The sequence below is a fragment of the Neobacillus sp. GCM10027624 genome (assembly GCF_042675345.1).
Lineage (GTDB): Bacteria > Bacillota > Bacilli > Bacillales > Cytobacillaceae > Neobacillus > Neobacillus cucumis_D.
Genome location: NZ_JBHTHD010000003.1, coordinates 230,687 through 288,357 on the forward strand (window position 1 = coordinate 230,687; position 57,671 = coordinate 288,357).

At 39.8% G+C, this 57,671-nt stretch carries 54 protein-coding genes and 1 other annotated feature (2 of these 55 running past the window's edge); of the genes, 53 read left to right on the forward strand and 1 reads right to left on the reverse strand.

All coding sequences use genetic code 11. From position 1 onward, the window contains the following. The 43 genes from bshC to pyrE form a co-directional block, all read left to right on the forward strand. Nucleotides 1-1,462 carry the 3' portion of a bacillithiol biosynthesis cysteine-adding enzyme BshC gene (gene bshC / locus ACFQZ9_RS06125; RefSeq protein ID WP_498942760.1) on the forward strand. 173 nt of this gene lie to the left of the window's left edge, so only the last 1,462 of its 1,635 coding nucleotides appear in the window; its start codon lies off the left edge, out of view; its stop codon occupies nt 1,460-1,462. Nucleotides 1,463-1,608: 146 nt separating this feature from the next. Further along, nucleotides 1,609-2,040, forward strand: coding sequence for a division/cell wall cluster transcriptional repressor MraZ (gene mraZ / locus ACFQZ9_RS06130; RefSeq protein WP_026574786.1), 432 nt, complete (start codon nt 1,609-1,611; stop codon nt 2,038-2,040). 62 nt (nt 2,041-2,102) lie between these two features. Further along, on the forward strand, nt 2,103-3,035 hold the full coding sequence (rsmH, locus tag ACFQZ9_RS06135; RefSeq protein ID WP_198311135.1) for a 16S rRNA (cytosine(1402)-N(4))-methyltransferase RsmH: 933 nt from the start codon (nt 2,103-2,105) through the stop codon (nt 3,033-3,035). Nucleotides 3,036-3,058: 23 nt separating this feature from the next. Continuing rightward, nucleotides 3,059-3,421, forward strand: coding sequence for a cell division protein FtsL (ftsL, locus tag ACFQZ9_RS06140; protein WP_498942761.1), 363 nt, complete (start codon nt 3,059-3,061; stop codon nt 3,419-3,421). Further along, entirely contained in the window at nt 3,418-5,625 is a 2,208-nt protein-coding gene (locus ACFQZ9_RS06145) for a penicillin-binding protein (RefSeq protein WP_498942762.1), read from the forward strand. The genes ftsL and ACFQZ9_RS06145 overlap by 4 nt, the downstream gene beginning before the upstream one ends. A 111-nt stretch (nt 5,626-5,736) precedes the next feature. Next, nucleotides 5,737-7,656 (forward strand): stage V sporulation protein D, encoded by a 1,920-nt coding sequence (locus ACFQZ9_RS06150; RefSeq protein ID WP_498942763.1) that lies wholly within the window; start codon nt 5,737-5,739, stop codon nt 7,654-7,656. A 245-nt stretch (nt 7,657-7,901) separates the two neighbouring features. After that, nucleotides 7,902-9,362 (forward strand): Mur ligase family protein, encoded by a 1,461-nt coding sequence (locus tag ACFQZ9_RS06155; protein ID WP_498942764.1) that lies wholly within the window; start codon nt 7,902-7,904, stop codon nt 9,360-9,362. 3 nt (nt 9,363-9,365) lie between these two features. Continuing rightward, entirely contained in the window at nt 9,366-9,821 is a 456-nt protein-coding gene (locus ACFQZ9_RS06160) for a hypothetical protein (RefSeq protein ID WP_498942765.1), read from the forward strand. A gap of 1 nt (nt 9,822) precedes the next feature. Further along, nucleotides 9,823-10,797: a phospho-N-acetylmuramoyl-pentapeptide-transferase gene (gene mraY / locus ACFQZ9_RS06165; protein ID WP_198311141.1), complete on the forward strand. Its 975-nt coding sequence runs from the start codon at nt 9,823-9,825 to the stop codon at nt 10,795-10,797. Next, on the forward strand, nt 10,798-12,150 hold the full coding sequence (gene murD / locus ACFQZ9_RS06170) for a Mur ligase family protein (RefSeq protein WP_498942766.1): 1,353 nt from the start codon (nt 10,798-10,800) through the stop codon (nt 12,148-12,150). A 151-nt stretch (nt 12,151-12,301) separates the two neighbouring features. Then, a complete protein-coding gene (spoVE, locus tag ACFQZ9_RS06175) occupies nt 12,302-13,366 on the forward strand; it encodes a stage V sporulation protein E (RefSeq protein WP_498943594.1) in 1,065 nt (354 codons plus the stop codon). Between the two features lie 210 nt (nt 13,367-13,576). Next, the gene (gene murG / locus ACFQZ9_RS06180) at nt 13,577-14,680 is read left to right on the forward strand and encodes a UDP-N-acetylglucosamine--N-acetylmuramyl-(pentapeptide) pyrophosphoryl-undecaprenol N-acetylglucosamine transferase (RefSeq protein WP_498942767.1); all 1,104 of its coding nucleotides are present in this window, start codon (nt 13,577-13,579) and stop codon (nt 14,678-14,680) included. A 67-nt stretch (nt 14,681-14,747) separates the two neighbouring features. Beyond that, nucleotides 14,748-15,647, forward strand: a complete 900-nt coding sequence (murB, locus tag ACFQZ9_RS06185; RefSeq protein ID WP_498943595.1) for a UDP-N-acetylmuramate dehydrogenase — start codon at nt 14,748-14,750, stop codon at nt 15,645-15,647. A gap of 230 nt (nt 15,648-15,877) precedes the next feature. After that, on the forward strand, nt 15,878-16,651 hold the full coding sequence (locus ACFQZ9_RS06190) for a cell division protein FtsQ/DivIB (protein ID WP_498942768.1): 774 nt from the start codon (nt 15,878-15,880) through the stop codon (nt 16,649-16,651). Continuing rightward, nucleotides 16,617-17,354 (forward strand): DUF881 domain-containing protein, encoded by a 738-nt coding sequence (locus ACFQZ9_RS06195; RefSeq protein ID WP_198311147.1) that lies wholly within the window; start codon nt 16,617-16,619, stop codon nt 17,352-17,354. Before ACFQZ9_RS06190 ends, ACFQZ9_RS06195 begins: the two co-directional genes overlap by 35 nt. A gap of 52 nt (nt 17,355-17,406) precedes the next feature. Then, nucleotides 17,407-18,147, forward strand: coding sequence for a DUF881 domain-containing protein (locus tag ACFQZ9_RS06200; RefSeq protein WP_198311148.1), 741 nt, complete (start codon nt 17,407-17,409; stop codon nt 18,145-18,147). Beyond that, nucleotides 18,147-18,509, forward strand: a complete 363-nt coding sequence (locus tag ACFQZ9_RS06205) for a small basic family protein (RefSeq protein ID WP_026574800.1) — start codon at nt 18,147-18,149, stop codon at nt 18,507-18,509. Before ACFQZ9_RS06200 ends, ACFQZ9_RS06205 begins: the two co-directional genes overlap by 1 nt. 122 nt (nt 18,510-18,631) lie before the next feature. Continuing rightward, nucleotides 18,632-19,921 (forward strand): cell division protein FtsA, encoded by a 1,290-nt coding sequence (gene ftsA, locus ACFQZ9_RS06210; protein WP_198311150.1) that lies wholly within the window; start codon nt 18,632-18,634, stop codon nt 19,919-19,921. A 40-nt stretch (nt 19,922-19,961) separates the two neighbouring features. Beyond that, nucleotides 19,962-21,095, forward strand: a complete 1,134-nt coding sequence (gene ftsZ, locus ACFQZ9_RS06215; protein ID WP_133332512.1) for a cell division protein FtsZ — start codon at nt 19,962-19,964, stop codon at nt 21,093-21,095. A 243-nt stretch (nt 21,096-21,338) separates the two neighbouring features. Next, nucleotides 21,339-22,262: a sigma-E processing peptidase SpoIIGA gene (gene spoIIGA / locus ACFQZ9_RS06220; RefSeq protein ID WP_498942769.1), complete on the forward strand. Its 924-nt coding sequence runs from the start codon at nt 21,339-21,341 to the stop codon at nt 22,260-22,262. A 45-nt stretch (nt 22,263-22,307) separates the two neighbouring features. Continuing rightward, complete coding sequence (gene sigE / locus ACFQZ9_RS06225; protein WP_026574804.1) at nt 22,308-23,027, forward strand: RNA polymerase sporulation sigma factor SigE; 720 nt, start codon at nt 22,308-22,310, stop codon at nt 23,025-23,027. Nucleotides 23,028-23,196: 169 nt separating this feature from the next. Further along, complete coding sequence (gene sigG / locus ACFQZ9_RS06230) at nt 23,197-23,976, forward strand: RNA polymerase sporulation sigma factor SigG (RefSeq protein ID WP_026574805.1); 780 nt, start codon at nt 23,197-23,199, stop codon at nt 23,974-23,976. Between the two features lie 254 nt (nt 23,977-24,230). Beyond that, nucleotides 24,231-24,494 carry a YlmC/YmxH family sporulation protein gene (locus tag ACFQZ9_RS06235; RefSeq protein ID WP_133332509.1) on the forward strand — a complete coding sequence of 88 codons (264 nt, stop codon included), beginning with the start codon at nt 24,231-24,233 and terminating at the stop codon, nt 24,492-24,494. Between the two features lie 75 nt (nt 24,495-24,569). Next, nucleotides 24,570-25,388, forward strand: coding sequence for a peptidoglycan editing factor PgeF (gene pgeF, locus ACFQZ9_RS06240; protein ID WP_498942770.1), 819 nt, complete (start codon nt 24,570-24,572; stop codon nt 25,386-25,388). Nucleotides 25,389-25,395: 7 nt separating this feature from the next. Then, on the forward strand, nt 25,396-26,073 hold the full coding sequence (locus ACFQZ9_RS06245) for a YggS family pyridoxal phosphate enzyme (protein ID WP_498942771.1): 678 nt from the start codon (nt 25,396-25,398) through the stop codon (nt 26,071-26,073). 12 nt (nt 26,074-26,085) lie between these two features. Then, complete coding sequence (locus tag ACFQZ9_RS06250) at nt 26,086-26,520, forward strand: cell division protein SepF (protein ID WP_198311155.1); 435 nt, start codon at nt 26,086-26,088, stop codon at nt 26,518-26,520. 6 nt (nt 26,521-26,526) lie between these two features. Beyond that, complete coding sequence (locus ACFQZ9_RS06255; RefSeq protein WP_498942772.1) at nt 26,527-26,790, forward strand: YggT family protein; 264 nt, start codon at nt 26,527-26,529, stop codon at nt 26,788-26,790. Between the two features lie 33 nt (nt 26,791-26,823). After that, a complete protein-coding gene (locus ACFQZ9_RS06260) occupies nt 26,824-27,597 on the forward strand; it encodes a YlmH family RNA-binding protein (protein WP_498942773.1) in 774 nt (257 codons plus the stop codon). Nucleotides 27,598-27,681: 84 nt separating this feature from the next. Then, nucleotides 27,682-28,197: a DivIVA domain-containing protein gene (locus ACFQZ9_RS06265; RefSeq protein ID WP_198311158.1), complete on the forward strand. Its 516-nt coding sequence runs from the start codon at nt 27,682-27,684 to the stop codon at nt 28,195-28,197. A 50-nt stretch (nt 28,198-28,247) separates the two neighbouring features. Beyond that, nucleotides 28,248-28,485: a binding site (T-box leader), on the forward strand. 75 nt (nt 28,486-28,560) lie between these two features. Further along, nucleotides 28,561-31,332, forward strand: a complete 2,772-nt coding sequence (gene ileS / locus ACFQZ9_RS06270; protein ID WP_498942774.1) for an isoleucine--tRNA ligase — start codon at nt 28,561-28,563, stop codon at nt 31,330-31,332. Nucleotides 31,333-31,685: 353 nt separating this feature from the next. Beyond that, nucleotides 31,686-31,979 (forward strand): hypothetical protein, encoded by a 294-nt coding sequence (locus tag ACFQZ9_RS06275; RefSeq protein ID WP_498942775.1) that lies wholly within the window; start codon nt 31,686-31,688, stop codon nt 31,977-31,979. Nucleotides 31,980-32,055: 76 nt separating this feature from the next. Then, nucleotides 32,056-32,547 (forward strand): signal peptidase II, encoded by a 492-nt coding sequence (gene lspA, locus ACFQZ9_RS06280; protein ID WP_026574815.1) that lies wholly within the window; start codon nt 32,056-32,058, stop codon nt 32,545-32,547. Beyond that, complete coding sequence (locus ACFQZ9_RS06285; protein WP_498942776.1) at nt 32,519-33,430, forward strand: RluA family pseudouridine synthase; 912 nt, start codon at nt 32,519-32,521, stop codon at nt 33,428-33,430. The genes lspA and ACFQZ9_RS06285 overlap by 29 nt, the downstream gene beginning before the upstream one ends. Nucleotides 33,431-33,585: 155 nt before the next feature. Further along, complete coding sequence (pyrR, locus tag ACFQZ9_RS06290) at nt 33,586-34,131, forward strand: bifunctional pyr operon transcriptional regulator/uracil phosphoribosyltransferase PyrR (RefSeq protein ID WP_498942777.1); 546 nt, start codon at nt 33,586-33,588, stop codon at nt 34,129-34,131. 179 nt (nt 34,132-34,310) lie between these two features. Continuing rightward, on the forward strand, nt 34,311-35,624 hold the full coding sequence (locus ACFQZ9_RS06295) for a solute carrier family 23 protein (RefSeq protein ID WP_498942778.1): 1,314 nt from the start codon (nt 34,311-34,313) through the stop codon (nt 35,622-35,624). A gap of 159 nt (nt 35,625-35,783) precedes the next feature. After that, a complete protein-coding gene (locus ACFQZ9_RS06300; RefSeq protein WP_198311164.1) occupies nt 35,784-36,728 on the forward strand; it encodes an aspartate carbamoyltransferase catalytic subunit in 945 nt (314 codons plus the stop codon). Then, complete coding sequence (pyrC, locus tag ACFQZ9_RS06305) at nt 36,688-37,974, forward strand: dihydroorotase (protein ID WP_498942779.1); 1,287 nt, start codon at nt 36,688-36,690, stop codon at nt 37,972-37,974. The genes ACFQZ9_RS06300 and pyrC overlap by 41 nt, the downstream gene beginning before the upstream one ends. Continuing rightward, nucleotides 37,971-39,062 (forward strand): carbamoyl-phosphate synthase small subunit, encoded by a 1,092-nt coding sequence (locus ACFQZ9_RS06310; protein ID WP_498942780.1) that lies wholly within the window; start codon nt 37,971-37,973, stop codon nt 39,060-39,062. The genes pyrC and ACFQZ9_RS06310 overlap by 4 nt, the downstream gene beginning before the upstream one ends. Continuing rightward, nucleotides 39,055-42,264, forward strand: a complete 3,210-nt coding sequence (gene carB, locus ACFQZ9_RS06315) for a carbamoyl-phosphate synthase large subunit (RefSeq protein ID WP_198311167.1) — start codon at nt 39,055-39,057, stop codon at nt 42,262-42,264. Before ACFQZ9_RS06310 ends, carB begins: the two co-directional genes overlap by 8 nt. After that, nucleotides 42,261-43,025, forward strand: coding sequence for a dihydroorotate dehydrogenase electron transfer subunit (locus ACFQZ9_RS06320; protein WP_498942781.1), 765 nt, complete (start codon nt 42,261-42,263; stop codon nt 43,023-43,025). The genes carB and ACFQZ9_RS06320 overlap by 4 nt, the downstream gene beginning before the upstream one ends. After that, complete coding sequence (locus ACFQZ9_RS06325) at nt 43,022-43,963, forward strand: dihydroorotate dehydrogenase (protein ID WP_498942782.1); 942 nt, start codon at nt 43,022-43,024, stop codon at nt 43,961-43,963. Before ACFQZ9_RS06320 ends, ACFQZ9_RS06325 begins: the two co-directional genes overlap by 4 nt. Then, entirely contained in the window at nt 43,935-44,651 is a 717-nt protein-coding gene (pyrF, locus tag ACFQZ9_RS06330; protein ID WP_198311170.1) for an orotidine-5'-phosphate decarboxylase, read from the forward strand. The genes ACFQZ9_RS06325 and pyrF overlap by 29 nt, the downstream gene beginning before the upstream one ends. Further along, nucleotides 44,648-45,280 (forward strand): orotate phosphoribosyltransferase, encoded by a 633-nt coding sequence (gene pyrE / locus ACFQZ9_RS06335; protein ID WP_498942783.1) that lies wholly within the window; start codon nt 44,648-44,650, stop codon nt 45,278-45,280. Before pyrF ends, pyrE begins: the two co-directional genes overlap by 4 nt. A gap of 34 nt (nt 45,281-45,314) precedes the next feature. On the opposite strand, the gene ACFQZ9_RS06340 is transcribed toward pyrE, so the two are convergent. Next, nucleotides 45,315-47,027: an Rqc2 family fibronectin-binding protein gene (locus ACFQZ9_RS06340; RefSeq protein WP_498942784.1), complete on the reverse strand. Its 1,713-nt coding sequence runs from the start codon at nt 47,025-47,027 to the stop codon at nt 45,315-45,317. Between the two features lie 153 nt (nt 47,028-47,180). On the opposite strand from ACFQZ9_RS06340, the gene ACFQZ9_RS06345 reads away from it, so the two are divergent. From ACFQZ9_RS06345 to rsmB, 10 genes are all read left to right on the forward strand, one after another. After that, nucleotides 47,181-49,859 (forward strand): calcium-translocating P-type ATPase, SERCA-type, encoded by a 2,679-nt coding sequence (locus tag ACFQZ9_RS06345; RefSeq protein WP_498942785.1) that lies wholly within the window; start codon nt 47,181-47,183, stop codon nt 49,857-49,859. A gap of 86 nt (nt 49,860-49,945) precedes the next feature. Beyond that, nucleotides 49,946-50,821, forward strand: coding sequence for a YicC/YloC family endoribonuclease (locus tag ACFQZ9_RS06350; protein WP_198311174.1), 876 nt, complete (start codon nt 49,946-49,948; stop codon nt 50,819-50,821). 60 nt (nt 50,822-50,881) lie between these two features. Continuing rightward, nucleotides 50,882-51,145, forward strand: coding sequence for an extracellular matrix/biofilm regulator RemA (gene remA / locus ACFQZ9_RS06355; protein ID WP_026574829.1), 264 nt, complete (start codon nt 50,882-50,884; stop codon nt 51,143-51,145). 12 nt (nt 51,146-51,157) lie between these two features. Beyond that, on the forward strand, nt 51,158-51,772 hold the full coding sequence (gene gmk, locus ACFQZ9_RS06360) for a guanylate kinase (protein WP_498942786.1): 615 nt from the start codon (nt 51,158-51,160) through the stop codon (nt 51,770-51,772). Nucleotide 51,773: 1 nt separating this feature from the next. Continuing rightward, nucleotides 51,774-51,992 carry a DNA-directed RNA polymerase subunit omega gene (gene rpoZ, locus ACFQZ9_RS06365; RefSeq protein ID WP_026574831.1) on the forward strand — a complete coding sequence of 73 codons (219 nt, stop codon included), beginning with the start codon at nt 51,774-51,776 and terminating at the stop codon, nt 51,990-51,992. 266 nt (nt 51,993-52,258) lie between these two features. After that, nucleotides 52,259-53,479: a bifunctional phosphopantothenoylcysteine decarboxylase/phosphopantothenate synthase gene (coaBC, locus tag ACFQZ9_RS06370; protein WP_498942787.1), complete on the forward strand. Its 1,221-nt coding sequence runs from the start codon at nt 52,259-52,261 to the stop codon at nt 53,477-53,479. Next, nucleotides 53,466-55,877, forward strand: a complete 2,412-nt coding sequence (gene priA / locus ACFQZ9_RS06375; protein WP_498942788.1) for a primosomal protein N' — start codon at nt 53,466-53,468, stop codon at nt 55,875-55,877. Before coaBC ends, priA begins: the two co-directional genes overlap by 14 nt. A 114-nt stretch (nt 55,878-55,991) precedes the next feature. Further along, complete coding sequence (gene def, locus ACFQZ9_RS06380; RefSeq protein ID WP_498942789.1) at nt 55,992-56,477, forward strand: peptide deformylase; 486 nt, start codon at nt 55,992-55,994, stop codon at nt 56,475-56,477. Further along, nucleotides 56,474-57,418 (forward strand): methionyl-tRNA formyltransferase, encoded by a 945-nt coding sequence (gene fmt, locus ACFQZ9_RS06385; RefSeq protein WP_198311179.1) that lies wholly within the window; start codon nt 56,474-56,476, stop codon nt 57,416-57,418. The genes def and fmt overlap by 4 nt, the downstream gene beginning before the upstream one ends. Before the next feature lies 1 nt (nt 57,419). Beyond that, nucleotides 57,420-57,671, forward strand: partial view of a 16S rRNA (cytosine(967)-C(5))-methyltransferase RsmB gene (gene rsmB, locus ACFQZ9_RS06390; protein ID WP_498942790.1) — the beginning only. Its footprint extends 1,098 nt past the window's final position; the window shows 252 of its 1,350 coding nt (coding positions 1-252); it begins with the start codon at nt 57,420-57,422; its stop codon lies off the right edge, out of view.

A 57,671-nucleotide genomic window follows, 5' to 3' on the forward strand; every position in this document is an offset into this window, starting at 1 on the left:
ACACATTAGAGAGTTCATTAAGAAATATCCCTCTTCAAAGGCAGTGGAAAATTCACTTGAAAAACTGTTAAATCCTAAAAGTGTAGTTGTCATTGGCGGGCAGCAGGCAGGAATACTAACGGGACCACTTTATTCGATACATAAAGTTATTTCCATCATTAAATTAGCTGAGCAAAAAGAGAGACAGCTTGGTGTACCTGTTATTCCTGTTTTTTGGATTGCCGGTGAGGATCATGATTTTCAGGAAGTAAATCACGTTTTTGTTCCGGTAGAAAACCGAATGGATAAATGGATTTATCCAGAGAAAGTTTTTCAAAAGAAAATGGTTTCTGATATTCACTTGGATAAAGATGTATGTCTTGCATGGGTACGAAATGTGATTGAAAACTTTGGTGAAACCAATCATACCAATCGTCTTATCGCATTTGCTGAAGAGCAAATAAGCAAATCGGATACGTTTGTAGACTTTTTTGCAAACATTGTCATGGAAATGTTTAAAGATTACGGCTTGTTAATTGTTGATTCAGGTAACCAGCTTTTCCGCCAGATCCAAAAAGAATTCTTGACAGAACAAATTAATCATCATAAATCGATTACTTATTCTTTGCTAAAACAGCAGGATTTGATTAGTCAAAAGGGTTACCCGATAACGATTGAAGCACATGATCAGGCTGCGAATCTATTCTATTACGATGAAAGAATGAACGAACGAATTCTTCTGGAATATAATCTGGAAATCGACCGATTTGTGGGGAAAAGTGGGGTCCTCTCCTTTACGAAAGAAGAATTAGTGGAGATTGCAGCCAAAGAACCCGGCAGGTTGAGCAATAATGTGGTAACAAGACCTTTAATGCAGGAATTACTTTTCCCAACCATTGCATTCATTGCTGGCCCGGGGGAAATTTCTTATTGGGCAGAATTAAAGCTTGTTTTTGAATTTTTTAATATGAAAATGCCCCCGATTGTGCCAAGGTTGAATATTACCCTGCTTGACCGCTCTGTTGAAACGGACATGAATGAACTAAATTTAACTTTGTCTACTGTTTTAACCAAGGGGACAACAACCGACAAAGAATTGTTTCTTGGCTCAATAAAAGATAAAGAAGCTGAAGAACTATTCTTAGCAGCAAAAGAACAATTGGCTCAGCAATACCGTCTGATTGAGGCAAAGACTGCCCAGCTTGATAAAGGACTTTTGCCATTATTAAAGAAAAATGAGAAAAAGCTTGTAGAAGAAATTGAATTTATGCAAAAGAAACTGGATGATTCGGTAAAATTAAAACACGATGTTGTCCTAAGGAAATATGGACGTGTGGATCTTTCATTAAGACCTGACGGGTTCCCGCAGGAGAGAACCTGGAATGTGTTTTATTATTTAAATCACTATGGACTCCATCTAATCAATGATGTAATGCAATTAAGCTTTGAGTTTGATGGACGGCATAAAATAATTAAAATGTAGAAACTTCCCGTTTTGTGAAGTTTCTTTTTTTTGATAAATATTACAAGTTTTAAAGGGATTTTAAATCTTAAGAACGAATAGTAAAAATAAGTGGAGGAAAGTGGGGGAATGTGGTACATTTTATATAGAAAGTGGGGGTAGCGGGTATGTTCATGGGTGAATACCATCACAGCATCGATAATAAAGGCCGTATCATCGTGCCCTCCAAATTCCGTGATGATCTTGGTGAAATGTTCATTATCACGAGGGGTTTGGATCAATGTTTGTTTGGTTACCCATTAACAGAGTGGAAAGTGATAGAAGAAAAACTTAAAGGTTTACCACTTACTAAGAAAGATGCCCGTGCTTTTACTCGATTTTTCTTCTCTGGTGCAACTGAAAGCGAGTTGGACAAGCAAGGAAGGATTAATATTCCTGCCCCATTACTTCAATATGCAAAATTAGAAAAAGAATGTGTTGTCCTAGGTGTTTCCAATCGAATTGAAATCTGGAGCAAGCAGATTTGGGAAGACTATTTTGTGCAATCCGAGGATTCTTTTGCTGAGATTGCAGAAAATATGATTGGCTTTGATATATAATGGAAAAGTTATATAAACATAACTTATTATATATCGTTTCATTCGATAAGGAGAATTGGAAAATGTTTGAACATACAACAGTGTTATTAAACGAAGCGGTGGAAGGCTTAAATATTAAGCCAGATGGCATTTACGTTGACTGTACGTTAGGCGGAGCAGGACATAGTTCGCTCATACTTTCGAAATTAGGGGCAGAGGGAAGATTATTTGCCTTTGACCAGGATGAAGTGGCGATTGCGAATGCCAAAGAAAAGTTATCGTCTAATCTTGAAAAATTGACGATTATAAAAAGCAATTTTTTATATTTAAAGGATGAGCTCGAAGCCTTAGGAGTTAGGAAAGTTGATGGTGTTCTTTATGATTTAGGTGTATCATCCCCGCAGCTGGACACACCGGAAAGAGGATTTAGCTATCATCATGATGCCCCATTAGATATGAGAATGGATCGTGATGCACACACTTCGGCCTATGATGTCGTGAATCACTGGGAGTATGAAGATTTAGTTCGAATCTTTTTTCGCTATGGTGAGGAGAAATTTTCTAAGCAAATTGCAAGGAAAATTGAAGCAGCACGAGAATCCAGACCAATTGAGACAACAGCGGAATTGGTTGAATTAATAAAGGACGCAATCCCTGCACCTGCCCGAAGAAAAGGCGGGCATCCAGCCAAAAGGGTTTTTCAGGCGATAAGAATTGCAGTGAACGACGAACTATCCGTTTTTGAACAATCATTAAACCAAGCAATGGAAATATTAAATCCGGGAGGAAGAATCAGTGTGATTACCTTCCACTCGCTAGAGGACCGAATTTGTAAGGCGGCATTTAAAAAGGCAAGCGAGGCCCCTGATTTGCCCCATGGTTTACCAATTATTCCAGATCAATACAAACCAACGCTAAAATTAATCTCTCGAAAACCCATTCTTCCTTCTGAAGAAGAACTCGAAGAAAACAATCGTGCCCGATCTGCGAAGCTTCGTATTGCAGAAAAAATATAAAAAATTGCTGGAGGGGAAAAAATTTGAGTAATCTTGCCAGGAAATATCAAGAGCAGCAACAAGTGACTGAAACCGTTCAAGAAAAACTAAAACAAAAAGTAAAAGTTAATAAGTCCTGGCTTACACCCGGGGAAAAAGTACTCGGGATTGCGTTTGCCGGTATGGTTTGTTTTGGTGCTGTTCATATGATTTCGAACCAGTCGCAAATATGGCAGGTGAACAAATCGATTCAAGAAACTGAAACATCAATTGAGAAGCAAAAGAAAGTAAACAATGACTTAAAAGTACAAGTTAGCGAACTAAGTACGTATGAACGTATTTATGAAAAAGCAAAGGAAATGGGACTCGTTTTAAACGAAAATAACGTCAAGGTTGTGCAAAAATGATTAAGAAACAGCCCTATATGAATGTTGGAGCAGCCTGTTTATTTGGAATATTCGGCCTGCTCTTTTTTATATTGCTTTTCCGATATTTTTCAATCGAAATATCCGGGGAAGCTGCCGGTCAGCCGCTTGCAGCGAAGGCACAGAAAAAATATACAAGGGTCGGAACACTTGAAGCCTCCAGAGGGATTATTTATGATCGAAACGGAGAAGTCGTCGCAGAAGACACCGCTTCTTATACACTTCTTGCCATTTTAAGTAAAAAGATGACGACGGACCCGAAACATCCCATGCATGTTAAGGATCCGCATAAAACTGCAGAAGAATTGGCCAAATATATTGATATGGATGAGTCTGAGATTTATAGTAGATTAACCCAAAAATTGTTTGAAGTTCAATTTGGCTCTGCCGGAAAAGATATCTCGATTGAAACGAAAAGGAAAATTGAGGCTTTAAAGCTTCCGGGTATTACCTTTATCCCACAAATGAAGCGTTTCTATCCAAACGGGATATTTGCCTCTCATTTAGTAGGATATGCTGACCCTGATGAAAAAAAAGATAATAAAATAGTAGGACAGATGGGAATTGAGAAATCTCTAAATAATTACCTAACAGGCTCAAATGGAAAAATAAATTACGAAAGTGACTTATGGGGCTATATACTTCCGGATAAAAAGGAAAACATCACCCCTGCAAAGGATGGGGATGATGTTTATTTAACAATAGATCAGAAAATCCAAACATTTTTAGAAGATGCCATGAATAAGGTTGCAAAGGAATATAATCCGAAAAAAATTATTGCAATTGTAGCAGATCCGAAAACAGGTGATATTTTAGCGATGGGGCAGCGTCCGTCTTTTGACCCGAAAACGAAAGAAGGCATTACGGACAGCTGGCATAATGAAGCCATTGAAACCTCATATGAACCTGGTTCGACCATGAAGATTTTCACGCTTGCCGCAGCGGTGAATGAAGGGGTTTTCAACCCGAATGAATTGTATAAATCAGGATCCTATCAAGTTTCTCCAAGGTCACCGGCGATACATGATCATAATTATTCAGGCTGGGGAACCATCTCCTTTTTAGAAGGTTTGCAGCGTTCATCGAATGTTGCCTTTGCAAAAATAGCTCATGAAAAATTAGGCTTTGAGAAATTCCGAGAGTATTTAAGTAAATTCGGATTTGACCGGCCGACCGGAATCGATCTTCCCAATGAAGCATCAGGAAAAATTCAGTATAATTACCCAATCGAAAAAGTAACAACAGCCTTTGGACAAGGTACAGCGATAACACCAATTGAGCAAATTCAGGCAGCAACATCGATTGCTAATGATGGTAAAATGATGAAACCCCATGTAGTAGAGAAAATTGTCAATCACGATACCGGAAAAACGATTAAAGAAAACAAACCTGAAGTGGTATCCAGACCAATAACTGCTGAAACCGCAAAAACTGTTCGTAATTATCTTGAAACAGTTGTTACTTCAAAAAATGGGACAGGCGGTCGCTACAAAATTGATGGTTATAGCGTCGCTGGTAAAACCGGGACAGCGAATATCCCAAACCCAAATGGCGGGGGATATTTAACAGGTTCACAGAATTATATCTTCTCCTTTCTTGGAATGGCGCCAAAAAATGATCCGAAATTAATTGTTTATGTTGCAGTGCAACAGCCGCAAGTAGACAACTATGAATTTGGCTCACGCCCTGTTTCAGAGATTTTTAAACCGGTAATGAAAAATAGTTTGCAATACTTAAATATCCGTCCATCAAAACTTCAAAAGCCTAGTCCGATTAAGCTTGGAAATTTCACTGGTGATGCAATAACAGGAACTGTAAAAAATTTAAATAATCAAGGATTTAGTCCGATTGTGCTTGGAAAAGGATCGGATGTAACCACTCAGCTTCCTAAAGCTGGAACAACCATTCTCGAAGGAGAAAAGGTTATATTAGGTACGAAAGGTAAGATGTTTGCTCCTGATATGACAGGCTGGTCACTCCGTGATGTTATGCAGCTTGCAAAAATAGCGAATTTGAAGTTTAACGTTGCAGGCAGCGGTTATGTAGTGAAGCAGAATATTAGTCCTGGAGCTACGTTAAAAAAGGGAGATAATTTGATTGTACAATTGCAAACTCCCGAGCAGCAGTCAATAAACACAGAGGATGCCAGTCAAGAAAAAAACCCTGATCAAAATATTAGCGATTAAGGAAAACTCGCCCTTTCATCAAAGGGTGAGTTTTCATTTTTCTTAACGGTCTAATTTTTTTTGTACAAGCATATAAATGGAACGACCACACAAAGGAGGCTCGTTCAAAGTATGCGTGTTTCAAATGTAACTGTCCGTAAACGGTTAATGATTGCACTTTTCGTTGGAATACTTGTCTTTTTAATTATCGATGTCCGGCTTGGGTATGTACAGTTTATTCTTGGTGATATGCTGACTGGAAAAGCCAAAGATTCGTGGAGCCGAAATATCCCCTTTGAGCCTGAGCGCGGAGAAATTGTTGATCGAAATGGGGTCCCGCTAGCAACAAATGTCAGTGCTCCAACGGTTTGGGTTGTTCCAAGACAAATTAAAAACCCAGCGGAAACGGCTGAAAAACTTGCCTCCGTGTTAAATATAACAAAGGAAAAGGCCTATAAAGAAATTACCCAGGGACAATCGATTGTCAGAATCAAAGAAGGAAGGAAAATTTCCCATGAAAAGGCCAAAGAAATAAGGGCATTAGGTCTTGATGGAATCTATATTGGTGAGGACTCTAAACGCCATTACCCATTTGGAAGCTATCTTTCACATGTTCTTGGTTTTGCGGGAGTGGACAACCAGGGCTTGATGGGACTTGAGAAGTATTATGATAAAGAACTTAGCGGGGACCGGGGTTCCGTAAAGTTTTATGCAAACGCAAAGGGACAGCGGATGAATGATATGGCCGATGATTATGAACCGCCTAAAAATGGTTTGAATTTAAAATTAACCATTGATACGAAAATCCAAACCATTGTGGAAAGGGAGTTAGATATTGCCGAGGCAAAGTATAATCCTGACGGAATCATAGCCATTGCTATGAACCCTAATAATGGTGAAATTTTAGCAATGTCCAGCCGACCTACGTTTAATCCTTCTAATTTTAGAAATGTTTCGCAGGAGGTTTACAACCGGAATCTGCCTGTATGGTCAACCTATGAGCCTGGTTCTACCTTTAAGATTATTACCCTTGCTGCTGCATTAGAAGAGGGAAAGGTGAATTTAGAGAAGGATCAATTTCACGACCCTGGATATGTTACCGTTGCTGGAGCGAGACTTAGATGCTGGAAGCGCGGCGGGCATGGCAGTGAAACATTTTTACAGGTCGTACAAAATTCTTGTAACCCTGGGTTCGTAGAATTAGGAGAGCGTCTAGGTAAAGATACATTGTTTAAATATATAAAGGATTTCGGATTCGGCCAAAAGACAGGAATTGATTTACAAGGAGAAGGTACAGGGATTTTATTTAATTTAAATCGGGTTGGTCCGGTTGAATTAGCGACTACGGCATTTGGCCAAGGGGTATCAGTTACACCCATTCAACAGGTTACAGCGGTTGCGGCGGCTATAAACGGAGGAATTTTGTATAAACCGTATATTGCGAAAGAGATTGATGATCCTTTAACAAATGAAGTGGTTATGAGAAATTCACCCGTAGCAAAACGAAGAGTGATTTCAGAGGCAACGTCTAAAAAGGTTCGCAATGCACTTGAAAGTGTTGTTGCCCAAGGGACTGGCGGTAAAGCATTTGTTGACTCTTATCGAATTGGTGGTAAGACAGGAACGGCCCAAAAAGCGCAAAATGGACGTTATCTAGAAAATAATCATATTGTTTCCTTTATTGGGTTTGCACCAGCGGATGACCCACAGCTTGTTGTTTATGTGGCTGTCGATAATCCGAAGGGAGTTGTTCAATTCGGGGGCCAGGTTACAGCGCCGATTGTTGGAAATATTATGAAGGATAGTTTGCGTGCCATGGGGGTTGAGCCACGTAAAAACCAAATTGAAAAGAAAAAGGCTTGGGATGATGTCCCGGTCATCGAACTGCCAGACCTGGTTGGAATGACAAAAAGTGAAATTGGCGAACAGATGATCAATTTGAAAATTGATGCAAGTGGTGAGGGTGATACAGTGGTAAGGCAATCCCCTGCACCGGGAACAAAATTAAAAGAGGGTTCGAAAATTAGACTTTATTTTGGCAATGGTGAATAGAAATAAAAGTAATGGGGTAGGCGGCTGGAATATGTATTCTGCCGCCTATTTTTCCGCTGCAATTAATGGTAGAATGGAATTTGGTTTTATTTTCATGTAAAATAAGAAAAGCTAGAAGCGCCTGGTTAGTCCCAAAGCAACTTTAAGGGCTGGGCCACTGGAGCTGGAATACTCGAAGTAGAATTTTAACCTTCTTCAAATTAGGCAGCCATGTACTTCCTGGTCATGAGAGGATTTGAGAGAACATGAAGCTACAAAACCTACTTGAATATTTGCATTCATTAGTCCCTTATTCGGACGCCAATCCGGAAATTTCATCGATTGAAAATGATAGCCGTAAGGTGCAAAAGGGAAGTTTATTTATTTGTATTAAAGGCTACACAGTGGATGGTCATGATTATGCACAAGCCGCTGTTATGAATGGTGCAGTCGCTGTTCTTGCCGAAAAAATACTTCCACTTGATGTACCGGTTATTTTAGTAAAGGATACTCACCGTGCAATGGCGGTCCTTGCCGATGCCTATTACGGGCAGCCATCGAAAAAAATGCATTTAATTGGCATTACCGGAACAAACGGGAAAACCACCACTAGTCACTTAATTGAAAAGATTTTTGCAGATGCGGGGAAGAAAACTGGTTTGATTGGAACGATGTATACAAAAATTGGTGACAGGACAATCGGAACCAAAAATACGACCCCTGATAGTCTGACATTGCAAAAAAACTTTCAGCAAATGGTCAAGGCCAATGTTGACCTAGCCGTAATGGAGGTTTCTTCCCATGCCTTAGATATGGGAAGGGTACACGGCTGTGATTATGATGTTGCGGTTTTTACGAATTTATCCCAGGATCATCTTGATTATCATAAAACCATGGAAGATTACCATCGAGCAAAATGCTTGCTATTTTCCCAGCTTGGAAATACCTTTGAAAAAAGCAAACCGAAATTTGCCATATTGAATGCAGATGAACCTGCTTCGGTATTATTTGAAAAATCTACGGCTGCGCATGTCATTACGTACGGGATTAACAACCATGCGGATATCCGGGCGGAAAATATTCAAATGAAGTCCTTTGGCACCAGCTTCGAAATAATCATCAACAAGGAAAGATATCCGGTTAAAATGCAGCTCTTAGGGAAATTCAATGTTTATAATGTGTTAGCAAGTGTTTCAGCTTCAATCGTTTCAGCCGTGCCTATAACGCAAATTATCCAATCCATTCAAAGTATTAAAGGAGTGGCGGGAAGATTTGAACTCGTTGATAAAGGTCAAAACTTTACAATCATCGTTGATTATGCTCATACGCCGGACAGCTTGGAAAATGTTTTGAAAACAGTCCGGCAATTCGCCCAGAAAAAAATATTTGTCGTTGTTGGCTGCGGGGGTGACCGGGACCGTACGAAAAGACCCCTAATGGCTCAAATTGCCTGCAAATTTGCAACAGACCCGATATTTACATCAGATAATCCAAGAAGTGAGGATCCTATGGCCATACTTAATGATATGGTTTCAGGAGTAAAAGGTTTAAGCTTCGAAGTTATACCCGACAGAAAAATGGCAATTAAAGCAGCAGTTGAACGTGCATCTGAAGGTGATGTAATTCTTATTGCCGGTAAAGGTCATGAAACCTATCAAATTATTGGAAGCAAGGTATATGATTTTGATGACCGGCTTGTAGCTCAAGATGCACTCAAGGGGAGATAGGAGATGTATTTAGTTTATAATGATGTTGCCAATTTCATTCATGAAGTTCGGGGCGCACATGATCCCACTCTTACTTTTTATACGGTAACGGACCAATCAGCAGCAATTCAGCCGAAAGGGATTTTTGTACCACTCAGTGAAGAATCAGGTGAACTAAAAGAGGCACTTGCCAATGGGGCAATAGCTGCCATTTGGGATAAAGAAAAACAGCTGCCGCGCTATACTCCGAACCACTTTCCGGTTTTTCTTGTGGAAGACCCGGAGGAAGCTCTGCGGATGATCCTACAACAATATATAGATAAATTAGATGGAGAAACAGAAAAAACAATGAATATAACAAAATTTGATTTTTTAACGAAAAAACTTCTTAACAAAAACAAACAAACATATGATATTGCTGTAATGTTGAATAAATTATCAGATAAGTTCAATGTAGCTGGTCAAGGAAGGAGGGGATAAAATGCTGGAGCAAGTTATTTTATTTACTATCATTATGTCATTTCTAATTTCTGTATTGCTTTCTCCCATTTTTATCCCTTTCTTAAGAAGGTTAAAATTTGGACAAAGCATTCGTGAAGAAGGCCCGAAATCCCATCAAAAGAAAACGGGTACACCGACAATGGGTGGGATTATGATCTTATTTTCGATTATTATTACCACTCTAGTGATGACCGGAAAGTTTTCTGCGCCAACCGTAAAAACCTATTTACTTTTACTAGTGACATTCGGCTTTGGCTTACTCGGTTTTCTTGATGATTTTATCAAGGTGGTATTAAAGCGAAATTTAGGGTTAACGTCCAGACAAAAACTTTTGGGACAAATCATTATTTCAGTCATTTTCTATTTTGTTTATAAACAAAATGATTTTCCGACGGAGATTACTTTACCTTTTGGAGATTACTCCTTTGATTTAGGTTGGTTCTTTGTCTTTTTCATTATTTTTTGGCTTGTGGGTTTTTCCAATGCAGTCAATTTAACGGATGGACTTGATGGATTAGTATCAGGTACAGCGGCCATTGCTTTTGGTGCATATGCTGTGCTGGCCTGGAATCAATCGCAGGTAGAGGTAGCGATTTTTTCCGTTGCCATTGTTGGAGCAGTGTTAGGATTTTTAGTTTTTAATGCGCATCCTGCTAAGGTTTTTATGGGAGATACTGGTTCGCTTGCATTAGGCGGAGCGATTGCAGCTATTGCCATTCTAACGAAGCTTGAAATTCTGCTCATTATTATCGGCGGAGTATTCGTCATTGAGACCTTATCAGTTATTCTGCAGGTCATTTCTTTTAAAACAACAGGCAAGCGGATTTTCCGGATGAGCCCGTTGCATCACCATTATGAATTAGCTGGCTGGTCTGAATGGCGAGTTGTTGTTACTTTTTGGAGTGTTGGACTAATATTAGCGATTCTTGGAATCTATATCGAGGTGTGGTTGTAATTGAAACAGATTGAGACGTATCGTCATAAAAAGATTCTTGTTCTCGGACTTGCAAAAAGCGGGGTGACCGCTGCTGCACTCTTACATAAGCTTGGGGCATTTGTAACGGTAAATGATCGAAAGCCATTATCTGAAAACCCTGAAGCACGTGGATTGTTAGAAGAGGGGATCAAAGTTATTTGCGGTGAACATCCCGTAGAGCTTCTTGATGATGGGTTTGAACTAATTGTTAAGAACCCGGGAATTCCTTATAACAATCCAATCATTGAAGGGGCTCTTGAAAAAGGGATCCCTGTCATTACAGAGGTTGAACTGGCTTACCAAATTTCCGAAGCGCCGTTTATTGGGATTACCGGTACAAATGGAAAAACGACGACCACAACCCTTTGTTTTGAAATGCTGAATGAAGGAAAAAAACAGCCGCTGATTGCTGGGAATATCGGAACAGTGGCTTCAGGCGTGGCAGAAGAGGCAACGAAAGAAAATACGATTGTCATCGAGTTATCTTCCTTTCAGTTAATGGGGATTGAGGCATTCACCCCTAAAATTGCAATTATCACAAATATTTATGATGCTCATTTGGATTATCATGGCTCGAGAAAAGAATATATAAAGGCAAAAGCAAATATAACAAGAAATCAAACCGAAAATGATTATTTAATCGTTAATTATGATCAAGAAGAAACGATGGAAATTGCTCGTCATTCCAGGGCTAAAATTATTCCATTTTCCACGAAAAGTGAATTATCTGAAGGGGCTTATCTTTGTGGTGAGTGGATTTGTTTTAACGGTGAAAAAGTGATGGATGTGAAAGATATTGCCCTGCCTGGTGTACATAATCTTGAAAATATTTTATCTTCGCTTGCCGCAGCCAAGCTTACCGGGGTAGACAATCTCGCCATTCAAGAAGTACTCAGAACATTTACAGGAGTAAAACATCGTTTGCAATATGTGAGTGAAATTAACGGGCGTAAATTTTATAACGATTCAAAAGCTACCAATATTTTAGCTACAGTAAATGCATTAGCTGCTTTCAAAACTCCCGTTGTTTTATTAGCAGGTGGTTTGGACAGGGGAAATGAATTTGATGAACTGATTCCCTATTTTAAGAATGTTAAAGCGTTAATAACATTTGGTCAAACTGCTCCAAAGCTTGAACGTGTTGCGAAAGAGGCTGGAATAAAATTGATGAAGCGTGTCGATAATGTTGGGGAAGCCGTGCCTGTGGCTTATCAGTATTCCGAATCAGGTGACGTTATTTTGTTATCTCCTGCATGCGCCAGCTGGGATCAATATAAAACTTTTGAAGTAAGGGGAGACATTTTTATCGAAGCCGTGCATAAGCTTAAGTAAGGGCTTGTCCAAAGGAAAGCGCAAGGCGCCTATCGGTCGCTAGCGTTAGACAATCATAGTGCTCTCCACCGAGGTTCGCTATAAGCCCTAAAACTGGTAGTTGAGGTGTTTAGTGGTGCCGACAAAGAGAACAACCCCTGATTTTATTTTGATGATTGTAACCTTCACGCTTCTTGCCATTGGGCTGATAATGGTTTACAGTGCCAGCGCTGTATGGGCAGAATATAAATTTCATGATTCCTTCTTCTTTGCAAAAAGACAAACCCTTTTTGCAGGGGTGGGAATCGCTGCAATGTTTTTCATTATGAACATCAATTATTGGACTTGGAGGACATGGGCAAAAACGATCGTAATTGTTTGTTTTGTTTTATTGGTCCTTGTTTTGATCCCTGGGATTGGTAATGTTCGAAATGGTTCAAGAAGTTGGATTGGCGTAGGGGCATTTTCAATTCAGCCATCCGAATTTATGAAGCTGGCAATGATTGCCTTTTTAGCGAAGTACTTATCTGAACGGCAGAAATTTATTACTTCCTTCAAAAAAGGGCTTATTCCTTCACTTGGACTTGCATTTATTGCTTTTGCTATGATTATGCTCCAGCCCGATCTTGGAACGGGGACAGTAATGATAGGAACTTGTGTGGTAATGATTTTTGTTGCAGGTGCCCGCATTAGTCACTTTGCTTTTTTAGGGCTGCTGGGGGTTGCCGGATTCGTTGGGTTGATTGCTTCGGCACCTTATCGTATTAAACGGATTACCTCTTTCCTTGATCCATGGTCTGACCCGCTTGGAAGCGGTTTTCAAATTATCCAATCGCTGCTTGCGATTGGTCCGGGTGGTTTGTTTGGATTGGGGCTTGGTCAAAGCCGGCAAAAGTTTTTCTACTTGCCGGAACCGCAAACGGACTTTATTTTTGCAATCCTTTCTGAAGAGCTTGGATTTATCGGAGGTTCATTTATCTTATTGCTGTTTGCATTACTCCTCTGGAGGGGGATTCGAATCGCGCTGGGTGCTCCGGACTTGTACGGAAGCTTCCTAGCCGTTGGAATTATTGCAATGGTTGCGATTCAAGTCATGATCAATATCGGCGTAGTAACAGGACTGATGCCGGTTACGGGCATTACACTGCCATTCCTTAGCTACGGAGGGTCATCGCTGACCTTAATGTTAATGGCAATTGGTGTTCTTTTAAATATTAGCCGTTATTCAAGATATTAATTAGATGCCCTGTTTTAATAACAGGGTATTTTTCACTATAAGGCAACTCAGCCCCTATCTTCACCTGACGGCTCGCCAATCGGCGAGTTTTCTTTACATTTACATAACATTCTTTTATCAATGACTTTATTTTATAGTTTTTTATAGTAGAATGAGGAAGGTAATTAGGAAGGTAATTACGTAGGCAGCAATTATTAATGAGGTGTATTTATGAAGATAGTTGTCAGCGGAGGCGGAACGGGAGGACATATTTATCCTGCTCTTGCTCTTATAAGAGAAATTCAAAAACAGACAAAAGATGCTGAATTTTTATACATAGGAACGAAAAATGGTTTAGAGAGCAATCTTGTTCCAAGAGAAAAAATTCCTTTTAAATCGATTCATATCACTGGGTTTAGGAGAAAAATCTCCTTTGAAAATATTAAAACAATTTTTCGATTCTTCAAAGGAACACGAGATAGCAAAAAGATCTTGAAAGAGTTTAAACCGGATGTTGTGATTGGAACGGGCGGCTATGTTTGTGGTCCCGTCGTATATGCAGCCGCAAAACTTGGGATTCCCTCCATTATCCATGAACAAAACAGCGTGCCAGGTTTGACCAATAAGTTTTTAAGCCGATATGTAAATAAAATCGCTATTTGCTTTCATGAAGCGAAAGAATATTTTCCTATAGATAAGGTTGTTTTCACCGGCAACCCCCGGGCATCAGAAGTGATTGGCCAAGATGGGGTGAAAGGAAGATTATCAGCCGGCTTAAGTGCAACCGCACCTGCCGTCCTTATTTTTGGTGGAAGCCGCGGTGCTAAACCAATTAATGATGCGGTTGTAAAAGCATTATCTGAATTTGGCAGTAAATCATATCAGGTTTTGTATATAACCGGTGATGTGCATTTTGAGGATGTAAAAAAAGAAGTGGAGTTAATCGGTAATCCAAGTAATGTCATCATTAAGCCGTTTATTCATAATATGCCTGAAGTACTCTCTGGAATTGATTTAGTAGTATCAAGGGCAGGTGCTACCACGTTAGCAGAGCTTACTTCACTTGGGATTCCAAGTATTCTTGTCCCAAGTCCGTATGTTACCAATAATCATCAGGAAAAGAATGCAAGGTCATTGAGCGAAAATGGTGCAGCAAAAATATTGCTAGAAAAAGATTTGAATAACAAAAGTCTCGTTGGGAGCATTGACCAAATTTTATTAAACAAGGAAAAACTGAAAGAGATGAAGGCCAGAGCAAAGAAAATTGGTGTTCCAGATTCCGCCAACAGGCTTTTGGATTTAATAAAAAAACTAACAAACGAAAAACTAAGGTAGCCCAAATTCACTTTAAGCATAAATTGAATAAAAAAGGTTAGAAAGTCAGGGTGATTAAGTGGACGAAATGATTACACAATTGAAGGAATGGAATATTGGAAAGGTGAAACAAAATGAACTGCTGTCAAACCATACCACCATCAAAATTGGCGGTCCAGCTGATTTATTTATTGAACCTTCTTCAACTGAAAATTTAATAAAAGTAATGGAATTAGTCCGTAAGCATCAATTCCCATGGAGGGCAATCGGACGTGGTTCCAATCTTTTAGTTTCTGATAAGGGAATTGAGGGTGTGGTAATTAAACTAGGTTCCGGTTTAGATCAGCTTACTGTTAATGATTCCGAAATTAGAGTCGGCGGCGGCTATTCACTTGTAAGCTTAGCTACTAAAATTAGTAAAATGGGGTTAACTGGCCTTGAATTTGCAAGTGGAATTCCAGGGTCTGTCGGCGGGGCTGTATATATGAATGCAGGAGCACATGGATCGGACATAAGTAAAATATTATCAAAAGCTCTCATTCTTTTCGAAAATGGAAAAATGGAGTGGCTCTCCATTGAAGAAATGGAATTTACCTATCGAACCTCTGTACTACAAAAAAAACGTCCGGGAATTGTGGTAGAGGCTGTTTTCCAACTTGAAGCGGGAGAAAAAACAAGCATTGTTTCACAGATGCAAAAAAATAAGGATTACCGAAAAGAAACACAGCCATGGAATTTTCCTTGCGCGGGAAGTATTTTTCGGAATCCTCTTCCAAACTATGCCGGAAAGTTAATCGAAGTTGCTGGATTAAAGGGGCATAGCATAGGCGGGGCCAAAATCTCAGAAATGCATGGCAATTTTATTGTCAATGCCGGAAATGCAACTGCTGGTGATGTCCTTGCTTTAATACAATATGTAAAGGACACGATCTATAGTTTATATGAAGTTAAAATGGAAACAGAAGTTGAAATTATTGGCCGAAAATAGAAAAAGTGGTATTTTAAATACCAAAATTTATTGCGATTATCTAACGTTAATTTATCGTCCGAATGACAAATATTGTGATATAATTACTAATCATAAATAAAAAAACGGAAGAAAATGAATGACGGCATGATTATTCGTGCCGTTGTTTTCACTTTAAAAAGCAAATTGGAAATTTTTTAAGCTATTTTTGGGGACAAGCTTAATGTTGTTCTTTTGACGGGGGGAAAGGAATGGATAAAGGTAAAATTGTTGCTTTAGAGGACAGAATACCTAAGTTAAAAGAGCAAAGACGGCGAAAAGCAAACAGAAGGCTTATTCTCCTGCTTCTTCTGTTTTTTACATTCATTGCAGCCATTGCCTATGTGCAATCACCATTAAGCCATGTTAAACGGATTTCTGTGATTGGAAATGATTTATATTCCAGTCAGGAAATTATAAAAAAAACTGGAGTCACTAAAAATACGAATATTTGGAAGGTTAAGAGCAAGGAGATTTCTGAAAAATTAAAGGAACTTTCAGAAGTTAAAAAGGCAGAAGTTAAGATTCAATGGCCCAACACTATTATGATTACCATCCAAGAGCATAACCGAATTGCCTACCTGAAAAAAGAAGGCTCCTATTATCCTGTTATGGAAAATGGGAAAATACTTACAGGGAAATCGTTTAAAGAAATTCCGAATAATTCTCCAATTCTGTTTGATTTCGAAGAAGGCGCTGTTTTAAATGGAATGGTTGATGGACTAAAAAGTCTTCCCACTGAAATTGTAAATTCCATCTCTGAGATCCACTATACTCCGAAAAAAACAGACAAATATCATATCTCCTTATTTATGAATGATGGTTTCGAAGTAAGTGCAACCTTAAGAAGCTTTTCAGAAAAAATGGTTCATTATCCTTCAATCGTCAGCCAATTAGACCCAAATAAAAAAGGTGTTATTGACTTAGAAGTAGGCTCTTATTTCAAGGCATATGATACAAAGACGGAGGAACAAAAAGGTGGATAGGATAAAGGTCAAGGGTAATCACGTAATCTTGTCCCTTGTGTGTTTGGTGCTTGGGTATCTGATTGCCTTTTCCTATCATTTAACTCAAAGAGAACACATGAGTGATACGAAGAGGCTTTCAGACCAACAATGGGAGAAAACCCTTGATTTAAGAAACCAGTTGAATGCACAAAAGGAAACAAACAGAAAACTTGAAAAGGAATTAGCGAAAAAGCAAAATATGGTTTTTGAAAATGAAAAAGATCTTTCGAAGGAAGCGCAGGTCTTTTATAACCTTGCAGAGGATGCGGAGAAATACCGGATGTTCTTAGGAAAGGTAAAGGTAAAGGGCGGAGGGGTAAAAGTGACTCTGGCGGATGGTGCCTATGATCCTAAAGTGGTCAATGTTAATAATTATTTAGTGCATGAATTCCATGTTTTTAAAGTTGTAAATGAATTATATATCTCCGGCGCAGCGGCAATTGCCATCAATGGCCAAAGGCTGACAAGTCATTCCTACATTAATTGCAATGGTCCTGTCATTACTGTTGATGGTGTGCAGCACCCGGCACCATTTGTGATAACGGCAATAGGAGACCCCGATGTGCTATCCGCGGCATTAAATCTTACCGGAGGAGTAAAGGATCAGCTTGTGAATGATAATATTGTTTTTAGCCTTGAACAAGAAAATGAAATAACTCTAAATCCTATTCTAGGAAATTAGTAGATGAAAACGATGTCCACATTTTAATATATTAAAAGGTTAGGTGAAAAAGGTGGACAAACCGAAGAAAATCTTAAGCTTTACCTTGATTACTGCCATCATCGGTTTTATGATTGCGATTCAATTTCAAACTATAAAAAAACCGGTTGATCGTGATACACGGGATATATGGGAGATTCGTGAAGCCTTGTTAAAGGAAAAGGAATTGCAGTCGACTCTTTTAAGTGAAATTCGTTCAAATGAGGAAAAATTAACCGCATATGAGTCGAAACGAAAGAAGGGTAAGGAGCAGGCACTGAAAGATACATTAAATGAGTTAAAAGTTGAAGCCGGGTTAACAAAGGTAACAGGCCCTGGAATTACCTTGAAGATCGAACCTGCGCTTGAGGAAATTGAATTAGGGGCTTCTGTAACCAAGGAAGTTTCTCCAGATCTTTTGCAAAGATTACTAAATGAATTAAATATGTATGAGGCAAAATATGTCTCAATTGATGGGCAAAGAGTGATTAATACTACCGTTATTCGTGATATTAATGCCCAAACGAAAATTGATGGACATACCATTCAAAGCCTGCCAATAGAGGTAAAAGTGGTCGCAGACAGTATCGATACTGCAGAAAAATTGTATAATCGAATGAAAGTTTCAAAGTCTATTGAAGAGTTTTACATTGAAAATTTGCGATTAACTGTATCTTCACCCAAAACAAAAGTGACGGTTCCCGCCTATGAAAATCCAATTCGAATTCGTTATATGGAGCCGGTTAAAGGAAATGAAGGAGGAGGCAATAAGTAATGTGGCTTCCCATACTTGGATTAATCATTGGGGCGGTTCTAGGGTTGTTTACTGATATTCGAATTCCTGAAGAATATTCAAATTATTTATCGATTGCTGTGCTCGCTGCTCTAGACACTTTGTTTGGGGGAATTCGAGCAAACCTGCAAAATATTTACGATGAAAAAGTATTTGTATCAGGCTTCTTTTTTAATATCATCCTTGCAGCAAGTTTAGCTTTTCTAGGTGTCCATCTTGGTGTAGACTTGTATTTAGCAGCAGTGTTTGCATTTGGAGTCAGGTTGTTTCAAAATATTGCTGTTATTCGACGGATTTTAATAGCAAAATGGTCATCTAGCAAAGAAAAATTAGAAAAAAATTGATGAATTTTAAAGGGAATCATTTAGTTGTGACGAATAATTTTATAAGATATGTATAGGAATCTTTTTTTGAACAAATTAAAATTGTTGTTCGACTGAAGGAATGCTAAAGGAGGTGCCAAAGAATGAACAGCAATGAAATATATGTTAGTCTTGACATCGGTACATCCAGTGTAAAAGTTATCATTGGTGAAATGGTCAATGACTCATTAAATATAATTGGTGTTGGTAATGTTAAATCGGAAGGTTTACGTAAAGGATCAATTGTAGATATAGACGAAACCGTTCATTCAATAAAGAGAGCAATAGAGCAGGCAGAAAGAATGATTGGGATGGAAATTAGACAAGTCATTGTCGGAATAACGGGGAATCATGTCATGTTGCAGCCATGCCATGGTGTTGTAGCCGTTTCCAGTCCGAATCGGGAAATTACCAATGATGATGTCTTAAGGGTGATTGATGCGGCCCAAGTCGTTTCCATTCCGCCTGAAAGAGAAATTATTGGGGTAGTCTCCAAACAATTTATCGTGGATGGACTTGATGAAATCAATGATCCGCGCGGTATGATTGGTGTTCGTTTAGAAATGGAAGGCACCATCATTACAGGGTCTAAAACCATTTTGCATAATACACTGAGATGTGTTGAGAAGGCTGGGTTAGAGATCCTTGACATAACCCTTCAGCCGCTTGCTGCGGGTTCATTTGCCTTATCAAAGGATGAAAAAAATCTTGGTGTGGCCTTAATTGATCTTGGCGGCGGTTCTACCACCCTGGCAGTTTTTGAACAGGGTCATTTAAAATCAACCAGTGTCTTGCCGGTTGGAGGAGATCATATTACAAATGATCTTTCAAAGGTTTTATGCACCTCTACGGAGGATGCCGAAAAAATAAAGATTAAACATGGACATGCTTTCTATGATGAAGCTTCAGAAGATGAAGTATTCAGTGTTCCGATAATCGGAAGCGATCAGCATCAACAATTCAACCAGCTAGAAATTTCTGACATAATCGAAGCAAGATTAGAAGAAATCTTTGACTTGATTTTACATGAAATGAAACGAAAAGGCTTTAATGATTTGCCTGGAGGGTATGTGTTGACCGGCGGAATTGCAAATATGCAAGGAGTGCTGGAGCTTGCCCAGGTGATATTGCAAAATAGAGTTCGCATAGCTATACCTGATTATATTGGAGTAAGAGAGCCTCAATATACAACAGCGGTTGGTCTAATCAAATATGCTTACAAGAATGCTAGATTACCAGGGGGGACTGTTGCTGCACCATCGCCGGTTTCGGAACCGATCGAAAAGAAAGTCCCAAAACAACAACAACAACAGCCAAAAGCAAAGGTAGAAAAGCAACCAGAAGAAAAGATGTCATCAAAAGTTAAAAAAATCCTTGGTTACTTTTTCGAATAAGCATACGAAAAGGAAAATCGACGAATTAGGAGGATTTGTCATGTTAGAGTTCGATACCAATTTAGATTCTCTTGCGACAATAAAAGTAATCGGTGTTGGCGGAGGCGGAAATAACGCAGTCAACAGAATGATTGAACATGGGGTACAAGGCGTTGAATTTATTGCTGTAAATACGGATGCACAAGCCTTAAATCTTTCAAAGGCAGAAGTAAAAATGCAGATTGGCGGTAAATTGACCAGAGGTCTTGGGGCTGGGGCCAATCCTGAAGTAGGAAAAAAAGCTGCTGAAGAAAGTAAAGAACAATTAGAAGAAGCTTTACGCGGGGCGGATATGGTGTTTGTAACCGCAGGCATGGGCGGCGGAACAGGTACCGGAGCGGCGCCTGTCATTGCACAAATTGCTCGTGAACTTGGTGCATTAACAGTGGGTGTCGTTACACGTCCATTTACCTTTGAAGGAAAAAAACGTTCTACACAGGCATCTGGGGGAATTGCTTCGATGAAGGAAGCGGTAGATACCCTAATTGTCATTCCAAACGATCGTCTTTTAGAAATTGTTGATAAAAGCACACCTATGCTTGAAGCATTCCGTGAGGCTGATAATGTACTTCGTCAAGGTGTTCAAGGTATTTCTGACTTAATAGCGGTTCCGGGATTGATTAACCTGGATTTTGCGGACGTAAAAACGATTATGTCGAATAAAGGCTCAGCATTAATGGGGATCGGTATTGCAGCTGGTGAGAATCGTGCAGCTGAAGCTGCTAAGAAAGCAATTAGTTCTCCATTACTTGAAACATCCATTGATGGGGCGCAAGGTGTATTGATGAACATTACCGGCGGTTCAAACTTGAGCTTGTACGAAGTGCAAGAGGCAGCTGATATTGTTGCAACAGCATCTGACCAAGAAGTAAACATGATTTTCGGGTCAGTTATTAATGATAATCTAAAAGATGAGATTATCGTAACCGTCATTGCTACCGGATTTAATGAGGAAGTCATTCAGCCGAAAGTGGCTCGACCTTCATTTGGACAGGCTAAACCGCCAATTGGAAACGTTAAAAGAGAACCAAAGCGTGAAGAAGTACCACAAGAACCTGTACGCAATACAAATAATTCTCAAGAAGAAACTTTAGATATTCCAACCTTCTTAAGAAATCGGAATCGTAGAAGATAGAATTTTTTAAAAGAAAAGGCACGGTCCTACATATGGACCGTGCCTTTTCTTTTTATATGACTGGAAAAATACGACAAAATCTCTGACATATAGTGAAAATTTCTGCTTTTTTGTTTACAGAAAGTGACACACTTCAGCGCTCCATGTGCGTTATACTTTTTCCTAAACAAGATAAAAACAGAATAATAGAAATATAAAGAGGTTTAGTTTTCTTTTGGGGGAATCAATGAAGGGGGAAGCTATTTGATTGTATATTTAGATGTAATCTGGGCTCTAAACCTTTTATTTGATACTCTGCTCCTATATTTAACAGCGATTTTTTTAAAAAGAAAGGTTCGTTTATGGAGGTTGTTATCTGGTGGATTTATCGGTTCCTTGATCATTTTATTATCGTTTACACCCATACATGCCTTTTCAAACCATCCGATTACAAAACTTCTCTTTTCGGTATTGATGATTCTTGCCACGTTTGGATATAAGCGACTTGTCTTTTTTATTAAAGCATTAATGACATTATATGTTTCTACGTTTTTAATTGGCGGTGCACTGATCGGGGCGCATTATTTTCTACAAACAGAGTCCATCCTGCTTGCTGGACTAAAGGGATTTGGGGATCCGATCAGTTGGTTGTTTGTCTTTATAGGGTTTCCGATTGCTTGGCATTTTTCAAAGAAGAATGTGGAAGGGATGGAAATGACGAAGATTCAGTTTGACCAAATTGTTAGTGTCAACCTTACGATCAATTCTGAGGCCTATGCATTCAAAGGATTGGTGGATAGTGGAAATCAAGTGTATGATCCTTTAACAAGGCTTCCCGTTATGTTTATCTCGATTAAAAATCAAATGGAAGTTATGTCAGAACCAATCAAGCGGATGGCAGCGAACACTGAGACTTTATTAATGGGAGAGGAAGAATTACCTTCAGAATGGCAAAACAAGCTTCGAATAATTCCTTTTCGTGTGGTTGGACAAGAGCATCAACTGATTATGGCGGTAAAACCTGACTCTATATTAATTGAGAAAAACGGTGATTGCTTCCTTTGTGAAAAGGGTCTTGTGTCGTTTACTATGCAAGAGCTTTCTCCCGATGATGCTTTCCAATGCATCGTCCATCCAAAAATGCTTACTGGACCTAGACAACCCGGGAATACAGAGAAGGTAAGTTAATATTACTATACTCAGAAAAACATATTTTTAGAAGGAGGAACTTGCATGAAAAAATGGAGATTACGCTTTTCCTATTACTGGTATAAACTACTGATTAAATTGGGATTTAAAACGGATGAAGTTTATTATATTGGCGGAAGCGAGGCATTGCCCCCTCCATTAAGTAAAGATGAAGAAGAACTACTTTTGAAAAAATTACCTGGCGGAGATAAAGCAGCACGATCCATTTTGATTGAACGAAATCTCAGACTTGTAGTCTATATTGCCAGAAAGTTTGAAAATACAGGAATTAATATTGAAGATTTAATCAGTATTGGTACCATCGGTTTAATTAAAGCAGTCAATACGTTTAACCCGGAAAAGAAAATTAAGCTTGCTACATATGCCTCGAGATGTATTGAGAATGAAATTCTGATGTACTTAAGAAGAAATAATAAGATTAGATCAGAGGTTTCCTTTGATGAACCATTAAATATTGATTGGGATGGAAATGAATTATTGCTTTCAGATGTCCTTGGGACAGATGATGATATCATCACAAAGGATTTGGAAGCAAATGTGGATCGTAAGCTTTTAACGAAAGCCCTCCATCAATTAACAGATCGCGAAAAGCAAATCATGGAACTTCGCTTTGGTCTTACAAACGGAGAAGAAAAAACGCAAAAAGATGTAGCAGATATGTTAGGGATTTCCCAATCCTATATTTCGAGACTTGAAAAAAGAATAATCAAGAGATTAAGAAAAGAGTTCAATAAAATGGTTTAGTTTTGGAAAAAAAGAAAATTTTTCTAAGCAAAAAAGCTAATAATTTCGGGATGTAAGCACGATTTTCGATCAAATAGGGTCAATCAACTGCCAAGTAAAAGTGCATATTTTTCCTGCCCAAGGAGATACTGTTTTTTGTACAGCAGCTCCTGTGAGGAGGGAAAAAGGATTGACTCGAAATAAGGTTGAAATTTGCGGTGTGGATACATCAAAGCTTCCAGTATTAAAAAACGAAGAAATGAGATTACTCTTCAAGCAAATGCAAGAGGGCGACCTAACTGCCCGTGAAAAGCTCGTCAACGGAAATTTACGACTCGTGTTAAGTGTTATTCAACGATTTAATAATCGTGGAGAGTTTGTTGATGACCTGTTTCAGGTGGGCTGTATTGGACTAATGAAATCAATTGATAACTTTGATTTAAGTCAAAATGTAAAGTTTTCCACCTATGCCGTACCAATGATTATTGGAGAGATTCGTCGGTATTTACGTGACAATAATCCGATTCGTGTTTCCAGATCTCTGAGAGATATTGCTTATAAGGCCCTGCAAGTTAGAGAAAGGCTAATGAGTGAGACGTCTAGGGAACCAACTGCCGAAGAAATAGCGAAGGTTTTAGAAGTTCCCCATGAAGAAATCGTCTTTGCGCTTGATGCGATTCAAGACCCAGTTTCTCTCTTCGAACCAATTTATAATGATGGCGGCGACCCGATTTATGTATTGGATCAATTAAGCGATGAACGAAATAAAGATATCCACTGGATAGAAGAGATTGCCTTAAAAGAAGGTATGCGCAGGTTAAACGACCGCGAAAAATTAATCTTAAGAAAAAGGTTCTTCCAAGGTAAGACGCAAATGGAGGTAGCCGACGAAATTGGAATTTCTCAAGCCCAAGTTTCTCGTCTGGAGAAAGCCGCAATCCGACAAATGAATAAAAACATCCAAAATTAAGCTGTCCAAATTGGGCAGCTTTATTTGTGCATTTCAAAATAAAGTTCAACTAACAATCAGTGGGGGGGTTCTTTCCATCCCCCGCTGATTGTTAGTTGAACCAATCGGGCTTTTACGGGCAGTTGACCCCCACTTCCTAATAGCTTACTTTTTTAATCTTGAAATGGGGGTCTTACTGCCCGTTAATGCGGGATAAATCCTATCGTTTTATCATATATTTTCTATAGTATATAGAAAAATGGGAGTGAATAAGGATGGTAAAAATTTCTGACTTTCAAATAAAAGACGTTGTCAATGTATCGGATGGAAAAAGGCTAGGGAATATAGGGGATATTGAAATTAATTTATCAACAGGAAGAATTGAAGCCGTCGTCATAAGCGGAAGCGGCAGGGTTCTCGGCCTTTTTGGAAAGGATCAAGATATTGTGATTCCATGGAAGAATATTATCAAAATTGGCCAGGATGTAATATTGGTCCGTTATAAAGGCTTTGAAGAAAAAATCTCTGATGAAGCCTAAATATCACAAAGTTATCCATGCGGTGACCAATCTTGCTATTCATGGTAAACTATAGGAAAAAGAAGAGGTTAGAGAATGGATTCATTTGTTAAAGGAAATCAATCATTTTTTACAATACAAAGCTGGATGGAAAAATTCCCCCGTTTAGTTGCCGGTATTACGACCAAAAATGGCGGGGACTCAATAGGGGTATATGAGCAGCTAAACATGGGGTTTCACGTCGGTGACAATCCAATTCACGTATGCTCCAATCGAGAGAAGGTTGCTGACCTGCTCCAATTCCCTCTGAAACAATGGGTTGGTGCTGAACAAACACATGATACTGTGATTCAAAAGATTACAAAGGCGGATCGAGGAAAAGGTTCTGATGCTTATGAACATTCGTTTAAAGGGACGGATGGTTTTTATACAAATGAAGAGGGCATTTTATTAACTCTCTGCTTTGCAGATTGCGTCCCTCTTTTTTTTATTGCACCGGAGAAACATTTGATTGGAGCCGCCCATGCCGGCTGGAAAGGAACGGTCAATGAAATAGCCACCACTATGATTATGAAGTTTAAAGCGGAAGGAATTAGTCCTGACCAAATATTTGTGGCAATTGGACCGTCTATTTGTAAAAAATGTTATATTGTAGATGACCGTGTAATTGATTTTGTAGAAAAAGCACTAGAAGATGTCGAAAAAAAGCCATATAATTTAGTAAATGATGGTCAGTATTCATTAGATTTGCGTGAGCTTAACAGGCAAATTTTGATAAAGGCAGGTATACCTGATCAAAATATTCTCGTGACCGGTTTTTGCTCCAGTTGCGATGAAGGGGAATTCTTTTCCCATCGGCGCGATAAGGGACGGTCAGGAAGAATGATGAGTTTTATTGGGTGGAAGGAGAGCTAAAACGATTATGAAAGTAGCAGCAAAGCTGGAACATATTAATGAGCAAATATTAGAGGCATGTCGAAAAGTTAATCGAAAGCCCGACGAAATAAAGGTAATTGCCGTTACGAAATATGTGAGTACGGAAAGAGCGATGGAAGCAGTTGAAGCTGGTATCTTAAATCTGGGTGAAAACCGTGACGAAGGTCTTCTCAAGAAATGGGAAGTGTTAGGGGACAAGCCTAAATGGCACTTCATTGGAACTTTGCAAACAAGAAAAGTAAAAAATATCATCGATAAAGTAGAATATATTCATTCATTGGACCGACTTTCCCTAGCTGAGGAAATTAATAAGCGTGCAGTGGCCCCAGTTAAATGTCTCGTTCAGGTGAATATTTCCGAAGAGGAATCAAAACATGGCTTAACACCTGAAGAAGCAATTGAATTTATTAAACAGCTTCAGCCATTGGAAAACATTCGGGTTGAGGGCTTGATGACAATGGCACCTTTTACCGATGATGAGAATGTGCTTCGTAATTGTTTTCGCGGGTTAAGACAGTTGCGGAACCAAATCATGGAACTTCAACTAGATTATGCGCCTTGTACAGAGCTTTCGATGGGAATGTCCAATGATTTTGCAATTGCAATCGAAGAGGGAGCAACAATGGTAAGAATAGGAACAGCACTAGTCGGCGAAGATGATTAGGAGTGGATGATGATGAGCATAAAGTCAAAATTAAAAACGTTTTTCTTTTTAGATGAGGAATTTGATGAAAATGAGGACTTTGTAGAAGAAGTTCAGCCAGTCAGACAGCCCAAACCAGCTGCTAAACCTCAAAATGTTGTAAGCTTGCAAAGTGTACAAAAATCTTCAAAGGTTGTCCTCGTTGAACCGCGCAACTATTCTCAGGCGACTGAGATTGCTGATCATTTAAAAAATCGCCGTGCTGTTGTCGTTAACTTGCAGCGTATTGATAATGAACAGGGAAGACAAATTGTAGATTTTTTAAGCGGTGCAGTATATACCATCAGCGGAGAAATTCAAAAAATTGGCGAAAAGATTTTTTTGTGCACACCTGATAATGTAGAAGTGTCCGGTAATATTACAGAAGCATTGGTGAAGGAAAGTGAATTTCAGGATACGAGGTGGTAAACGGAAATGGATTTAATTTTTAATCTATTAATTCAGTTAATTGGAATTTATCGTTGGATTCTAATCATTTATATTTTAATGTCTTGGTTCCCAAATATGAGCAGCTCGCAAATTGGTTCTTTCCTTGCACGAATTTGTGAACCGTTCCTAGAGCCATTCAGACGGATTATTCCTCCAATTGGCATGATGGATCTATCCCCATTGGCCGCATTTTTTGTTCTTTATTATGCTCCGGTAGGACTAAGAGCATTGCAAAATTGGATTGGTTAATTTGGGTTTTACCGCTTTAGTTAGGAGACGGTTATGAATATTTATCAGCATTTTCGGCCTGAAGAGCGGGAATTTATCGATCAGGTACTACATTGGAAGGATTATGTGGAATCCTCTTATTCTACTAGGCTGACGGATTTCCTTGATCCAAGGGAACAGCATATTTTAAAGGTCCTGATTGGTGAAAATAGTTCAATTCAATACCGCTTTTTTGGCGGTAATTTAGGCGTTGAAAGAAAAAGAGCGCTAATTATTCCTGATTATTTTTCAGAGACACTTGATGATTTCCAAATTGCATTATTTGAAATTGAATATCCCTCCAAATTTTTGACGATTGAACATCCAAAGGTGTTAGGAACACTAATGTCATTGGGCTTGAAACGGGGAAAATTCGGAGATATTCTGTTTGAGGGTGACAGAGTTCAATTTTTTGCTTCAAAGGAAGTTAGTGATTATATAAAAATGAATCTGCAAACCATTGGGCGGGCCACCGTACGATTGAAGGAAATAGAACTTGATCAGGCAATTTCTGTACACAATGAATGGGTAGAAAGCGAAATGACAGTTTCATCTTTACGATTAGATACGGTAGTTTCTGGAATTCATCATCTCTCCAGGCAAAAATCGCAGCTGCTGATTCAACAAGGCTTAGTTAAGGTTAACTGGACGCTAACCGAAAGCCCTTCCTTTGAATGTGGAGAAGGCGATTTAATCTCCGTCCGCGGACATGGCAGAGTAAAAATTTTGTCAATTGATGGAAAAACGAAGAAAGAAAAATGGCGAATGCGAGTCGGAAAACAAAAATAATTTATATTCCAGCAGGAAAATCGAAAATCTTGTCGAATTAATATTGTTATACATACAGACTTATTGACTTATGGAGGTGGCATCATGCCCTTAACGCCGTTAGATATACACAATAAAGAATTTAATAAAGGTTTTCGAGGCTACGATGAGGATGAAGTAAATGAATTTCTTGATCAAGTAATTAAGGATTATGAATTAGTTTTACGCGAGAAAAAAGAATTGGAAGAGCGTTTAAATGAAATGAATGAACGCTTGAGCCATTTTGTAAATATTGAAGAAACATTAAATAAATCAATTGTTATTGCTCAAGAAGCGGGTGAAGAGGTAAAACGAAGTGCGCAAAAGGAAGCCAAGCTGATTATTAAAGAGGCTGAGAAAAATTCAGATCGGATTGTAAATGAATCCCTGTCTAAAGCACGAAAAATTGCAATGGAAATTGAGGATTTGAAAAAGCAGTCAAAAGTCTTCCGCACAAGATTTAAGATGCTAATTGAAGCCCAGCTTGATATGTTGAACACAGATGATTGGGATCATTTATTAGAATACGAAATTGATGCAACCGAACTAAAAGTTCACGAAGAGGAAGATTCATTAGCTTGACGAATCTTTAGATAATAGCATATAATTTTCTAACAGATTAAATAGTATGGACAATGACGATGAAAGGGATAGTACAATTTTTCGGATGCTTTTACTAGCGAGCCGGGGAGGGTGAAAGCCCGGTAAAGTTGAAAAGTTGGAAGATCACCCTTGAGTCCCAGGCTGAAAATCTTTGTAAGGTTAGTAGGCTTTGGCGTATGATTCACGTTACGAATGGTTAAGCGGATGGGTACAAAAGTACTTGTCTATCAGGGTGGTACCGCGGGAAAAAACCTTCTCGTCCCTATTTTGGGATGAGAGGGTTTTTTTATTGTAAAAATGGTCTAATCTGATCAATAGAAATATTTATTGGAGGAAGAAAAAATGGATTATAAAGATACGTTATTAATGCCAAAGACTGAATTTCCAATGAGGGGCAATCTTCCGCAAAGGGAGCCAGATATCCAGGCAAAATGGGAAGAAATCGATATTTATGCAAAAGTACAGGAAAGGACAAAAGGACGTCCAATGTTTGTCCTTCATGACGGACCTCCATATGCAAATGGCGATATCCATATGGGTCACGCGCTGAATAAAATTTTAAAAGATTTTATCGTTCGCTATAAATCAGCTAGCGGTTTCCAAGCGCCATATGTACCGGGCTGGGACACACATGGTCTGCCAATCGAACAGGCATTAACCAATAAAGGTGTAAAGCGGAAAGAAATGACCGTTGCAGAATTCAGAAAGCTTTGTACTGAATATGCCTTACAACAAATTGATAACCAACGCACTCAATTCAAACGTCTTGGTGTTCGCGGTGATTGGGAAAACCCTTATATCACTTTGAAGCCGGAGTATGAAGCACAGCAAATTAAAGTATTCGGGGAAATGGCGAAAAAAGGCTATATTTATAAAGGCCTTAAGCCTGTTTATTGGTCACCATCCAGTGAGTCAGCTCTTGCTGAGGCAGAGATTGAGTACCAAGATAAACGTTCAGCGTCCATTTATGTTGGTTTTAAGGTGAAGGATGGAAAGGGTGTCCTTGATACCGATACCCAAATTGTCATCTGGACAACGACTCCTTGGACGATTCCTGCAAACTTGGGTATCTCTGTTCACCCTGATTTAACATATGTAGTTGTAACAGCAAACGGAAATAAATACTTAGTTGCCGAAGCTCTTTTAGAAGCTGTAACAAAGGAAATTGGCTGGGAAGAAACAGTTGTTGTACAGAAACTAAAAGGTACTGAATTAGAAAATATCATTGCTGCGCATCCGCTATACGGCCGTGATTCATTAGTTATGTTAGGAGAGCACGTCACAACAGATGCCGGTACTGGCTGTGTCCATACTGCACCAGGCCATGGGGAAGATGACTTTTATGTCGGTCAAAAATATGGTTTAGAAGTACTTTGTCCAGTAGATGATAAAGGGCATATGACGAATGAAGCACCTGGTTTCGAAGGATTATTTTACGATCAAGCGAATAAACCGATTGCAGAAGCCTTAGAAAAAGAAGGAGCACTGTTAAAGCTTTCATTTATTACACACTCCTATCCACATGATTGGAGAACGAAAAAACCGGTCATTTTCCGAGCTACTGCCCAATGGTTTGCTTCAATTAAAGATTTTCGTAATGAGCTCCTTGAAGCGGTTAAGGAAACCAAATGGGTTCCTGCATGGGGAGAAACTCGTCTATTTAATATGGTCCGTGACCGTGGTGATTGGTGTATTTCCCGCCAACGTGTCTGGGGTGTACCAATCCCTGTATTCTACGCAGAAAATGGCGAAGAAATCATCACGGATGAAACGATTAATCATGTATCAGAATTATTCCGCCAGTTTGGATCAAATGTTTGGTTTGAACGTGAAGCGAAAGAGTTGCTTCCTGAAGGATTTACCCATCCAGGCAGCCCGAATGGCACATTTACAAAAGAAACAGATATCATGGACGTTTGGTTTGACTCCGGATCTTCCCATCAGGCTGTCTTACTAGAGAGAGAAGATTTAGTCCGCCCGGCAGACCTATATCTTGAGGGTTCTGACCAATATCGCGGCTGGTTTAACTCTTCACTTTCTACAGCTGTTGCGGTTACAGGAAAAGCTCCATATAAAGGAGTACTAAGCCATGGTTTTGCGCTTGATGGTGAAGGCCGAAAAATGAGCAAATCATTAGGAAATACAGTACTTCCATCGAAGGTTATGAACCAGCTTGGCGCTGATATTTTACGCTTATGGGTAGCTTCTGTTGATTATCAGGCAGATGTCCGTGTATCAGATGCCATTTTGAAACAAGTTGCCGAAGTTTATCGGAAAATCCGTAACACGTTCCGTTTCTTGTTAGGAAACTTAGCAGACTTTAACCCAGCTTCTGATAAGGTTGCTTTTGAAAACCTACGAGAAGTGGATCAATTTATGCTTGTTAAATTAAATAAGCTAATTAAAAATGTCCGAAACGCATATGAAAATTATGAGTTTTCCGGTATTTATCACGCTGTAAATAATTTCTGTACACTTGACTTGAGCGCATTCTATTTGGATTTTGCAAAAGATGTTCTTTATATTGAGGCAAAAGACAATCATGAACGTCGTGCCATCCAAACTGTTTTGTATGAATCATTGGTTGCTTTAACTAAATTGGTTTCACCGATTCTTTCTCATACAGCAGATGAGGTTTGGAAGTTTATTCCTGATGTTAAGGAAGAGAGTGTTCAATTGACAGATCTTCCTGAATACGTAGATTATGCAAATGCAAAAGATTTAGAGGAAAAATGGTCAGCATTTATGAATCTCCGGGATGACGTCTTAAAAGCGCTAGAAGAAGCTAGAAATGAAAAAGTAATTGGAAAATCGTTAACAGCAAAAGTTACTCTGTATGTAAATGACAAAACAAAAGCTCTTTTAGATTCGATTCAAGAAAACTTGCAGCAGTTATTTATTGTCTCCGGTTTTGAAGTTGCTGGCTCTATGAAGGATGCACCTGAAAATGCTCTTAAACTTGATAATGCAGCGATTGTTGTCACCAAAGCGGAAGGTGAGACATGTGAGCGCTGTTGGGTTGTTTCAAAAGAGGTTGGTCAGGATCCAGAGCATAAAACACTTTGCCCGCGCTGTGCAGAAGTAGTAAAAGAAAATTATACACATTTAGCCTAATGAATAAGCCCTGTGCTAGCACAGGGCTTTTAAAATTATCTAGCTCCAGCTCCTAGCCACTCGAGGTCGCTATACTATCCTGCTCCTGCGGCAAAGAATATTCGAGGAAGTACTGTTCACCTCGTCGCATGCCTGCAAAGATGAAAATTCAGTGATGTAGGCATGCCAGTGAAGTCAAAGAACGACTTCACCTTCATGCCCGCAAGCAGCTGTCGGGGCTGACCAAGGCGCTTCCGCTTTTAAAATTTTCCACCTCCGTTAATTGTTGTTTTTGATGTCAAATGTTTATCCGTGTCAGCTTTGGTCTGACGGAGGATAATAATGAAACAATAATGAAAGCGGAGGTAACAACTATGAATGCAATGCAGGAAAAGCTGTTTTTGGAACTCCGTCAAACAAAAGAAGAAATTGAACATTCACTAAAGCACAAGAGTAAGCGGGAGTGGATTACCTCTATATTGGAGGCAGAGCTTGCTGATATTGATTCTGCTATGGAAAAAATGAAACATGGCCAGTATGGTCAATGTGAAATTTCCGGTGAATTACTTCCGGATGATTTATTACAAATAATCCCCACGTTAAAGTCAACAAAAGATTCAGAGTATTTGGTTAGATTTTATAAAAAACCGATAAATTCCTCTTTTTAATCCATCACATTGTCGTTTCGCTGTTCATTATGCTAAAATGCTAAGGAAGTAATGTTAAATGTGGAGGTATTTCTTAGTGTTTTATTACTTAATTGCGATTTTTGTTATTGTATTGGATCAAATTACGAAGTGGCTAATTGTAAGTAAAATGCATTTTGGCGAAAGCATCACCATTATAGAAAATTTTCTTTATATTACCTCCCATAGAAATCGAGGAGCTGCATGGGGAATTTTACAAGGACAAATGTGGCTATTTTACGTCATTACCTTAGTGGTCATTATTGCCTTAATTTACTATTTACAAAAAGCAGCAAAAGGTAAATGGCTGCTTGGAGTTTCCCTCTCCTTTATGCTTGGAGGGGCTATTGGGAATTTTATTGACCGGGTAATTCGTAAGGAAGTTGTTGATTTTATTCATACGTTTATTTTTGGCTATAATTTTCCAGTGTTTAATATTGCAGATTCGGCATTAGTAATCGGCGTAATTTTATTAATGATTTCGATGCTGCGTGATGAGAGAGAATCAAAGGAGAAATCATATGGAGAAAATGGAACACACCATTCTTGAGGAACAAAAGGGCGACCGCATTGATAAAGTAATTTCTGCGCTTGATGAAGAATGGTCAAGAACACAGGTCCAACAATGGATAAAGGATGGAAATGCCCTCGTTAATGGACAAGTGGTGAAAACAAATTATAAATGCGCTATAAACGATCTTATCGAAATTACGATTCCGGATCCAGAACCACTCGATGTGATTCCAGAGGAAATGGACTTAGATATTTATTATGAGGATACCGATGTGTTGGTTGTAAATAAGCCGCGAGGAATGGTTGTTCATCCTGCGCCAGGTCATTTAACTGGAACGCTTGTAAATGGCCTAATGGCACATTGCAAGGATTTATCCGGTATTAATGGGGTATTACGTCCTGGAATTGTTCATCGAATTGATAAAGACACCTCAGGTCTTTTAATGGTTGCCAAAAACGATATGGCGCATGAAAGCTTAGTAAATCAATTAGTTGAAAAATCAGTAACCCGTAAATATAAGGCAATTGTACATGGGGTTATCCCGCATGATTTTGGTACAATTGACGCACCGCTGGGAAGGGATCCAAAAGACCGTCAAAGCATGACTGTGGTGGATGATGGCAAACATGCCGTGACCCATTTCCATGTGCTGGAGCGTTATAACCATTTTACCTTGGTAGAATGTCAATTAGAGACAGGGAGAACCCATCAAATTCGTGTTCATATGAAATACATTGGCTATCCACTTGCGGGAGATCCAAAGTATGGACCGAAAAAAACACTTGATATTGACGGACAAGCATTGCATGCAGGGGTACTGGGTTTTGTTCATCCACGAACTCAGGAATATCTGGAATTTGAAGCTCCAATTCCTTCCGATTTTGAAAGGCTGTTAGAGCAATTACGAAATAATCGTTGACACGGGAGTAAAAAGTATTGTAAGATAACAACAGTTGAATATGACCTTTAAATCAGTCCTGTGAGGCTGAGAAGGTAACGGTTTATGACTTTAGGTTAATTATGCCTAATTTCAGAATTGTCAGCCTCTCGCCAAGCACAGCGGGAGGTTTTTTTATGAATAATCAAAAGGCACTTGTTCTTGATGAGCAGGCGATTTCGAGAGCTTTAACACGAATTGCTCATCAAATTATTGAAAAAAATAAGGGTATTGAAGATTGTGTTCTTGTTGGGATACGAACTAGGGGAATTTATATCGCAGAACGCCTAGCAAAAAAGATTGAAGAGATTGAAGGTAAACCTATTCCAGTAGGAGAACTGGATATTACCTTATATCGAGATGATTTGACGAAGAAAACGGATAATCAAGAACCACTTGTAAAAGGCTCTGATATTCCTGCGGAAATTACTGACAAAAAAGTTATTCTTGTAGATGATGTATTATACACAGGACGAACGGTAAGAGCAGGCCTAGATGCCATTATGGACATGGGACGCCCCTCTGTAATCCAGTTAGCCGTATTAGTTGACCGTGGACATCGAGAACTTCCGATTAGAGCCGATTATGTCGGGAAAAACATTCCGACATCAAGTGTGGAAAAAATCGTAGTTGAATTAGCGGAAATAGACCAAGTTGATCAAGTTAGTATTTATGACAAATAAATAAGCACCCTTTTAAACGCAGTCCCGTGAGGCTGACAAAGGGGAAAAACCGGGTATTTACTCAATATTCGGTAATTCTATCCTCTTTGTACCATACCGGGCGAAGAGGTTTTTTTATGAAAAAAAAATCCATGCTAATAAATACAGAAAAACCCCTGATGAAAACTGGAGGAGAAAAAATGTCAAGCTCACCAATTTTAGACGTAAAAGATATTCCAAAGCCGGGACAATGGTTAACTTTAAGTCTACAGCATTTATTCGCAATGTTCGGTTCCACCATTCTTGTTCCGTATTTGGTTGGATTAAGTCCAGCGATTGCGCTAATATCGAGCGGTCTTGGAACTTTGGCGTTTTTAATCATTACACAATTTAAAGTTCCTGCCTACCTTGGTTCTTCCTTTGCGTTTATTGCTCCGATTATTGCAGCAAAAACGGCAGGTGGTCCAGGCGCCGCAATGGTTGGCACTTTCTTGGCAGGGCTCATATACGGAATTGTTGCGCTTATCATTAGCAGGGCAGGTTATCGTTGGATCATGAAACTGCTCCCACCGGTCGTTGTTGGTCCAGTGATCATTGTAATTGGTTTAGCCATTTCCGGAACGGCTGTTGGAATGGCGATGAATAACCCGGTGACACAAAAATATAGTTTGCTTCATTTCTCAGTGGCACTTGTGACACTTGCAGCAACCATTATCTTTTCAATCTACTTAAGAGGCATGTTGAGTATCATCCCAATATTAGGCGGAATCGTTATTGGTTATATATATGCATTAATTGTAGGGATTGTCGACTTCAGTCCAGTATTAAAAGCACATTGGTTTGAAGTTCCGGATTTTATCTTCCCGTTTATAAGTTATAAAGTTAAATTCACTTTGGATTTAGTCCTGCTGATGGTTCCAGTTGCCGTAGTTACCTTATCGGAACACATTGGCCATCAGCTGGTCTTAAGCAAAGTAGTTGGACATGACTATATTAAAGATCCTGGTTTACACCGATCAATCCTTGGTGATGGAACAGCGACACTCATTTCGTCACTTATTGGAGGACCGCCCAAAACCACATATGGAGAAAATATTGGAGTCCTTGCGATTACCCGCATCTACAGCGTTTATATCATTGCCGGTGCAGCAGTTTTTGCCATCATCTTTGGCTTTGTAGGTAAAATCTCAGCATTGATCAGCACCATTCCAACACCAGTTATGGGCGGTGTTTCCATCCTGTTATTCGGAATCATTGCATCTTCAGGATTAAGGATGTTAGTTGATAGTAAAATTGATTTTGGAGATAAAAGAAACTTAGTTATTTCATCTGTTATCCTTGTCATTGGTATTGGCGGGGCATTTATTAAAGTATCTGATACATTCCAAATTCAAGGAATGGCCTTAGCAGCAATTTTCGGTGTATTACTTAACCTTATTCTTCCTGGAAGACCTCCGGTGAATGAAAATATGTTTGAAGAAGATGAAGTAGAAAATAAGAAGAAAACAGCATAATTGAAAAATCCTTTTAAATGAAGTCCAGAGAGGCTTATAAGGGTGTAGTACAAAAACAACGGTTAATGTTTGATAGCCTAGTTTTTAGTACAGAGTTTTTACACCCTGGCATTAGAAAGTCAGGGTGTTTTTTTGATAAAAGAGAGGCGGGATGAACTTATGTTAACTCACTTATTGACAACAAATGAATTAAAGGTTGAAGAGATTTACCAAATTTTAAGTGATGCGAGGAAGTTTTCAGAAGGGATGAAATGGCAGCCAGCAAAACAGGTTTTTACCGCAAATTTGTTTTTTGAGCCAAGTACAAGAACAAAAAGCAGCTTTGATATGGCTGAAAGAAGGTTAGGCCTCGAAGTAATCCCATTTGAAGTTCTTACTTCAAGCGTCCAAAAAGGTGAGACTCTCTACGATACAGTAAAAACCTTGGAGTCAATTGGTGTAAATGCAATCGTTATTCGGCACCAGCAAGACCGGTACTTTGACGAATTGGTGGGCAAGGTAAATATCCCGATTATCAATGGCGGGGATGGCTGTGGCCATCATCCTACACAATCTCTTTTAGATCTAATGACAATTTATCAAGAGTTTGGCCGCTTTACCGGCTTAAAAATCGCTATTATCGGCGACATCCGTCATAGCCGGGTGGCCCGTTCAAATGCGGATGTATTAACGAGACTGGGAGCGGAGGTTATTTTTTCAGGGCCGGAAGAATGGTTTGATAACCAAAGTTTAAACTTATCGAAGTTTAGACCCATTGATCAGGCCATTAAGGAAGCGGATGTGGTCATGCTTCTTCGTGTGCAACATGAAAGGCATCAGCAAAAAGGAAGCTTTACAGCTCATGATTACCATAAACAGTATGGTCTTACAATAGAAAGAGAAAAGTTGATGAAGCCGGAAGCTATTATCATGCATCCAGCCCCTGTCAATCGAAATGTTGAAATTGCTGACAGCTTAGTTGAATGCAAGCGTTCGAGAATTTTTAAACAAATGGAAAATGGTGTTTATGTCAGAATGGCTGCTTTAAAAAGAGCTCTAGAAAATCTTGAAGGAGGAAATAACAATGAAACTGCTTATTCAAAACGCTTATTACACAGCATCTAACGGAGAAAAAATTCACTCGGATATATTAGTAGAAAATGGTGTGATTACTAAAATTGAGGAGAATATTATCGAGACTGTTGACCGCAAAATCGATGCAGCAGGACTGCTTGTTACTCCTGGATTTATCGATCTGCATGTCCATCTTCGTGAACCTGGCGGAGAAAAGAAGGAAACCATTGCAACGGGAACACTAGCTGCTGCAAAGGGCGGATTTACAACCATCGCAGCTATGCCGAATACGAGACCGGTTCCTGATTCCAAAGAGCAAATGGAATGGTTGCAACAAAGAATCCAGGAAACAGGAAGTGTCCGTGTTTTACCGTATGCTTCAATCACAACCAGACAGCTTGGACAAGAATTGACCGACTTTGCGGCACTCAAAGAGGCAGGCGCATTTGCCTTTACAGATGATGGTGTGGGTGTACAATCTGCTGATATGATGCTGCAAGCGATGAAAAAGGCAGCAGAAGTGAATATGGCGATTGTTGCACACTGTGAGGAAAACACGTTGATTCATAAAGGCAGTGTCCATGAAGGAGAATTTTCAAAAAATAATGGATTAAATGGAATTCCATCAGTTTGTGAATCGGTTCAAATTGCTAGAGACGTCCTACTTGCTGAAGCGGCAAGCTGCCATTATCATGTCTGCCATATTAGTACAAAGGAATCTGTCCGGATAGTAAGAGATGCAAAAAGAGCAGGTATTCAGGTTACTGCGGAAGTAACCCCGCACCATTTATTGCTTTCTCAAGATGATATTCCTGGACTTGATGCAAACTATAAGATGAATCCGCCGCTAAGAGATGCCAGCGACCGTGAAGCGCTCATTGAGGGTCTTTTAGATGGAACTATAGATTTTATTGCAACAGACCATGCACCACATACTGCAGAGGAGAAAAGCGAAGGGATGGTCGCAGCACCATTTGGAATTGTCGGCTTAGAAACGGCTTTCCCGCTTCTTTATACAAACTTTGTTTTAAAGAATATCATTACGCTTGAGCAATTAATTGAGTTTTTAACAAAAAAACCGGCCGAAGCATTTGGTCTACCATATGGAAAAATCGAAGTTGGGACACCTGCTGACCTTGTACTATTAAATCTAACAGAAGAACAGGTTATAAACCCTGAGGAATTTTTATCAAAAGGGAAAAACACCCCATTTGGAGGCTGGGCATGTAAGGGCTGGCCGGTCATGACAATCGCAGAAGGAAATATAGTTTGGGAAAAGGGATGTGTAACAGCATGAAGAGACAGTTGGTTTTAGAGGATGGAACGATTTTTATCGGTGAAGGTTTTGGCAGTGATAGTGAAACGGTTGGAGAGGTAGTATTTAATACTGGAATGACCGGATACCAAGAAATTTTATCCGACCCGTCCTATTGCGGGCAAATCGTTACACTGACATACCCTTTAATTGGAAACTACGGGATAAACCGTGATGATTTTGAAACAATTAATCCGGCAATAAAAGGATTTATCGTAAAAGAAGTTTGCGATTTTCCTTCAAACTGGAGAAGTGAATTTACCCTTGATGAGTATTTTCAAATGAAAAAAATCCCTGGTATTGCCGGAATTGATACACGTAAATTAACTAGAATTATCCGTCAGTACGGAACATTAAAAGGGGCTATCTGCAGTATTGAAAAAGATGCAAATGAAGTAATTGAAACATTACGTAGCAAAGCACTTCCAATCGATCAGGTAAGACAAGTTTCTACGAGAAATCCATATCCGAGCCCGGGACGTGGAAAAAGAGTGGTCCTTGTAGATTTTGGAATGAAACACGGCATTTTACGAGAATTAAATAAGCGTGACTGCGATGTAGTTGTCGTGCCTTACCATACAACTGCTGATGAAATCCTTCAACTGCGTCCGGATGGAATCATGCTTTCGAACGGACCTGGAGACCCGAAAGATGTTCCAGAAGCAATTGATATGCTAAAAGGAGTTTTAGGGAAGGTTCCTCTATTTGGAATTTGCCTGGGTCATCAATTATTTGCTCTTGCTTGCGGGGCAGACACAGTAAAAATGAAGTTCGGCCACCGCGGTTCCAATCATCCGGTAAAAGATCTTGCTACCGGAAAAATCGCGATTACATCACAAAACCATGGCTATACTGTCGAAGCAGATTCGGTTAAAAATACAAGATTAGCAGTTACGCATGTTGCGTTAAATGATGGGACAGTTGAAGGTTTAAAGCATCTTGAATATCCTGCATTTACTGTTCAATATCATCCTGAAGCCTCACCAGGACCGGAAGATGCAAATGGATTATTTGAACAATTTATTGCGCTTATGGAAGAGAACAAACAGGAGGTAACAGCACATGTCTAAACGTACAGATATTAACTCCATTTTAGTAATCGGATCAGGCCCAATTGTAATCGGGCAGGCTGCGGAATTTGATTATGCAGGCGCACAGGCTTGTATCGCTCTTAAAGAGGAAGGCTACCGTGTTATTCTTGTCAATTCAAATCCTGCTACGATTATGACGGATACAGAGATGGCTGATGCTGTCTATATCGAACCGCTGACAGTTGAATTTGTCAGCCGCATTATTCGGAAGGAACGCCCTGATGCTCTATTAGCAACTCTTGGAGGGCAAACAGGTCTTAATCTTGCCGTTGAATTATCAAAATCTGGCGTTTTGGAAGAGTGTGGCGTCGAAATTCTTGGTACAAAGTTATCGGCGATTAACCGTGCTGAGGACCGTGAATTATTCCGGAATTTAATGAACGAATTAAACGAACCAGTTCCTGATAGTGAAATCGTCCATGAATTAGCTGAGGCACAGGCCTTTGTTGAAAAAATTGGTTTCCCTGTAATTGTTCGTCCAGCCTTTACGCTTGGAGGAACAGGCGGTGGGATTTGTCATAATCCTGAAGAATTAGAGGAAATTGTTACAAGTGGTTTGAAGAACAGCCCGGTTCATCAATGTTTACTTGAGAAAAGTATTGCCGGTTATAAAGAGATTGAATATGAAGTCATGCGTGATGCAAATGATAATGCCATTGTGGTATGTAACATGGAAAACATCGACCCGGTGGGAGTACATACGGGCGATTCAATTGTAGTAGCACCAAGTCAAACCTTAAGTGATCGTGAATATCAACTGTTACGAAATGTATCCTTAAAGATTATCCGCGCGCTTGGAATTGAAGGTGGTTGTAACGTTCAGCTTGCCTTAGATCCGTACAGTTTTCATTACTATATCATTGAAGTAAATCCAAGGGTCAGTCGTTCTTCCGCACTTGCATCAAAAGCGACAGGATATCCAATTGCTAAATTGGCTGCGAAAATTGCTGTAGGTTTAACACTGGATGAAATGTTAAACCCGGTAACTGGAAAGACCTATGCAAGCTTCGAACCGGCACTTGATTATGTCGTGACAAAAATCCCGAGATGGCCGTTTGATAAGTTTGAATCCGGAAACCGTTCACTTGGAACACAAATGAAAGCAACGGGCGAGGTCATGGCAATCGGGCGTACATTTGAAGAGTCGCTGTTAAAAGCAATCCGTTCTTTAGAAGCTGGAGTGTATCATTTTGAACTAAATGGTGCAGCTGATATTGATGATGAATTAATTGAAAAGCGGATTCGTAAAGCAGGGGATGAGCGTCTCTTTTACATCGCTGAAGGTTTAAAACGAGGTTTAACGATTGAAACAATTCATCAATGGAGTAAAATTGATTTGTTTTTCCTTAAGAAATTGGAAGGAATCATTCAGCTTGAAGCTAAACTCACTGCGAATCCATTCGATAAGGATCTACTCCTTTTGGCAAAACAAAAAGGATTTACTGATGAAAAGATTGCAGAGCTTTGGAACAGTACGGAAAAAGATATTTACAAATTGCGAAAAGATACCGGCCTTATCCCAGTTTATAAAATGGTCGATACATGTGCATCGGAATTCGAATCGGAAACACCGTATTATTATGGAACATACGAAGAGGAGAACGAATCTGTTGTAACCGATAGAAAAAGCGTTGTTGTATTAGGTTCAGGTCCAATCCGGATTGGTCAGGGGATTGAATTTGATTATGCCACTGTCCATTCTGTTAAGGCGATTAAAGAGGCCGGCTACGAAGCAATTATTATCAACAATAACCCGGAAACTGTTTCAACTGATTTCAGTATCTCTGATAAGCTTTACTTTGAACCACTTACAATCGAAGATGTAATGAGCATTATTGATTTGGAGAACCCAATCGGAGTTGTCGTACAATTTGGCGGACAAACTGCCATTAACCTTGCTTCAAAGCTTGAAGATCATGGGGTGAAAATCTTAGGAACAGGCTTAGCGGACCTAGACCGTGCTGAAGACCGGGATAAATTTGAACAGGCGCTTGTAGCACTAAACATTCCTATGCCGCTTGGTAAAACAGCATTATCAGTAGAGGAAGCACTTGTGATTGCTGAAGAGATTGGGTATCCAGTTCTTGTCCGCCCATCTTATGTCCTTGGCGGACGGGCAATGGAAATTGTCTACCGTAAAGAAGAACTTCTACATTATATGAAAAATGCCGTGAAAATTAATCCGGAACATCCAGTCTTAATTGACCGTTATTTGACCGGTAAAGAGATTGAAGTGGATGCAATCTGTGACGGTGAAAATGTATTAATCCCAGGAATCATGGAGCATATTGAACGTGCCGGAGTCCATTCAGGCGACTCAATTGCTGTTTATCCGCCTCAAACTCTTTCTGAAGAGTGTAAACAGACACTCGCTGAATATACAGTAAAACTGGCTAAGGGATTAAATATAATCGGCTTACTAAACATTCAATATGTGTTAGCAGGTAATCAAGTTTATGTACTTGAAGTAAACCCGCGCTCAAGCCGTACAGTACCATTTTTAAGTAAAATAACCAATGTGCCAATGGCGAAGATTGCGACGAAAGCGATTTTAGGTACATCCATCATTGAACAGGGCTATACACCTGGGCTTGTTTCGGAAAAAGAAGGCGTATATGTTAAAGTTCCAGTCTTCTCGTTTGCAAAATTAAAGGATGTCGATATTACCTTAGGGCCTGAAATGAAATCAACCGGTGAGGTAATGGGTAAGGATGTAACGTTAGAAAAAGCTCTTTATAAAGGATTAGTTGCATCAGGAATGAACATTCAAAAGTTTGGTACGGTATTATTTACGATTGCTGATAAAGATAAGCAGGAAGCACTGCAGCTTGCGAGACGTTTCTCCTCTATTGGATACCGCCTTATGGCTACTAGTGGAACAGCAGGTGTACTAGAAGCAGCCGGCCTGCCGGTTAAAGTAGTCGGTAAAATCGGTTCGGAAGGAAAAACATTGTTAGATGTCATTCATCATGGAGAAGCACAATTCATCATTAATACGTTAACAAAAGGAAAACAACCTGAACGCGATGGCTTCAGAATCCGCCGTGAAGCTGTTGAAAATGGTGTTCCATGTTTAACTTCATTGGATACTGCTGATGCAATTCTAAAGGTAATTGAGTCGATGAACTTCTCTACAGAGGCAATGACAAGCGAGAAAAAAAGAGAGGCGGTTTTTGCATGATCCGTAAAGAGATATGCAAAATCATCAGGCAAAAGGAAATTGCTCAGGATATTTATGAGCTGACAGTAGCAGCTGATTTTGTGAAGGAAATACGTTCTCCAGGGCAGTTTGTCCATATTCGCGTTACCAGCAGCTGGGATCCGCTTTTACGCCGACCAATTAGTATATCATCTTACGATGATGAAAAGTTTACGATGATCTATCGAAAAGAAGGTCATGGAACTGCGATGCTTGCAGAAATGAATGCAGGTATGGAACTTGATATTCTAGGACCACTGGGAAATGGTTTTCCGGTTGAAGAAGCTGCAGCTGGCGAAACAGCATTGCTTGTTGGTGGAGGCATTGGGGTGCCTCCGCTCTACGAGCTATCCAATCAATTGCGGAAAAAAGGGGTCAAGGTCATTCATGTCCTTGGCTTTCAAACAAAATCTGCTGTATTTTATGAGGAAAAGTTTGCGGAAAATGGGGAAACTTATATAGCTACTGCAGACGGATCATATGGATATAAAGGATTTGTAACCGATGTAATGAGAGATTTGAACTTTGATTTAATTTATACATGCGGTCCAACACCAATGCTAAGAGCCATAGAAAAGGGCCATTCTGATAAGAAGCTATTTTTATCGTTAGAGGAACGGATGGGCTGCGGTGTAGGAGCATGCTTTGCCTGTGTGTGTAAAACGGTGGAGGGTTCAAGCACTTCCTATAAGAAGGTATGCAGTGATGGACCTGTATTTCGTGCCGGGGAGGTTTTAATATGAGCCGTTTAAATATCAATCTGCCTGGTTTAAACTTGAAAAATCCGATTATGCCTGCCTCAGGTTGCTTTGGATTTGGCCGAGAATATAGCGGGTTTTATGATTTAAGTCTTCTTGGAGCAATTATGATAAAAGCAACGACAGTCGAGCCAAGGTTTGGAAATCCGACACCAAGGGTTGCGGAAACGACTTCAGGGATGTTAAATGCCATCGGACTGCAAAATCCGGGATTAGAAAAGGTAGTTTCAGAAGAACTGCCATGGCTCGCACAGTATGATGTTCCAATTATCGCGAATGTTGCGGGTTCCCTTGAGGAAGATTATATAGCTGTTGCCAAGGAAATTTCAAAGGCTCCGAACGTTCATGCCCTTGAACTCAATATTTCTTGTCCAAATGTAAAAACTGGTGGAATCGCCTTTGGGACGATTCCCGAGGTGGCAAAACAGTTAACACGGAAAGTGAAGGAAGTTTCCGAAGTACCGGTTTATGTGAAGCTTTCACCGAATGTTACTAATATTGTGGAGATGGCTAAAGCTGTTGAAGATGGCGGCGCTGATGGGTTAACAATGATTAACACCCTAGTTGGAATGAGACTCGATTTAAAAACAGGCAAGCCGATTTTAGCGAATCGAACAGGCGGCCTCTCCGGCCCAGCAGTTAAACCCGTTGCAATTAGAATGATTTATGAAGTTAGTCAAGCAGTTAACATTCCGATTATCGGCATGGGCGGCATTACCTCTGCAGAAGATGTGATTGAATTTTTTTATGCCGGGGCAAGCGCTGTAGCCGTAGGCACAGCCAATTTCGTTGACCCATTTGTTTGTCCAACAATTATTGAGGAATTACCTGTTTTATTAGATAAATTAGGATATGAACACATTAGTGAGTGTCGCGGAAGGAGCTGGACGCAGCATGAACAACTCGCTTATCATCGCGCTTGATTTCGCTAGTGGTAACGAAGTGAAACAATTTTTACAACCATTTTCAGGGAAAGAACTTTTTGTGAAAGTGGGCATGGAGCTATATTACCAGGAAGGCCCTTCGATTATTCATTTGTTAAAGGAAGCTGGGCATCAGATTTTTTTAGATTTAAAACTTCATGATATTCCAAATACGGTAAAGAGTGCAATGCGAGGTTTGGCTAAACTGGAATGTGATCTTGTGAATGTACACGCTGCCGGTGGCAAGGAAATGATGCAGGCTGCATTAGAAGGCTTGGAAGCAGGAACCTCAGCCGGCCGCAAGCGCCCTGACTGCATAGCGGTGACACAATTGACAAGTACTTCTGAGGAGCAAATGAATCGAGAGCAATTAATTCCTGGTTCCTTGATGGATTCCGTTCTTCATTATGCGGCGCTGACAAAAGAAGCGGGTTTAGATGGTGTCGTTTGCTCAGCATGGGAAGCAGGAGCAATCAGGGAAAGACTCGGTCCCGATTTTTACACTGTAACTCCTGGGATTCGAATGGTTTCCGATCATATCGGCGATCAAAAGCGCGTAGCTACTCCGGAATTCGCAAGAAATACGGGGGTTACTTCCATTGTCGTGGGGCGCTCGATTACAAGGTCAGCAGACCCATTAAAAAGTTATGAACAATGGATGGAAGCATGGAAGGGAGTAACAATATGAAACACTCAATTGCTGAAAAACTTTTAGGAATTAATGCGGTGGCGTTAAAACCGAATGAACCATTTACTTGGACTTCAGGGCTTCGTTCCCCGATTTATTGTGATAATCGTTTGACTTTATCCTATCCGGAAGTAAGAAGAGCGATTGCTAATGGGTTGCGTCAACTAATTGTTGAGAAATTCCCAGATGCAGAAATGATCGCCGGCACGGCAACGGCCGGTATTCCACATGCTGCATGGGTAAGTGAATTGATGGATTTACCGATGTGTTATGTCCGTTCCAAGCCAAAGGGTCATGGAAAAGGAAACCAAATCGAAGGGAAAGCGGAACAAGGACAAAAGGTTGTTGTGGTTGAGGATTTAATCTCGACCGGAGGAAGTGTCATTACGGCTGTTCAGGCATTAAGAGAAGCGGGCTGCGACGTGCTTGGTGCTGTTTCGATTTTCACCTATGGACTTGAAAAGGGAAAAGAGGTATTTGAGCAAGAAGGAATTGCTGCTGTTTCCTTAACGGATTTTGCAACATTAGTTGAAGCAGCGATTGATAAAGGCTATATTAGTGAAAATGATAAAGATAGTCTTTTAACATGGAGCAAGAATCCTGCTGAATGGAGTAAGAAGTTCGAATAGTAACTAAAAAGACCCCGGATTTCCCGGGGTCTTCTTAATGTTTCTTCAATTTAAGTACCAATTCTTCGTCAGGTGTTACATAGACTGTCTGCTGATTGTCATAGATCACGAATCCTGGTTTGGCACCACTTGGTTTTTTAACAAATCGAACCCTGGTAAAGTCCACAGGGACCGAGCTTGAATTTCGTGCCTTACTGTAATAGGCCGCAAGAGAAGCGGCTTCTAAAATGGTTGTATCAGTTGGTTCCTTACTGCGAATCACAACATGTGACCCGGGTATATCCTTAGTATGGAGCCAAATCTCATCCCTTGCAGCAAATTTATTGGTTAAATAATCATTCTGTTTGTTATTTTTCCCGACAATAATCTCCGTACCATCCGATGCTGTAAAATAATCAAGAACTGGTTTTGCATTTTGCACCTTTTTTCCATTCCGTTTCTTACGGTCGCGGATATAGCCGCCTTCAACAAGTTCTTCACGAATCTCAACAATATCTTTAGGGGATGCGCTTCCGACCTGCTGTAGTAGATTTTCAAAATAAGCCACTTCCTCGAGAGCCAATTGAATTTGTTCCTCGACAATCGATACTGAATTTTTTGCCTTCTGATATCTTGAGAAATATTTTTGCGCGTTTTCTGAAGGTGACTTCCTTGGATCAAGCGGAATCGCCACTGTTCCACCTGACTCATCATAATAATCAAGGACCTCGATTTCTTTCATCCCTTTTTTAGCTGCGTATAGATTCGCGGTTAACAGCTCTCCATAGCGCTGAAATTGCTCCGCACGTTCAGCATCAAGTAATGTATCCTTCAACTTAGCAATTTTTTTCTCATTCTTTTCCTTTTCATTGATAATGAATCGTTCAACGTCATTTCCTTGCTGCTTGACTCTGTCCCGTTCCGCCTTGCCAAAATAAAAACGATCTAGCATTTCGCTAAGGGTAGGATAGTTCCGGGATTCTCCCTGCAAATGGTGGAGTGAAAATAAATAAAAAGCTTCTTTTCCGCCCGTTGAAATAATCGAAGGTGTAATTTCACCATCGCGGATTTGTTTAATCATGCCAATAAACGTTTTTGGAAGGGTGGTGCGGTTAACAAGCCCGCTTTGAAAGATTGCTTCTTTTGCAAATACTGGAGAAATACCGGCAAACTGCTCAACAAGTTGACGGTCAAGCTTACCGCTGTTAAAATCCAATTTCTTTAATACATCTTCCTCCACTGCTTGAAAGGGATTTTGCTTATTTTGCTCAGGAGGGAAGACATACGGCTGCCCGGGTAAAATCGCCCTGTAGCTGTTAACGGCAAAGGATACGTGTTTTATACTATCGAGGATGATATTTCTGCTTTTATCAACCAAAACAATGTTGCTATGCCTTCCCATAATCTCAATAATTAACTGTTTGTAACTAATATCTCCGATTTCATTCCGACCTTTAATTTCAAAAATAATCATTCGGTCATTATCTACTTGATAAAGATCTTCTAAAATATATCCTTCAATATGCTTTCTAAGCAGCATACAAAACATTGGCGGTTCACTTGGATTTTCATATGCTTCATTTGTAAGCTGAACCCTGGCATAGCTCGGATGTGCGGATAATAGCAGCTTTTGATTCACACCATTAGCCCGGATTGTTAATATCACTTCGTTTTTATATGGTTGATGAACTTTATTAATCCGCCCGCCTTTTAAGGAACGGGAAAGTTCGTCCACCATTGCTTTTGTAAATAAACCATCAAATGACATTGAAAAACATCCTTTACTTGTCTTTATAGGTCAATTATATCGTACTCAATTAAAACCTGTCTTATTTTAAACTTTATCATAGCATTTTTTGGGACGAGCGCGAATAAGCTTTCTTTAGAGTAAGTCTATTAAAGGGGGAAGTGAGATGGTCGGATGAAGTTCCATGAAATGGAGATTAAACAAGTAGAAAAGGTCTTAGAAACCGACTTTTCTTCTGGTTTATCAACGGAAGAAGTAAAAAAGCGCATAGCCCAGCACGGTCATAATGAATTAGACGAGGGAGAAAAGCAATCGGCTTTACTCTTATTTTTTAGTCAATTTAAAGATTTTATGGTTTTAGTGCTGCTGGCGGCAACATTAATTTCCGGTCTACTAGGCGAATATATTGATGCGATTGCAATCATTGCGATTGTAATCATTAATGGGTTTTTAGGTTTTTTCCAAGAGCGAAAAGCAGAAAAGTCTTTGCAGGCATTAAAGGAATTGTCCGCACCCCAAGTATCAGCCTTACGGGATGGACAATGGCTAAAAATTCCTTCTAAAGAAATTGTTATTGGCGATATTCTAAAATTTACAAGCGGAGATCGGATTGGGGCGGATGTCCGTATCATTGAATCGAAAAGCTTAGAAATCGAAGAATCTGCCCTAACGGGTGAATCTGTGCCCGTTTCAAAATCGATAGATGCTTTACAAACAGCAAATCCCGGTATTGGTGACATGGAGAATATCGGCTTTATGGGCACGATGATTACAAGAGGAAGCGGGTTAGGGGTTGTTATTGCAACCGGGATGAAAACAGCAATGGGGCAAATTGCTGATTTACTGCAAAACGCTGAATCTCAGGAAACACCCCTGCAGCGCCGTTTGGAACAGTTAGGGAAAATTCTTATCTCAGTAGCATTAATATTGACCGTGCTTGTTGTGGTAATTGGGGTTTTCCAAGGACATGAGTTGTATGAAATGTTCTTAGCTGGGGTTTCCCTAGCTGTCGCAGCAATCCCTGAAGGTCTGCCAGCGATTGTAACCGTCGCATTATCTCTAGGCGTCCAAAAGATGATAAAGAAAAATGCGATTGTAAGGAAGATTCAAGCGGTAGAAACCCTTGGTTGCGCCTCCGTTATTTGTTCCGATAAAACGGGAACAATGACGCAAAATAAAATGACGGTAACGCACTTATGGAGCAGCGGGCATACTTGGACTGTGGACGGTGTCGGGTATCAACCGCAAGGGAAATTTTATCGGAATGAAAAAACAGTTCATCCAAAGGATGAGAAAGCACTTCAGCAAATGCTGATTTTTGGAATGCTGTGTAATCACTCTGATTTAGTCATGAACGAAGAAGAAATTATTCTTGATGGTGATCCAACAGAAGGAGCACTCCTTGTTAGTGCAATGAAAGCCGGATTTGACCGGCCTGCCTTATTAAAGGAATTTACGGTTATCAATGAATTTCCATTTGATTCAGCGAGAAAAATGATGAGTATGCATGTAAAGGATAAGCAAGGCAGGCATTTTATTGTGACTAAAGGGGCTCCTGATGTTATATTGGGAAATTGTGAATCCATCCTCTGGGAAGAGAAAACACAATATTTGGGGAAGGAAATTCAGAATAAAGTTCAAGATGCCATCAACGGACTTGCCGCTAAGGCATTAAGAACCATAGCCATTGCCTTTAAACCGGTTCCTGCAAATACAGTCATTATAAGCGAGCATGAAGCAGAAAAGAAATTAACCTTTATTGGAGTTCAAGGAATGATTGACCCGCCAAGACCTGAAGTGAGGGATGCGGTAAAAGAATGTAAAGAAGCCGGCATTAAAACCGTCATGATCACAGGAGATCACGTCATTACCGCAAAAGCGATTGCCTCGCAGCTAGGAATTCTAACAAGTAAAAGCAAGGTTCTTGATGGGAAGGCATTGTCTGATATGTCTGTTGAGGATTTAGAAAATGTGGTGGAGGATGTATCTGTTTTTGCTAGGGTTTCTCCGGAGCATAAATTAAAAATTGTCAAAGCCTTACAAAATAAAGGACATGTTGTAGCGATGACCGGTGACGGGGTAAACGATGCACCAGCCATTAAAGCTGCAGACATCGGGGTGGCAATGGGAATTACCGGGACCGATGTAGCCAAAGAAGCATCGGCACTTGTATTGTTAGATGATAATTTCGCAACGATAAAGGCGGCTATTAAAGAGGGAAGAAATATATATGAAAATATTCGAAAATTCGTCCGCTATTTACTTGCCTCCAATGTGGGTGAAATCTTGGTTATGTTATTTGCCATGATCCTAGGCTTGCCGTTGCCTTTGGTACCTATTCAAATTCTTTGGGTAAACCTGGTAACAGATGGGCTGCCTGCAATGGCACTCGGTCTTGACCGTCCTGAAGAAAATGTCATGAAGCGAAAACCGCGAAGTCCAAATGAAGGTGTCTTTTCAAGAGGTTTAGGCTGGAAAGTGGTTTCAAGAGGTTTTCTTATTGGATTGGTTACATTACTTGCATTTATGATCGTCTACCAAAACGATTCGAGTCGTCTTGATTATGCCCAGACAATCGCATTTGCAACACTTGTAATGGCTCAGTTGATTCATGTTTTCGATTGTAGGAGTGAAAAGTCGGTACTATCTAGAAACCCTTTCGGAAATCAATATCTTGTTTGGGCAGTAATTTCTTCTTTAGTGCTTGTACTGGTCGTCATTTATTATCCGCCATTACAACCTGTTTTCCATACCCTGCCGATTTTAGCAAAGGATTGGCTGTTAATCTTAGGATTATCATCAGTTCCAACTTTTTTACTAGCGGGTTCATTTTTGTTAAGAAAAACAAAATAAAGTATGATATAATCCAAAAGGTAGTAGAGGAAACTCTATTACCTTTTTTGACTAACCGATCACATATGATTGGATGTGTATACAGAATGGTTATTAGCATGACAGGCTTTGGAAGAAGTAAAAAGGAATCGGGGGCATTTTCAGTAAATGTTGAGGTGAAAACCGTTAACCACCGATTTTGTGAATTTAATATTCGAATGCCAAGGCAGCTTTTGAAAATTGAAGATAAGATGAAAAAAAAATTAAATCAGCATATCCGCCGCGGTAGAGTTGAGGTTTATGTGACCATCGAAGGGGAAAGTGCTGTTACCCGCAAAATCCATGTTGACTGGAAATTAATAGAGGAATATTACCAATTTATCAATATTGCCCGTGAAAAGTATGAGCTTGATGGAAAGGTAACCCTTCATGATTTACTAAATAATAGTGAACTTATACATATTGAAGAAAGTGAATCAGGGAATGAAGAGCTTGAAAATTTAGTCCTTACTGCAACAGAGGAAGCGGTCATTTTATTAAAACAGATGAGGCAGGCTGAAGGGGAGGAACTTAAAAAGGACTTGCTCTCCGCCTTAACTCAATTAGAGAAAAATATCGGTGAACTACAAGAGTTTGCTCCACTAGTTCTTCAAAACTATCAAGAGCGCCTAATGAAACGAATGGAAGAGCTGGTAAAGGGTCAAATAGACGAAACAAGGATTCTAACAGAAGTTGCTGTATTTGCCGATAAGGCAGATATTAATGAAGAAATTACACGTCTAAAAAGCCATATCGGTCAATTCATTCAAACACTTAATGAACAGGAACCTATTGGCAGAAAGCTTGACTTCCTTGTGCAGGAAATGAATAGAGAGGCAAATACAATCGGATCCAAGGCTAATGATGCGGGCATTGCCAAAAAGGTAGTGGAAATCAAAAGTTTGCTTGAAAAATTAAAGGAACAGGTTCAAAATATCGAATAGTACCTGTTTAGAAAAGGTTTTCCACGGTCAAAATATATTATTAATGATTGGATGAGAGACATGTCAATTAAATTGATTAATATTGGATATGGAAATATTGTTTCGGCCAATCGAATTATTTCGATCGTTAGTCCGGAATCTGCTCCAATAAAAAGAATTATTCAGGATGCCAGGGATCGTGGCTCCTTGATTGATGCAACATATGGACGACGTACACGTGCTGTGATTGTTATGGATAGCGATCATGTTATTTTATCGGCGGTCCAACCAGAAACGGTGGCACATCGATTAGCCGACCGTGATGAAATTATTGATGAAGGGTAGGATGTTAGAAATATGCAGGAAAAAGGATTACTTATCGTACTTTCGGGGCCATCAGGGGTTGGAAAAGGTACGGTCCGAAAAGAAATATTTTCACATCCTGGTAATGCCTTTGAATACTCCATATCCATGACCACCCGCAAGCCCCGCGCGGGCGAGGTGGATGGAGTCGATTATTTCTTTAAGAAACGGGAAGAGTTTGAAAGATTAATCGAACAAGGGAAGCTGTTAGAATATGCCGAGTTTGTTGGGAATTATTATGGTACACCTGTGGATTATGTGAGAGAAACTCTTGACTCCGGAAAAGATGTATTTTTGGAAATTGAAGTAAAAGGTGCCCGACAGGTTCGTGAAAAATTTCCAGAGGGATTATTTATTTTCTTAATGCCGCCGAGTCTTTCTGAATTAAAGAACCGGATTGTGACACGCGGAACTGAAACTGAGGACTTAATTCATAATCGCATGCTGTCTGCACGGGAAGAAATTGAAATGATGGAATTATACGATTATGTTGTGGAAAATGACCAGGTTGAGCTCGCTTGTGAACGAATTAAAGCCATTATCATGGCAGAACATTGCCGCAGGGAACGAGTAGAGTACCGCTATAAAAAATTGCTGGAGGTTGAATAGAATGTTATATCCTTCTATTGATTCATTACTTGAAAAAATTGACTCAAAATATTCGCTTGTTTCTGTGGCTGCAAAACGCGCTCGTGTTATGCAGCAAGCAAGAGATGAAAAATTGCCTAAATATGTTTCCTATAAGTTTGTGGGAAAAGCACTTGAGGAAATTTATAGCGGTGAACTAACGTACCGCATTTCCAAAAAAGCTGAAACTTCAGCGGAATAAGCTGGATTTATTCCTAAAGAAAATCATAAAAAGAAGGTCTGACGGCAAAGGGACTCCTTATGTGTCAGGCTTTTTTATTTTGGACGTGTTAAAGGTCCAAAAACATTGATTGGAGCGAAGCGCCTGGAGCGGAACTCAACAACCAAGTTAAATTTCTAAGAAAATGTCGCATTTTGTTGAAAAAAAGAGGAAATAGATGAAAATTTAACGGCTTTCTAGCATAATAAAAGAAATGACAAAGTGTGGAATAGAAGCGGGGGTTCTTTATGTTACAGGATAAAAAAATCGTATTATGTGTTACTGGGGGAATAGCTGTATATAAAGCTGCTGCCTTAACAAGCAAACTAGTACAGGCAGGCGCACAGGTGAAAGTGATTTTGAGTGAGTCTGCTGCAAAATTTGTAACCCCATTAACCTTTCAGGCATTATCACGGAATGAAGTCTATATAGATACTTTTGATGAAAAAGACCCAAGTGTCATAGCCCATATCAACCTTGCAGATTGGGGGGATCTGATTCTCGTTGCACCCGCAACCGCCAATACAATCGCCAAGCTTGCAAACGGACTTGCGGACAATATGCTGACAACTACATTATTAGCAACGCAAGCACCTGTATGGATTGCACCGGCAATGAACGTACATATGTATGACCATCCGGCTGTGAAAAAGAATCTGGCTATTTTAGCGGAGTATGGGTATCAGTTTATTGAACCAAGTGAAGGCTATCTTGCCTGCGGCTATATTGGAAAAGGACGCTTAGAAGAGCCTGAAAAAATAGTTGAGTTGGTACAGTCGTATTTTCAAAAAGACGCTCCCTTACTTAAGGGAAAAAACGTAGTCATTACTGCAGGACCGACAAGGGAAAAAATTGATCCGGTCCGGTTTATTTCGAATCACTCGACAGGAAAAATGGGTTATGCTCTTGCAGAACAGGCTAGAAAAAAGGGAGCAAATGTGGTTCTGATTTCCGGACCGGTTTCCTTGCCAGATCCTGTTGGAATAAAGGTAATAAAGGTAGAAAGTGCGGAGGAAATGTACAAAGCAGCACTTCAGTTTTTTGACGATGCAGATGTTGTGGTTAAAACGGCTGCAGTTGCCGATTACCGCCCCAAAATTATCCATGAACAAAAGGTTAAAAAACAACCGGGGGATGCGGTAATTGAACTTGAAAGGACCAAGGACATTTTAGCTGAGCTTGGAAAAAGGAAAAATAAGCAGGTACTGATTGGCTTTGCTGCTGAAACCAATAATGTAGAGGAATATGCCCGCAAAAAATTACATGGCAAAAATGCAGATTTAATTGTTGCCAATAATGTTAAGGCTGAGGGGGCGGGGTTTGGAACGGAAACAAATATTGTCACGCTGTTTAAACGGGATGGAACGGTTAAGGAATTGCCAATCATGTCTAAACAAGCCGTTGCTGAAAAAATTATTGAAGAAATTTCCTCTATGATAAAGGACTTGGCTGAAAATGAAAATTGCTAGTGTTATTGTCGATGTCCCGACAAAACAAACCGATAAGCCTTTTGATTATTTAATTCCGGACCAATGGAAGGATACGATACAGCCGGGAATGAGGGTAATCGTTCCTTTTGGTCCCAGAAAGATTCAAGGGTTTGTAACGGAGCTGAAGAACCAATCAGAATTTAAACAGTTGAGAGAAATATGTGAGCCGATGGACCTTGAACCGGTTTTAAATAAAGAATTACTGGAGCTAGGAAACTGGCTGACGGAACACACTCTTTGTTTTAAGATTTTTGCTTATCAAGCGATGCTGCCTGCAGCTTTAAAAGCAAAATATCAGAAAAAAGTAAAACTTGCCAGCGGCACCATGCTTAATGATTTACCGGAGCCCCTTCCGTCATTCTTTCATCAAGACGGAACCATTCATTGGGACGAGGCATTAAAGTCCGGGATTGTACCTAAGCTCCAGCGGGAAGCGGCTAAAGGCCATCTTGAGGTGATCTATGAGGTAAAGGGAAAACTCAAAAAAAAACAAATTAAAATGATTCGGCCATTGCTACCTCTACCGGAATTAACAGCTGAAATGGAACAAATACCGGCAAGAGCCGCGAAACAAAAGGAAGTACTCAGGTATTTTATCGAAAACTATCGTGAAATTGAACTAAAACAATTATTAGATGACTTACATACCACTAAGAGTACAATTAATGCATTAATTGAAAAACAAATTCTTTTTGAAAGGGATGCAGAAGTTTATCGGGACCCGTTTGAGCATCGAACATTTGAACGGACTTTCAGCTTACCGTTAACTGAGCACCAGCAGAAAGCTATTGAGCCGATTTTAAATTCTATTAATGAAAAACAGCATGAGGTTTTTTTACTTTATGGGGTTACCGGTAGTGGTAAAACGGAAATCTATTTGCAATCGATTCAGGATTGCCTTGAAAAGGGAAAAGAAGCGATTGTGCTTGTCCCTGAAATAGCGCTCACTCCGCAAATGGTAAATCGCTTCAAAGGAAGGTTTGGAAATCTTGTTGCGGTCATGCACAGCGGATTGTCGGCCGGAGAAAAATACGATGAATGGCGGAAAATTTTACGCCGAGAAGTGAGTGTGGTGGTTGGAGCACGGTCAGCCATTTTTGCTCCTTTTGAAAACCTGGGAATTATTATTATCGATGAGGAACATGAAACAAGTTATAAGCAGGAGGACATGCCGCGTTATCATGCACGTGATGTTGCCATTAAACGCGCGGAAACCTATAATTGTCCGGTCGTGCTTGGAAGTGCTACCCCCTCGCTGGAATCATTTGCAAGGGCTCAGAAAAGGGTGTATAAGCTTTTGTCACTTCCAAGCAGGATGAATAATCAAGCCCTTCCATCAGTGGAAATCATTGATATGCGTGAAGAATTGCGGGAAGGAAATCGTTCCATGTTTTCACGAAACTTATTCGATAAGTTGAAGGACCGTATAGAAAAAAAGCAGCAATCAGTTTTATTTTTAAATAAACGCGGACATTCGTCGTTTGTGATGTGCCGGGATTGCGGTTATGTAATTAATTGTCCAAATTGCGATATATCCTTAACCTACCATCGCGCAAGTGAACAAATGAAATGCCACTATTGTGGGTATGAAAGCTATGTACCGAAGCAATGCCCAGAATGCTTAAGTGAACATATCCGGTATTTTGGGACAGGTACACAGAAAGTGGAGGCAGAACTCGGAAAAATTTTACCTGAGGCAAGAATTATTCGTATGGATGTAGACACGACTGGCCGAAAAGGGTCACATGAAAAACTTTTACAAGAGTTTCAGGATGGTAAAGCCGATATTCTTTTAGGGACGCAAATGATAGCAAAAGGACTTGATTTTCCCAACATCACACTTGTTGGGGTCCTTTCAGCCGATACGATGCTTCATCTTCCCGATTTTCGATCCTCTGAAAAAACCTTTCAATTATTAACACAAGTTAGCGGGAGAGCAGGTCGGCACCAATTACCGGGAGAGGTAATTATTCAAACCTATACCCCGGAGCATTATAGTGTTGAGCTTGCAGGTACTCAGGATTATGACCTTTTTTACAACAGAGAAATGATGGTTCGAAAAGTCCATCACTACCCGCCATTTTACTATTTAACCCTTATTACCGTCAGTCATGAGCAGTTGATGACAGTCGTTTCAGTAACGGAGAAAATTGCAGGTTATGTCCGCTCGAGGGTATCGAATGAAACGGTTGTTTTAGGACCAACAGCCTCGCCTATTCCCCGTATTAATAATAGATATCGCTATCAATGTTTGATAAAATACAAGCGGGAGAGAGACCTTTCCAAAACGCTAAAAACAATTCTTGATCAATATCAAAAAGATATGGCCCATGGGTTACAAGTCTCAATTGATTTAAATCCGTTTATTTTGATGTAGGCTGCTTGATTATATGACGTTTTCGATTATGAATAGAAACTTTTGGTGAAAATAAGTAGTAATAATATTCTTATTTTTTATCCTATATACAACCAAATATAGGGAGGAACAGATTTGACAATACGTAAAATTGTAAATTACCCAGCGGAGATTTTAGAGCAGCCGTGCAAACCTGTCACAAAGTTTGACCGGAAGCTTGGAAAATTACTAGATGATATGTATGATACAATGATTCAATATGATGGAGTTGGGCTGGCGGCCCCGCAAATAGGTCTTGACGTGCGAATTGCCATTGTTGATATTGATGATGAACATGGCACGATTGAAATGATTAATCCAAGGCTTTTAGAGGCTGACGGGGAACAAACAGGACCTGAAGGCTGTTTGAGTTTTCCAGGCCTTTTTGGAGATGTCACAAGAGCTAATTATGTAAAGATTGAAGCATTAAACAGAAAAGGGAAAAAGTATACATTTGAAGCAGAAGGATTCCTTGCCCGGGCGATTCAGCATGAAATGGATCACCTTGATGGAGTTTTGTTTACTTCCAAGGTAATAAGATATCTTGAGGAAGAAGAGTTAAAAGGAGTAGAACCGGAATGACCAAAATTGTTTTTATGGGTACGCCTGATTTTTCCGTACCAGTATTGCGCCGAATCATCGATGATGGTTATGAAGTTATTGGGGTGGTGACTCAGCCGGATCGCCCGGTTGGCAGAAAAAAAGTGTTAACTCCTCCGCCTGTGAAAGTAGAGGCTTTAAAGCATGAAATTCCGGTTTATCAGCCTGAAAAAATCCGAGAAAAAGAAGAACTTGAAAAAATTCTGGCACTTGAGCCGGATTTAATCGTTACAGCAGCATTTGGACAAATTTTACCAAAAACACTTTTAGAAGCTCCACCACTAGGATGCATTAACGTTCATGCTTCCCTGCTTCCGGAACTTCGCGGCGGTGCTCCAATTCACTATGCGATTATTCAAGGAAAAAAGAAAACGGGAATTACGATTATGTATATGGTGGAAAAACTTGATGCCGGAGATATTTTAACACAAGTCGAAGTCCCAATTACGGATGAAGACAATGTAGGAACACTCCACGAGAAATTAAGTAAAGCAGGTGCGGATCTGTTATCAGAAACCATTCCTAAGTTGCTAGCAGGCAGTCTTACTCCGATTCCGCAAGAGGATGCTGCAGCGAGCTTTGCCTCCAACATCAAACGGGAGCAGGAAAAAATTGATTGGAGCAAAACAGGGGAAGAAATCTATAATCATATCCGCGGTTTAAATCCTTGGCCGGTTGCCTTTACATTGATGAATGGCCAGGTTCTGAAGATTTGGGAAGCTGAAAAGGTATCTAGTACGAAAAGTGAGATACCAGGTATAATCGTCGGAACCGAACCGGATGGACTAGTGGTTAGCACTGGAAATAAAACCGCGATTAAAATAACGGAACTTCAGCCTTCAGGTAAAACAAAAATGACGGGTAAAGATTTTTTACGAGGTGCAGGCTCAAAAATTTCCACTGGCGAGAGACTTGGAGAGTAATATGACATCAAAAAGAAAAAATGTGCGTGAAGCTGCAATGGACTTGCTGGCAGCAATAGAAAAAAATCAATCTTACAGCAACTTATTATTAAATAGTACAATTGAGAAAAACCAAATACCTTCTATAGATATAGGCCTATTAACAGAATTAACCTATGGTACGCTTCAAAGAAAAATGGCGTTGGATTTCTTTTTAAAGCCCTTTATTAAAAATAGTAAGAAATTAGAAAACTGGGTGCTGCATCTTTTAAGA

Excerpts from the sequence above, each read along its gene's own strand:
- mraZ (WP_026574786.1), top strand. The coding sequence starts at position 1,609 with ATGTTCATGGGTGAATACCATCACAGCATCGATAATAAAGGCCGTATC.
- rsmH (WP_198311135.1), top strand. The coding sequence starts at position 2,103 with ATGTTTGAACATACAACAGTGTTATTAAACGAAGCGGTGGAAGGCTTA.
- ACFQZ9_RS06145 (WP_498942762.1), top strand. The coding sequence starts at position 3,418 with ATGATTAAGAAACAGCCCTATATGAATGTTGGAGCAGCCTGTTTATTT.
- ACFQZ9_RS06150 (WP_498942763.1), top strand. The coding sequence starts at position 5,737 with ATGCGTGTTTCAAATGTAACTGTCCGTAAACGGTTAATGATTGCACTT.
- ACFQZ9_RS06155 (WP_498942764.1), top strand. The coding sequence starts at position 7,902 with ATGAAGCTACAAAACCTACTTGAATATTTGCATTCATTAGTCCCTTAT.
- ACFQZ9_RS06160 (WP_498942765.1), top strand. The coding sequence starts at position 9,366 with ATGTATTTAGTTTATAATGATGTTGCCAATTTCATTCATGAAGTTCGG.
- mraY (WP_198311141.1), top strand. The coding sequence starts at position 9,823 with ATGCTGGAGCAAGTTATTTTATTTACTATCATTATGTCATTTCTAATT.
- spoVE (WP_498943594.1), top strand. The coding sequence starts at position 12,302 with ATGATTGTAACCTTCACGCTTCTTGCCATTGGGCTGATAATGGTTTAC.
- murG (WP_498942767.1), top strand. The coding sequence starts at position 13,577 with ATGAAGATAGTTGTCAGCGGAGGCGGAACGGGAGGACATATTTATCCT.
- murB (WP_498943595.1), top strand. The coding sequence starts at position 14,748 with ATGATTACACAATTGAAGGAATGGAATATTGGAAAGGTGAAACAAAAT.
- ACFQZ9_RS06190 (WP_498942768.1), top strand. The coding sequence starts at position 15,878 with ATGGATAAAGGTAAAATTGTTGCTTTAGAGGACAGAATACCTAAGTTA.
- ACFQZ9_RS06195 (WP_198311147.1), top strand. The coding sequence starts at position 16,617 with ATGATACAAAGACGGAGGAACAAAAAGGTGGATAGGATAAAGGTCAAG.
- ACFQZ9_RS06205 (WP_026574800.1), top strand. The coding sequence starts at position 18,147 with ATGTGGCTTCCCATACTTGGATTAATCATTGGGGCGGTTCTAGGGTTG.
- ftsA (WP_198311150.1), top strand. The coding sequence starts at position 18,632 with ATGAACAGCAATGAAATATATGTTAGTCTTGACATCGGTACATCCAGT.
- ftsZ (WP_133332512.1), top strand. The coding sequence starts at position 19,962 with ATGTTAGAGTTCGATACCAATTTAGATTCTCTTGCGACAATAAAAGTA.
- sigE (WP_026574804.1), top strand. The coding sequence starts at position 22,308 with ATGAAAAAATGGAGATTACGCTTTTCCTATTACTGGTATAAACTACTG.
- ACFQZ9_RS06235 (WP_133332509.1), top strand. The coding sequence starts at position 24,231 with ATGGTAAAAATTTCTGACTTTCAAATAAAAGACGTTGTCAATGTATCG.
- pgeF (WP_498942770.1), top strand. The coding sequence starts at position 24,570 with ATGGATTCATTTGTTAAAGGAAATCAATCATTTTTTACAATACAAAGC.
- ACFQZ9_RS06245 (WP_498942771.1), top strand. The coding sequence starts at position 25,396 with ATGAAAGTAGCAGCAAAGCTGGAACATATTAATGAGCAAATATTAGAG.
- ACFQZ9_RS06250 (WP_198311155.1), top strand. The coding sequence starts at position 26,086 with ATGAGCATAAAGTCAAAATTAAAAACGTTTTTCTTTTTAGATGAGGAA.
- ACFQZ9_RS06255 (WP_498942772.1), top strand. The coding sequence starts at position 26,527 with ATGGATTTAATTTTTAATCTATTAATTCAGTTAATTGGAATTTATCGT.
- ACFQZ9_RS06260 (WP_498942773.1), top strand. The coding sequence starts at position 26,824 with ATGAATATTTATCAGCATTTTCGGCCTGAAGAGCGGGAATTTATCGAT.
- ACFQZ9_RS06265 (WP_198311158.1), top strand. The coding sequence starts at position 27,682 with ATGCCCTTAACGCCGTTAGATATACACAATAAAGAATTTAATAAAGGT.
- ileS (WP_498942774.1), top strand. The coding sequence starts at position 28,561 with ATGGATTATAAAGATACGTTATTAATGCCAAAGACTGAATTTCCAATG.
- ACFQZ9_RS06275 (WP_498942775.1), top strand. The coding sequence starts at position 31,686 with ATGAATGCAATGCAGGAAAAGCTGTTTTTGGAACTCCGTCAAACAAAA.
- ACFQZ9_RS06285 (WP_498942776.1), top strand. The coding sequence starts at position 32,519 with ATGGAGAAAATGGAACACACCATTCTTGAGGAACAAAAGGGCGACCGC.
- pyrR (WP_498942777.1), top strand. The coding sequence starts at position 33,586 with ATGAATAATCAAAAGGCACTTGTTCTTGATGAGCAGGCGATTTCGAGA.
- ACFQZ9_RS06295 (WP_498942778.1), top strand. The coding sequence starts at position 34,311 with ATGTCAAGCTCACCAATTTTAGACGTAAAAGATATTCCAAAGCCGGGA.
- ACFQZ9_RS06300 (WP_198311164.1), top strand. The coding sequence starts at position 35,784 with ATGTTAACTCACTTATTGACAACAAATGAATTAAAGGTTGAAGAGATT.
- pyrC (WP_498942779.1), top strand. The coding sequence starts at position 36,688 with ATGAAACTGCTTATTCAAAACGCTTATTACACAGCATCTAACGGAGAA.
- ACFQZ9_RS06310 (WP_498942780.1), top strand. The coding sequence starts at position 37,971 with ATGAAGAGACAGTTGGTTTTAGAGGATGGAACGATTTTTATCGGTGAA.
- carB (WP_198311167.1), top strand. The coding sequence starts at position 39,055 with ATGTCTAAACGTACAGATATTAACTCCATTTTAGTAATCGGATCAGGC.
- ACFQZ9_RS06320 (WP_498942781.1), top strand. The coding sequence starts at position 42,261 with ATGATCCGTAAAGAGATATGCAAAATCATCAGGCAAAAGGAAATTGCT.
- ACFQZ9_RS06325 (WP_498942782.1), top strand. The coding sequence starts at position 43,022 with ATGAGCCGTTTAAATATCAATCTGCCTGGTTTAAACTTGAAAAATCCG.
- pyrF (WP_198311170.1), top strand. The coding sequence starts at position 43,935 with ATGAACAACTCGCTTATCATCGCGCTTGATTTCGCTAGTGGTAACGAA.
- pyrE (WP_498942783.1), top strand. The coding sequence starts at position 44,648 with ATGAAACACTCAATTGCTGAAAAACTTTTAGGAATTAATGCGGTGGCG.
- ACFQZ9_RS06340 (WP_498942784.1), bottom strand. The coding sequence starts at position 47,027 with ATGTCATTTGATGGTTTATTTACAAAAGCAATGGTGGACGAACTTTCC.
- ACFQZ9_RS06345 (WP_498942785.1), top strand. The coding sequence starts at position 47,181 with ATGAAGTTCCATGAAATGGAGATTAAACAAGTAGAAAAGGTCTTAGAA.
- ACFQZ9_RS06350 (WP_198311174.1), top strand. The coding sequence starts at position 49,946 with ATGGTTATTAGCATGACAGGCTTTGGAAGAAGTAAAAAGGAATCGGGG.
- remA (WP_026574829.1), top strand. The coding sequence starts at position 50,882 with ATGTCAATTAAATTGATTAATATTGGATATGGAAATATTGTTTCGGCC.
- gmk (WP_498942786.1), top strand. The coding sequence starts at position 51,158 with ATGCAGGAAAAAGGATTACTTATCGTACTTTCGGGGCCATCAGGGGTT.
- rpoZ (WP_026574831.1), top strand. The coding sequence starts at position 51,774 with ATGTTATATCCTTCTATTGATTCATTACTTGAAAAAATTGACTCAAAA.
- coaBC (WP_498942787.1), top strand. The coding sequence starts at position 52,259 with ATGTTACAGGATAAAAAAATCGTATTATGTGTTACTGGGGGAATAGCT.
- priA (WP_498942788.1), top strand. The coding sequence starts at position 53,466 with ATGAAAATTGCTAGTGTTATTGTCGATGTCCCGACAAAACAAACCGAT.
- fmt (WP_198311179.1), top strand. The coding sequence starts at position 56,474 with ATGACCAAAATTGTTTTTATGGGTACGCCTGATTTTTCCGTACCAGTA.